Source organism: Peribacillus butanolivorans (genome assembly GCF_001273755.1).
Classification (GTDB): Bacteria; Bacillota; Bacilli; order Bacillales; family DSM-1321; genus Peribacillus; species Peribacillus butanolivorans.
In genome coordinates this window covers 976-58,646 of record NZ_LGYA01000003.1, presented here as the reverse complement: position 1 = coordinate 58,646, position 57,671 = coordinate 976, and the positions used below count along the sequence as shown (strand labels likewise).

Below are 57,671 nucleotides of genomic sequence, written 5' to 3'. Positions count from 1 at the left end.
AGTAAGATTCGTTAAGGCTTTTTCCGAATCAGGAGGATCCTGTGTAATGGCTATCCGTACAAAGGCCATAGCCGTTTCAATCTTACCGTATGAAGCAACACTTTCCTCCCGGACAACAACCTCAGCGTCAGTCCATTGATTCAGGAGGTTTGCATATTGACTCTTAGCTTGAACAAAGTCTCCTTCAGCTATCGTTGCATCCAACTCATCTATTAAGGGTATTAACGCTTGTAACCGGTCCTTATAGTCCGTCTTATCTACTGGATTTTCCTCTGTATCATATGTAATTAGAGTACTTGATAAAGCCGATAATTGCTTTTTAATTTCATCTGCGTCTGCTTGGTTCTTCACAGCACTTTTTACAGCCAATAATTGCTTGTCAACTTTCTTCGCAACTTCACTGTCCGTTTTTATCATTTTCCATTCTTTTTCAAATTGAGCTATATTATCAGAAACTGCGTCAAGGTCGCCGGATTTTGTCTTCATTAAACTATCGCCAATATAGACAAAAAGCTGATCATGATTTTCACCTGCTGAAACAACTCGTACTGCAGATGAAATAAATAAAAGACTGACTATTAAAACCAATATCCCACTTTTCCATTTAGAAACAGTCATACTGGTCCCTCCTTATTTATGAACTAAAATCGCCAACCCGGATACGCATCCATGCTGGCGATTTTCTCGTCTATCTTTTAAAATTCAATCACCTAAAAAGGGATTCTCCGATATAGCCACCCTTTTTCACACCTGGCAAACAAGCAAATACAGCACTACCTCGGTGAATGATATATTCATTCAGCTTATCATTTTTCGCAAGGCGTTCCTGTATAGGAACAAATTGTTTACTTGGGTTGCGTTGATAACAAATGAACAGAAGGCCAGCGTTCAAGCTTCCTGTTTTAGGATCCATTCCATCCGCATATGAATAAGGACGCCGCAGAATCTTTGCTTTTCCGTCCCCCCTGGATAGACTCATATGCGAATCTTCTGGAATAATCCGATTTCCATTCTTATCTTTAGCTTCTAAATCAACCTTATCAAATTCATTCTTCATCCCTAATGGAGCTCCACTGTCACGGTGACGGCCAAATGTATTTTCCTGCTCTTTCAATATAGTACGGTCCCATACTTCAATGTACATCTGAATTCGGCGAACAACCATATAACTGCCGCCAACAAGCCAGTCTGGACCATCCCCAGCCTTTACCCAAACATGTTCATTCATTTCACTGCTGTTCTTCTTATCCGGATTGGCAGTTCCGTCCTTAAACCCGAATAAGTTACGCGGTGTTGTTTTTTGAGAATCGGCTTGTTTAGTACGTTGGAAACCTGTTTGGGCCCAATGAATAATCGTTTTCCCTCTCCCGATTCTCACTAAGTTCCTAACGGCATGAAAAGCAACCTGAAGATCATCTGCACATGCTTGAATACAAATATCTCCACCACTCCAAGAATCTTCTAACGCATCTAAAGGGAATTTGGGCAGATCCTTTAATTCAGCAGGCTTTTTCGATTTCAAACCAAACCGATCTTTACCATTCTTCGTAAATAGGGTAGGACCCACTCCAAAAGTAATCGTCAAATTAGAAGGTGACAATTCTTTTGCTTCCCCAGTATCTTTTGGAGGCATACTAGTATTTAGAGAAGCTTCACCTACCAATTTTCCCGCTGTCATCTGAGCCGCTGCTTCTGTCCAGTCCTTAAATAGCTGGATTAGGTCAGATTTATTATCTGTCGTAACTTCCAGTGCTGCAAAATAAAGGTTATCCTGAGCTTCAGTAGTAATGCCCGCTTGATTTGCCCCATAAAATGGAACAACATCATTAGTTTGTCCATTTGCCTTCGAATCAGATAGATTCAAAAGCCCACCAAATCCAGAGGCTCCTATTACGACTCCGACCCCACCAACTCCTGCTGTTTTCAACATATTGCGACGACTTACTTTTTTAGTAAAAAGCGAAGTTTCGTCATTTGGCGTGTTTTCTTTCAATTATGATTCCTCCGTTACAATCCCTATTTGCGAAAGTGGTTCAGCTAATGCATCAATGGCTTGGCTTAGCTCTTTAACCTCAGATTCTTTTAAATCCGTATAAGAGGTATAGCCATTACCTTCTTTATGCTTCTCAAGCAAGCTGTATACATCGTCAAAACGTTGTTGGATTTCCGTTACAAGCTTTTCGTCTTTTTCTTTAAGAGCTGGTGTAAGAAGTTCGTAGATTTTTTCGGCACCTTCTACATTTGCAACAAAGTCATATAAATCTGTATGAGAGTATCGATCCTCTTCTCCAGTTACCTTACTCGTAGAAACTTCATTTAATAAATCAACCGCACCTGTGATTAATAAATCCGGTGTGACCTCAACAGTTTCAACTTTGGCACGAAGCAAATTGACATCACTCATCAATTGATTTGCATACTCTTCATAACCTTTTGTTGTGTTTTCTTCCCATAAACCCATTTCAATCCGGTGGTATCCGCCCCACTCTTCATCTTTAACGTCCCCTTTACGGGCATCAATTTTGGGATCAAGATCGCCAAATACTTCTGCAATTGGTTCAGCTCTCTCATAATGCATACGGGCTGGTGCGTATACTTCCTTCGCTTTTTCAATATCACCTGACGTTACAGCTGTCGTAAACTCTTCAGTCGCTTTTACAAACTCCTCTATTTCACCAATCGCATATTCCCGATATTCGCTAGATACATCATCTAAAGCACTCGCACTTGCACTCGTTTCTTTGGCATTCTTGTCTGCCGGCTTTACTTCTTCCTTTTCCTGTGAACAGCCAAATAGTAGGCTAGTAGATAGTAAGACTGCTAATGATGCCTTTGTTTTCTTCATATATGAATCTCCCTTTTAAATGAATTCTAGATTCATATTAGCAGACAATGAAAATCATTATCAATATAAATTTTGTTGAAAACGAGACATTTTTCATATGTTGTGGAAGAATTTGTTATATCTCTAACGTTTTTCTTTCTCATTAAAAAGGGAAAAACGCCTACTTCACACTCCTCATATCTTTAAAAGTAAAAAGAGTAGCCTTTATTTCAGCCACCCTTCCCGTTCACTCATTAACTTGTCATTTTCCTTTTCCATAATTTCTGAGATATCCTCCACAAATTGAAGGATAAATGTAAGCTCTTGCTCATTATAAGTGGAACATAGATTTTTGGTAGCCGTAGAGAGTGATTGATAATGCGATTTGATCTGTTCTTGTCTTGCGGGCATTGGGACAATCATTACCCGCCTTCCATCCAATTGATCTCGTTCCCTTTTTACATAGCAAGATTTTTCAAGACGATCGATTAGCGCCGTTACCGAGCCCGTGCTCAACCCCGTAATTTTCGATAGTTCACCGGCGGTTATCGGTCCTGTTTCATTCAATATCTCAGCAGTCTTTAAGTCCGTATGGGTAACTCCTATTTTTTGGGCCATGTTTTGTTGAAATAAAACCGATCTCATTCCATATCTTTTCAGACTATGCGTTAACTTCTCTAACAAATCTGCATTCACCATATTATCGCTTGACATAAAATACCATCCCTCTTACACTTAAATTTATCTTGAAAATCAAGATAAATGATTTTATTTTATCTTAATGGTTATCATTCATTTATGTAAATAAAATTATGAAATATTAGTATGCACTAAGGAGGAAAATAAATGAAAGAACAAAAAAACCAAAAATTCATTGTTGCCGGTTTATTATTAGGTATCTTGATGTCAGCAATGGATAATACGATTGTTGCGACTGCCATGGGAACGATCGTTTCAGATTTAGGCGGTTTCGATAAGTTTGTCTGGGTGACATCTGCTTATATGGTCGCCACAATGGCAAGCATGCCGATTTTTGGTAAGCTTTCCGACATGTATGGACGGAAGAGGTTTTTTATTTTTGGCCTCGTAGTCTTTCTAATCGGCTCTGCATTATGTGGTATGGCTCAAAGCATAGTCCAGTTAAGTATTTTTCGGGCAATCCAGGGGATTGGCGGCGGCGCTTTAATGCCAATTGCTTTTACAATCATATTCGATATTTTCCCACCTGAGAAACGCGGAAAATTAACTGGGCTTTTCGGAGCTGTATTTGGAGCTTCAAGTGTATTGGGCCCGCTTTTAGGTGCTTATATTACAGAGTATTCTAGCTGGAACTGGATTTTCTATGTCAATGTTCCAATCGGAATCATTTCTTTATTTTTCATCATGCGATATTACAAAGAGTCAGCCAATACCCAAGAACAAAAAATTGATTGGGGTGGGGCAGCAACACTCGTTATTGCCGTTATTAGCTTAATGTTTGCCCTCGAACTGGGCGGAGAGTATGGTTGGGATTCATTTCCTATCATAGGTCTGTTTGCAAGCTTTTTAGTTTTCTTCATTTCTTTTTTCTTTTTCGAAAAAAGAGCAAAAGATCCTATCATTTCATTATGGTTATTTAAAAGACGGTTGTTTGCAACCTCTCAAATCTTGGCCATCCTATATGGTGGTACATTTATTATTTTAACTGTCTATATACCAATTTTCGTCCAAGCTGTTTACGGGGGATCTGCAACAAATGCCGGGTTGATTCTTACTCCCATGATGCTTGGTTCCGTCGTTGGTAGTGCAATTGGTGGGATATTCAATACAAAGACCAGCTTCCGCAACTTGATGACAATTTCTGTCGTCTGCTATTTTGCAGGAATGCTTCTGTTAGGGACAATTACCCCTGATACCAGCAGAACTTTACTAACACTTTACATGATTCTGACTGGCTTCGGCATGGGCTTTTCGTTCTCTCTTTTGCCTATTGCTTCGATTCATAATTTGGAACCAAGATTTCGCGGATCGGCCAACTCTACAAACTCATTCCTACGTTCTTTTGGGATGACACTCGGTGTTACGATTTATGGAGCGATACAGAATAATGTATTCACAAGTAAAATGACAGACGCATTTAAAGGGATGCAGGGAGGACCGGACACATCTGTACTAATGGAAGACCCTCGTCAGCTCTTCCAATCAGATGCACGTGCCCAGATTCCGGACTTTATCCTAGATAAAATTGTTCATGCAATGTCTGATTCAATTTCCTTAATATTCACTTTGGCCCTCATCCCAATCGGTCTTGCTGCAATCACGGTTTTCTTTATGGGAAAAACAAGAGTAGAAACGCCTCCAAAAGAGGAATCGTTACAATAGACTAAAAAAGCGCAGGGCCTTCAGCGCTTTTTTAAGTTTTTATTAAGGAAAAGCGGGTACTATTTCAATAAAATACCTCTCCTCTATTTGAATAGAAAGTAAAGTTTGCTGAAAAACTATTCTACTACTAAAATAATAAGTAACACAGTCACATACCGAGGTGAGAAATTTGAAGATTGTATGTTTTGGGGATAGTTTAACCAGAGGTATTTCTTATGTTAAAGGTCGGCTTCGCATTATTAAAGACAATTATCCGAACTCTTTAGCTAAGCTTACAGAATCGTTGCCATTCGTTGAAGTATTGAATAAAGGGGTTTTCAATGACAACTCCGACCTGCTTGTTAGCCGGATCGATAAAGATGTCATGTCAGAAAATCCTGATATTGTATTAATAGAGGTTGGTGGAAACGACTGTAACTTCCATTGGGATGAAGTCGCCAAAAATCCAGAAGGTGATCATGAGCCAATTGTTCCCATCGAACGGTACCTAGAAAATATTACTCATCTTGTCAAACAGGTTCAGGACAAGCATGTCACACCTTTTCTTTTAACCCTCCCACCACTAGATCCAGCTAGGTATTACCGGTCTATTGCTGAAAGGTTCGGGCCTTCAATCGGGCATTTTGTGTCCCAAGTCGGCGGAATTGAACATTGGCATGGAATGTATAACCGCCAATTGAAAAACCTCGCTGAAGAACTTAAGGTGCCACTGATTGATGTGCGTTCCTACATTAAATCCGCTGGCGACTTGAACCACTTAATTAGCGATGATGGCATCCACCTCACTTCCAAAGGATACCAACAAATGAGTATGGCCATATTCAGTGATTTACAGAAGCATATGGCAGGGAGAGCTCTTCCACAATCTTAAACATGTAAAAAGGCAAAGCATTGGCGCTTTGCCTCTTTGGTATTACAAGCTTTTCACTTCTACATTTTCTGGAAGCTTGAAAGGGTTCTCGATATTGATACGGTCATAAAACATCATCCCGTTTAAATGATCTAGCTCATGTTGAAACACGATAGCAGCAAAGCCCTTCAGCCGCATCTCGATTTGCTCACCTTTGCTATCCAATGCTTTAATTTTAACCCGTTCATAACGAGGTACATAGCCTTTTATATCACGGTCAACAGAAAGACAGCCTTCACTTTGCGGTAAATAAATCATCGTAGCTGAATGGCTGATTATTTTCGGGTTCACAACGGCATATTCAATCAGCTTCCCTTTTTCATCCGGAAAATACATAACAAACATGCGTTTATTCAAGCCAATCTGATTTGCCGACAAACCAACACCTTCACGCAAATTGTATTTCTTTTGAAGTTTTGGGTCTTGGCTATTTTTCAAATATTGCATCATGCACTCCAGAGTTTCACGATCTTCATCTGAAATCGGCAGGCTAACTTCATCCGTTACCTGGCGCAGAATTGGATCTCCTTCTCTGACGATATCCTTCATTGTAATCAAATAGTCTTTTATAAATTTACTCATAGAACTTCACACTCTTCTACCTTTTTATTTTTTCATGACTTAGACCATTTCACTTTAGCATTTCATTTTTAAAAAGTCTAATATGCAGGTTGAAAATAGACTAGTACTCATCCCTAAGTTATTGGTATTTTGTACCTTTACATTATTTACCTAGATTTCAAGGACTAAAGACCTATAGAATACACGTTTAAATATTCTATACTGAATATATATCCTTAAAGGAGATGAAAATTTGAACTCGAATTCTAAATTTGTCTCGAAGTTGCTGCCGTTCTTAACGGCTTTCATTGTGATAATAGGTGGAATTAGTTGGTATGTTGTAACTCAATCAAAGGAAATGGTTATTCCCTTTTCTTCTGTTGAAAAGACAATTAAAGCTCAAAATGGGGCCCTTGTCTCAATAGAAGAGAAACGAAACGGTACCCTTCACATCACTACACCAGATGGAGAATATGTTTCTAATATTCCCCCCAACAGTCAAATGATCAATAAACTAGTCGAAACTTATAATGTTCAATATTCATTCTCATCAACTAATAAGTCAGCATTATGGATTTTAGGTGGATTGATGGCAGCATTAGTCACAACCATTGTTATAATACAGAAAAGGTCAAAAGGTGGATTACTTATTGGCAGCAAGAAACAAAGCATTTCTGCTCCTAGAGCTTTGCCCGAGATAACTTTGGAGGATGTAGGCGGTTTGCAAACCGAAATCAAACAAGAAATCCTGCAAACCCTAACTACTCTAAAAGAACCAGAACGTTCAGCTAAAATTGGAATTAAGCCTCCTCAAGGCATTTTATTATACGGCCCCCCAGGAACTGGGAAAACGCTTCTTGCACAGGCAATTGCAAAAGAATTGGGTGCCAACTTCTTCTCAACAAGCGGTTCGGCCTTCAACGAAATGTTTGTCGGTGTTGGAGCAGCCCGTGTCCGTAGTCTTTTTCAAAATGCACGTAAGCAATCACCAGCTGTCATTTTCATTGACGAAGTAGACGCATTAGCGGGTAAACGGAAAGCTCATGGCGGAGAAGAAGGCGAAAAAACGCTGACTGAACTACTTGTCCAATTGGATGGAGGCCATCCAAATGAAGGCATTTTATTTATTGCCGCAACAAACCGGAAAGATATGCTCGATGAGGCATTTCTTCGCCCTGGTAGAATTGATTTCTCCTTTCAAGTACCACTTCCAGATACACAGGGAAGAAAAGAAATCATTGCTATCCATACTAAAGGAAAGCGACTCGCAACAGATGTACTTGCTTCCTTGGATGAACTGGCTGAAAGCACATCAGGTTTCTCCGGAGCAGATTTAAGGTCTCTATTTGATACTGCTTCCCGTCATGCTCTCAGAAATGAACAGGAAATGATTCGCAAACAAGATCTCGATTATGCCATTGACCGTACAATTCTTGGTGCCACATCACGTACCTTGAATGATGTAGATACTAAACGCCGCGTGGCCATCCATGAAAGTGGACATGCTTTGATTGCAGCCCTAACCAAACCTGGCTCTGTTCGAAAAGCTACCATCATACCACGTGGTGAAGCTCTTGGATATGTAGCACCGATTCCGAAAGAACTTCATTTATCTACAGCAAGTGAATTACTTGATCAAGTCAAAATGATTTTAGCAGGTGGCGTTGCAGAAAGAATGTATTTAGGGGAACACAGCATCGGTGTAGGCGGCGACGTACAACAGGCGAAACATCTGCTTGAGCAAATGGTCGATACCGGAATGCTCCAAGATGGATTTACCCTAACATTTAATAAAGGCGAGAAAGAACAAAAAATGCAGGAACTGTTCACAAAAGCGATTCAGGAAACGGAAAAATTGCTCGATTCAAATCGCCCGCAGTATGAAGAGCTGGTCGAAGAGCTACTGAAAAAAGAAACGCTTGAAGGGACGGAAGTTCAAAATATTGTTGATGCTTCACCTCAGGAACTGGTTTTGGTTTAATTTAAAAGAAGGCGTCCTATTGGACGCCTTCTTTTTTACTGCTATTTAAAGTTTTTCCAACTGAATGATGTCTGCTGTATTTTGTTTCTGGAACCCTGTCTTCTGTAATTTTACTGCCGTTCCTTCAGGTAAGTTAGTGAATATGATAGGAGTGACAGTAGACGGAGCATTTCTTTGTATGAAATCTAGGTCAACTTCCAAAAGAGGCGTTCCTTTTGTTATCTTTTGACCTTCTTGTACAAGAGATGTAAAGCCTTCTCCATTTAATTTAACTGTATCTAAACCAACATGGATTAGAATTTCCAGACCATTATTCATTTTCAATCCCAAGGCATGCTTTGTTGGGAAGATACTGAACACTTCCCCATCAATTGGTGATACGAGTGTCCCATTTACCGGCTCAATAGCGAAGCCGTCACCCATCATTTTCATAGCAAACACTTGATCAGGAACTTGGTCTAACGGCAAAACATTACCTTCTAACGGTAGAACAAAATCATTTACACCTAAAGCTTGGTTTTCTTCTACTGTTTCAGCCATTACTTGTGCTGATGGATTTGTTTTAACTTGGCTTGGATAAGCATCATTCTTTACAAGTTGTTTCATCGCATTGGCAACAAATTCTACATTTGTTCCAACAATGACCTGAACACTTGATTTATTTAACTTCATCACGCCACGTGCACCATGTCTTTTTAATGCTACTTCATTCACATTATCTGAATTGCCAACCTCTAAACGTAACCGTGTTGCACAATTATCTATAACTTTAATGTTTTCTTTACCGCCAAGGTCTTGAATGAAAAGTGACCCCATATCGGCATATTTATCCCCTGTTTTCACAACAGTATCTTCTTCTGCTTCTTCCTCATCATCTTCACGACCAGGTGTTTTTAAATCCATAATTTTTATAACAAAATAGAAAATCACAAAGTAAATTGCAGCGTAAACTAATCCAATCGGTATTAACCATAGTGGTTTTTGAGCAATACCAAAGTTCAAGAAATAATCAATGGCTCCTGCCGAGAATCCAAAACCATGATGGATATCCAATAGAACAGCGAGAGCTAATGAGATCCCAGTTAAAATGGCATGTATTACATATAATACTGGAGCAATGAACATAAACAGAAATTCAATTGGTTCAGTGATTCCTGTTAAGAAAGAAGTGAAAGCTAAACCAACCAGCATCCCCGTTACTAATTTACGTTTCTCTTTCTTAGCAGCTGCAATCATCGCTAATGCTGCTGCTGGTAAACCGAACATCATGATAGGGAAAAATCCTGTCATAAATGGCCCAGCAGTTGGATCACCTGCGAAGAAACGGTTTATATCACCAGTTGCTCCATTGTATTCACCAAAAACAAACCATACCATACTATTCAAGACGTGATGCAAACCTACTGGAAGCAATAAGCGATTCAATACGCCAAATACACCAGCACCTAAAGCTCCTGCACCTGTAATCCAGTCTCCAACGTTATTGATTACATCTTGAATTGGCGGCCATACAAAACCAAATATTCCTGCCAGTATTATCATCGCTAACGATGTAATAATCGGAACAAATCGTTTCCCTGAAAAGAATCCAAGCCATTCAGGGAGTCTTATTTCTGAGTATCTATTATATAGGAAGGCAGCAACTATACCTGATATAATCCCACCTAAAACAGCCATGTCGATATCTTTATTAATTGCTTGTGTACCATTCGTTAAAACAAAGTAACCAACAAGACCAGCTAATGCCGCTGCACCGCTTCCGTCTTTAGATAATCCTATCGCTATACCTAGAGCGAACAGTATGGCAAGATTATCAAAAATCGCTTTTCCTGCGGCAGCTATAAATGCAATATCAAGTAAATCCGGTTGACCTAGGCGAAGCAATAAAGCCGCTGCAGGCAAAACAGCGATCGGTAACATCAAAGCTTTCCCAATCTTTTGTAAAAAATTTAACATCGAACTCATCTCCCTTGTTCCTAACTTCTTTTGATTCAGCAGAACGACAAGACGTATAAAGCGTTTTCATTTTGTCAATATAATAACTTTTCTTTGGACTATACTAGCATAGAAAATATATAGATGTCTATACCAATTTATTTGAAAAATATACTACATTCATCGAAAATAAAGCAAAAATATCATTTTTATTTCCGATACTCCATAACTGGTCTAGACAACTTATAATAAAAGCGATAAAATGAGGGCAAAATATATGAGACCAATTTATGACTCATTCATTAAGTTTTACTTTCATAAAGGAGATTATGTATGAAAACATTCATTATTAATAATCTAATAGTTTATAGCGAAAAGGAAACATACAAAAATGGGTACATTAAAGTCGTCGACGGAAAAATTGCCGAAGTAGGTCCAGCCAACCAATACAAACATGACGATGATGCTAAAGTAATTACACTTTCACCGGATTATCAGGTAATTCCAGGTGCCATCGATATTCATATTCACGGGGCATCTAATGCTGATGCAATGGACGCCACATATAAAGCTTTATCTACAATGGCAGAAACTCTTCCAAAAGAAGGAACCACCAGCTTTCTGGCCACTACAATGACTCAATCGACAGATGCCATTGAATCAGCACTTCTTAATGCGGGTAATTATATCGGAAATCAAACACAGGATCACGCTGAAATAGTTGGGATTCATTTAGAAGGTCCTTTCATTTCACCAGCACGTAAGGGAGCACAGCCTGAAGAGTACATCGTTGATCCTGATGTTCCTCTATTTAAAAGATGGCAGGAAATTGCCCAAAATCAGATCAAGCTTGTAACGCTTGCACCTGAACAACAAAACGGATTAGATCTTGCAGCTCACTTAAAGGATACATGCGTCGTCGCTTCCATTGGACATTCAGATGCAACGTATGACCAAATAGGTGAAGCGATTTCTGCAGGGACTACTCACGTCACGCATCTTTATAATGGGATGCGGGGTCTTCATCACCGGGAGCCTGGTGTATTAGGTGCTGCTTATCTTAGAGACGAGCTGTTTGTTGAACTTATTGCTGATGGCATTCACTGCCGACCGGAAATGGTGAAGTTAGCTTATAGCCAAATTACCAGTGACCGGATGATCTTGATAACGGACTCGCTTCGTGCCAAATGGCTTGAAAAGGGTACCTATGATTTAGGCGGCCAGCCCGTGTATGTTAACGAAACGACAGCAACCCTATCAAATGGAACACTCGCAGGCAGTATATTGAAAATGAACGATGCCATTAAGAACACCTTGCAATATACAGGTTGTTCCATGACTGACATTATTAAAATGACGGCAGAAAATCCTGCCAAACAGCTTCGGATTTTTGATCGAAAAGGTAGTATACAGGTTGGAAAAGATGCTGATCTTGTAATATTAAATGAAAAATTGGATGTTGAAATGACGTTCTGCAGAGGTAAATTAGCATTTAAAAAGGAGAATGTATAATGAATATTATTAAAGTGCAGGATTACAAAGAAATGAGTCAGTCAGCTGCAAATATAGTCATTCGAAAAGTTAAAGAGAATTCGAAAATCAAGCTCGGTCTTGCAACAGGCGGGACGCCAAAAGGGACGTACGATGCGCTAATTGAAGATCACATGCAAAATAATACTTCTTATGAAAACGTAACATCATTTAATCTTGATGAGTATATCGGCTTAGATTCAAATGATCCAAACAGTTATCATTATTATATGGACCAGTCATTATTTGCTCATATTAATATAAATAAAGAACAAACTTATCTCCCAAATGGTGCAGCCGATAATCTGGACAAGGAATGTACTCGTTTTGACAAAATGATTGAAACATTGGGTGGAATTGACCTTCAAATACTTGGAATTGGACAAAATGGTCATATTGGTTTTAATGAACCAGGAACTTCTTTCTCGTCTGGTACACATGTAGTTGCACTTGAGGAATCAACTCGACAAGCGAACGCACGCTATTTCGACTCCATCGACGAAGTACCCACACATGCAATTACGATGGGTATTGCCACAATAATGAAAAGTAAAGAAATTCTGCTACTAATATCAGGAGAAGAGAAAGCTGAAACCTTGAAGAAATTAATACACGGGGAAATAACAGAGGAATTTCCTGCATCTATTCTTAAAAAACATAATAATGTTACAATTATCGCAGACCAAAAAGCGTTATCTGGAGTGTTAATACCCTAAAGGAGCGAAAATCAATGATTGATAAAAACTCACCTCTTCCAATTTATTTTCAAATCGAAGAACAAATAAAAAGACAAATAGAAAGTGGTGAGTTCCAAGCGCACAATGCCCTTCCATCTGAACGTGAATATGCAGAACAATTCGAAATTAGCCGAATGACTGTCCGTCAAGCCATAAATAACCTAGTTAATGATGGATACCTATATCGTCAGAAAGGCAGAGGAACCTTTGTAGCTGATAAGAAGCTGGAGCAGCAGCTTAATGGACTGACTAGCTTTACAGAGGATATGAAAGCCCGAGGGTTAAACCCAAGCAGTAAATTGCTGAGCTTCGAAATCATTCCGGCAAATAAAAAAATTGCTAATGAACTGCACATTTCCACTTATGCTCCTGTTTATGAAATAAAGCGGATACGCTTGGCCGATGACGTTCCAATGGCACTCGAAACGATGTATATGTCTGCGAATTTAATTAAGGGATTAACTGAAGAAATTATCAACCTGTCCCTTTACCAATATATAGAAAATTACGCTAAACTTAAAATCGACTATGCTACGCAAACATTAGAATCAGCGATTGCTTCAGATACAGAAATTACCCATTTAGCGATTCCTAAACATTCGCCCATTTTATTCATTCAAAGGAATACGTTTTTACAAGATGGAACCCCCCTAGAATATGTTAAATCAGCTTATCGTGCAGACAGGTATAAGTTTACAATCAACATTACTAGATAATTTGAATATTTTTACCTGATATGCAAGTAAGGACAAATTCATCACTATAATCTTTTAATGCTAAAGGTAATCGGAGGGTGTCACATATGAACTCATATTTTGAAGCAGTGCAGGATTTACTCTCAACTGTGGTAGAACAGGAAAATCTTTCGATTAAGGAATCTGTGGAACACATCTCAAAAGCAGTAATGTCAGATGGAATCATCCATTTGTTCGGAAGCGGACACTCTCATATATTGACAGAAGAGGTATTCTACCGCTCAGGAGGGTTAGCAGCCATTCGTCCTATTTTCGTTGAAGATTTGATGCTTTTTAAGGGAGCATCAAGGTCATCGCAACTTGAAAGACAAAATGGCCTATCAGAGAAATTCATGAATGATGAGGATATCCGTCCTGGTGATGTCTGTATCGTCATTTCATCCTCTGGTGTGAATCCCGTTCCCATCGATGTTGCTACAATCGCAAAAGAAAAAGGCGCCTTTGTTATTGGATTGACTTCACCTGAGTATGCTAACAGTTGTTCTTCACGGCATAAACAGAAACTTTATCTCCACGATGTCGTTGATTTAGTCATAGACAATCATATTTCCAAAGGTGATACATTACTGAAATCAAACAGTATATCATTTGGATCTGGATCGACTGTAATTGGAGCTGTCCTTCTAAATATGATTTTCACCCAAGTCATTGAGACCATTATTAAATCAGGGGTGACCCCTCCCGTTTTCCTGAGTGGGAATATCGAAGGGGCAGATGAACACAATCAAAAACTAATCGCGAAATATAAAAAAAGGATTCCCCAATTGTGAATCCTTTTACCCAAAAAGAATACATAAGTTTTTTGTTTCGTTAGTTCCATATGCAAAATTAAAAGAAGGCATCCATACGGATGCCTTCTTTTAATTTTAGAGGTACTCCCTTTTATTCCTTGTTTTTATTATACAAGTTTAAGCTATGGTAAATAAGGGAAAACCCTAATAAGCAATCAATCTACTATTCTTAGAGGAGGAAATATAGATGACACAACCAACTATTGAAACTGAAACGAATAGCAAACTGTTAAAAGGTATTCTTATAGGCGGACTTGTAGGTGGTGCTTTAACCTTACTTGACTCTAACAAAAGGAATAAAGTTAAAAGATCGGCAATCCTTTTAAAAGACAACTCCGTGAATATGATTGAACAAGTTAAGGAAAATCCAGACGAAGTGAAGGAACAGATGGTATCTGACGTTAAAGAAGCAACAAGTGAATTAAAAGGCATCAGCTCCAAAGCTGTAGTGGCGGGAAAACAATTGAAAGAAACCCCTGCTCAGTCATTAAAAGATGACAATAAAAAAGGAGAAAAAGAAAGTGATGAACTAGTTACAAAATCAGAACTCTCTAATGAAAAGTCCATTTCATCTAACTTCTAACAAATAAAAAAGGAGAAGAGGACATTACGCCTCTGCTCCTTTTTTCTAAATATGGTCCTATCCTCTTCAATGATCATATTTTCAAAAAGATTACTAAATACAATGGATAGTGTTATAAAAAAGATGGTCCAAAGTGGATGTTATTCGATTTGGAATCATCCTTTTCACCCCTTATTCAGTACCTTCTAATTTATTCGTTATCTCATGATCTTCTTTTACTTCAGCTAACCAAACAGAATATTCCTCTTGTAATCTTTCAGAAAGAAGCGTTTCTTTAATTTCTTTTTTACTGTCTTCTAAATTAGCTTTTTTCGCTTCCTTCTTACCGGTTACTTTTATGATATGGTACCCATAATCGGATTTAACTGGATCACTGACTTTATCTATATCAAGATCAAAGGCAACGTCTTCAAATTCCTTCACCATATCACCTTTACCAAAGTATCCTAAGCTTCCACCCTTTTCTGCCGTTTCTGTATCAGTAGAATATTCAGCTGCCAATTTAGCAAAATCGCCACCTTCTGCAATTTCTTTCGCAACTTTCTTAGCCGTTTTTTCGTCATCAACTAAAATATGACTAGCTTCCACTTGTTCTGCTTGAGCAAAGGTATCTTTATTATCTTCAAAATACGTGCTGATTTCATCATCTGTCACGGTAATTCTCGGTTCAATCAATTTTTTCGTTTGAAGATAAACCACGATGTCTTTTTTCAAGGCATCCATGGAAGAACCGCTTGCTTCCAATTGTTCTTTGAACGCTTTTTCATCACCATAGGATTCTACCAGAGTATCGATCTCTTTCTGGATTTCTTCATCCTTAATTTTAATTCCCTCTTTTTCCGCTTCCAATGCAACCAATTTATTTGTAATTAATAAGTTTAATGTATCTGCTCCATACCCCTCAACAAGCGCGTCATAAAGCTCATCCTTATTGATTTTCTCTCCATCCACGCTCGCCATTGTCTTATCTGTAGACGAAATCATCGCAAATACCATGATACCGGCAATGATTAAACCGCTTCCTGCCCAAATATATGCCTTCTTGCTTCTTAATAGTTTCATGAATACTCTCCTTAATTTTTCTATTATAATAGCTTGGAAATATTAATAAATCCTTAAGATTTTACTCCCACTGCTATATGCACCATATCCTGTCATTATACTAACATACTTACCTCTCAACTTATATTTTAGAGTACTTTTACTAAAGGCTGATCGTCTACCCTCTGACCAGTTCAATAAAGATTCGTTATTCCAAAGATGATAAGTTATATCATAATACTGAACTTTTGAGTGATGTTAACAGAGTGATGATGTACTTTTCTATGTTTAGCACGAAAACCCCATTAGAACTTGTCACAAACTTAGAAACGAAAAAGCATGGTGTAAGAAGAGGATTCCTCTTACACCATGCTTTTTTTGTGTTATTTACGATGCATTTTGAATTCCAAAAAGAGTTCATTGTAACGGGCTAAGTTTTTCTTCCCAAGGTTTTCGTACACTTCCAGTTTCTCTGTTAATTCTGGTGATGGATAAAAACGTTCATCCTTCACTACTTCTTCCGGCATATATTTCAACGCTTCTTTATTAGGAGTTGAGTAGCTAACATATTCAGCATTTTGTGCCGCTACTTCTGGATCCAGCATGAAATTGATAAACTGATGAGCCGCGTCCACATTTTTGGTCGTTTTCGGTATAACCATATTATCGAACCATAAATTGGACCCCTCTTCTGGCACCACATATTCAAGATCTTCATTTTCAGCCATAATTTCAGAAGCTACTCCAGACCAAACCAGACCAATCGCCGCCTCCTGTGCTTCCAATAGCATGCGGCTTTCATCCCCTACAATTGCTTTAATGTTCGGAGTGAGTGTATCTAGTTTGGCTTTTGCCTCTTGAAGATGTTCTTCATTCGTATCATTCAGAGAATAATTCAAAGAGTTCAGGCCCATACCCATTACTTCTCGGGCACCATCTGTTAAGAGGATTTCATTTTTCAAATCATTATCCCATAAATCTGCCCAGGCTGTAATCTCTTTACCACCAAGCATCTTAGAATTATAAACTATACCAACAGTTCCCCAGAAGTAAGGAACGGAAAATTTATTTTCTGGATCGAACGGCAGGTTGATAAATCGCTCGTCGATATTTTTCAAATTAGGAAGCTTTGAATGATCCAAGGGAACAAGTAAATCTTCTTCACGCATTTTATCAATCATATATTCGGACGGGATAGCGATATCATAAGTCGTACCGCCCTGTTCGATTTTGGTCATCATTGCTTCATTAGAATCGAACGTCTCATATATGACCTTGATGCCTGTTTCTTCTTCAAAACGGTCGATTAAATCAGAATCGATGTAATCGCCCCAATTATAGATGGTAAGCGTATAGCTGCTCGTAAAACCCTGCGATGTATTCAATCTTGAAATCGCATATAAAAGCAGGGCAGATACGACAGAAATGACTAAGAACATTTGGACGAGCTTTTTCATCGTCTCCCCCCCATTCCCGTCTGCCTGACTCGTTGAGTAATAAAATAATAAACGACAACCAACAGAAGTGTTACTGCGAACAGCAATGTCGATAACGCATTAATATTTAATGAAATTCCACGGCGCGCCAATGAATAGATTTCCACGGAAAGGGTGGAGAATCCGTTACCGGTCACAAAAAATGTAACCGCAAAATCATCGAGTGAATAAGTCAAAGCCATAAAAAACCCAGCAAAGATACCTGGTAAAATGTAAGGCAAGATAACCTTCGTCAATACATCCCACCGACTTGCCCCTAAATCACGGGCAGCATCGATTAAGGTCGGACTCATCTCCTGAAGTTTTGGAAGCACGAGTAGAACAACAATTGGAATACTGAAGGCGATGTGTGACAACAGTACGGAGTAAAACCCGAGCTTGATTCCGGCCATTGTGAAAAGAATCAGGAAGGAGGCACCAATAATCACATCTGGGCTGACGATCAATACGTTATTCAGAGACAATAAAGTATTTTTTGCTTTACTGCTCGTAAAGGACCGGATTCCAATTGCTCCAATCACGCCAATGATCGTAGCGATTAGTGCAGATAATAAAGCAATCACAAGTGTATTTAATACAATGATCAACAACCTTGTATCTTGGAACAGCTCCTTATACCATTCAAAGGTAAACCCTTTAAAGTCATACATCGTACCACCGCTGTTAAACGAGTAAAATACTAAAAAGAAAATCGGTGCATAGAGAACGAGAAAAATCAAAACGAGAAACGCTTTTGATAAAGGTGATAATTTATTACTCATTTTACACACCCTGCTTTCGGTTACCCGTTACAAACATAATCAGGAACATTATAATAATCAAAAAGACAGCAATTGTGGAACCCATTCCCCAATCCTGTGTCACGAGAAAATGCTGCTCGATTGCCGTACCAAGGGTAATGACACGATTACCGGCAATCAACCTTGTCAGCATGAACAATGAAAGTGCTGGGATGAAAACGACCTGGCACCCCGTCTTAACACCATCGATTGTTAACGGGAAAATCACGCGGCGGAATGTCATCCATCGGGACGCTCCTAAGTCATTCGCTGCATCTAAAAGTGTTGGATTCATTTCGTCCAGTGCATTGAATATCGGTAAGATCATGAACGGGATAAATATATAAACCGAAACGAATATGAAACTGAAATCTGTAAAGAGAATTTGCTGCTTCCCAATTCCTATCGCTTCTAGAAAACCATTCGCCACACCATATGTGCCAAAAATACCGATGAAGGCATAAGCTTTTAAGAGTAAATTAATCCAAGAAGGTACGATGATCAATAACAGCCACAACTGCTTATGTTTGGTTTTTGTCAACAAGTAAGCAGTCGGATAGGCCACTAACAGCGATATTCCTGTAATTAAAAAAGCATACCAAAATGAGCTCAAAGTCATTTTTAAATAAACGGGTGTAAAGAATTTTTGATAGTTAATCAATGATAGATTTCCTTCGATATCAAAAAAAGAATAATAAAGGATGAGCAGAATAGGCGCAATAACAAATAGAGCAATCCATAGGACATAAGGAATGAAGTAAATATTACGGGACATTTTATTCTGCATGACTTTCCCCATCATGATACGCTTCTAGACGCTTATCGAATTCTTCCTCTGTTTCACCTAACCTCATGACATGAATTGCTTCAGGATCGAAATACAGTCCAATTTCGTCTCCAACTGTCGCCTTTTTAGTAGATTGGACAAGCCATTCATTACCATCATGGTCATAGCAGCTGATTTCGTAATGCACACCACGAAATAGCTGAGAATCCACTCGAACCTGCAGTTTCCCGCGATCAACAGAAGTAATCTCTAAATCTTCTGGACGGATGACAATATCCACTGCTTCATTACGATTCAAACCTTGGTCGACGCATTCAAATTGCCTTCCGACAAATTCCACTAGATAATCTTCAATCATTTTTCCTTTTACGATGTTAGACTCACCAATGAAATCGGCAACAAATCGATTCAGCGGCTCATCATAAATATCCGTAGGCGTCCCACTTTGCTGAATTTTCCCTTTGTTGAGAACAAAGATTTCATCCGACATCGCGAGTGCTTCCTCTTGGTCATGAGTGACGAAGATAAAGGTGATTCCAAGCCTTTGTTGTAGTTCACGTAATTCATATTGCATTTCTGTACGCAATTTCAAATCAAGGGCAGATAACGGTTCATCAAGAAGGATAACTTCTGGTTCATTAACAATCGCTCGGGCAATCGCTACCCGTTGGCGCTGACCGCCGGACATTTCCCTGATTTCACGTTTTTCATAGCCCTCCAAATTTACGAAGCTCAGAGCTTCCTTTACCTTTATTTCTACATCCGCATTTTTCATTTTTTTGATTCTGAGCCCGAATGCCACATTTTCAAATACATTTAAATGCGGAAAAAGTGCATAATCTTGAAAAACCGTATTAACTTGTCGTTTATTGGCTGGAACATTATTGATTTTTTTTCCTTCAAAATAAATATCGCCCTTGGAAGCTTCCGTAAATCCAGCAATCAAGCGAAGGATAGTGGTCTTGCCACAGCCTGAAGGACCTAAGAGTGTGTAGAACTTGCCCCTCTCAACTTCAAAACTAACATTATCGAGAACAACGGTATCATCATCAAATTGCTTTGTAACGTGTTCGAAGCGTATAATCTTCTCGTTTGTCATAGCTACTTCCCTCTTTCCATTACCTTAATAATCTATTTTTACCCTAAACAAACAGCAGCATATGTTTTGGTTTCTATAAATATGATTCCGTCACCACAAGCAATAACTCAGATGGACCATCAAAATCATTGATGATTTGGTGTTCATCAGATGCATGAAAATAAATCGATTCCCCGGCTTTTACGAGATAAGTATGTGTACCTAGCTTTACAATAACTCTTCCGCTTAATACATAACCGAATGTTTCCGACAAGGATGGTTCGAATTTTTTGAATTCCCCTTTTTCCTGAAGAGTCAGGCGAATTGGTTCCATTTCCTTCTCATTCGATTCAGGTACAAGCCACTGAATTTGATAGCCTCGTTCCTCATCGATAAAAAATGTTTGTGCCTCTTCCTCATAAACTACTTTCTGGACCTGTTCCTCTTCATCGAAGAATTGCTTTGGGGTACAGCCTAGTACTTCTAAAATATTGAAGAAAGTTTCAATTGAAGGCGAACTCAAATCTCTTTCTAATTGTGAAATATACCCTTTGCTTAAATCAGTTCTTTCTCCCAACTCTTCTTGGGTCAATCCCTTTTTCAAACGAAGGTTTTTTATTTTCTTTCCAATTTGCATAATTTTACCCTCAATCGGTTTACAAATAGTAAACTTAAAGTTTAATTTAACGAATATTATTATACAGGAAATGCAGGAAACTTCAAACGAAATTTCCAGGATAGCAGATACAAAAAAGGGACTGCCCCTCTGGCAGTCCCCCTTTACAACTTCGCATAAATCTCTTGTGCTTTCTTTTCCCCATCTGCAATACAGTCCGGTATTCCGACACCATTGTATGAACAGCCAGCAAGTAAAACATTCGGATAATTCTCGGCGATTTTAGCCTCCAACGATTGAACAATGTGAGGATGCTTTATATGGTAATTCGGCATATCTTCATGCCATTTTGTTACTTCACTAGTTATAGGAGTCCCGGAAATACCCAAGCTATTTTTAATATCACCTAAAGCCACCTGTATTAATTCCTGTTTCGTTAGGGACTGTAATCGATCATAGTCTGGACTTGAGCTTTTATAAAAGAGCCTTACTAAAAGCTGACTGTTTTCAGAGGTATGCCCCCATTTCCTGCTCGTCCACGTACAGGCGTTACAAATTAAATCACTATTATCACCAGCAATGAAACCTGTCCCATCATTAGGAAGCATGCTATCTGGTATATCAAACCCAAGATAAATGCTAATCATCGAGCTATTGATTAAGCCCGCGAAGTCTTTATCCAGCTCCTGATCACCCAATAGTTTCTGGGCAATAGTGTGCGGCGTACTCAATACGATGAAATCCGTTTCTAGCATTTCACCATTTGCCAATGAAATTATATACCCTTCATCATTCTTTATTATTTTTTCCGCCTGGGTCCCTTTTAAAATTTCTACCATATCGAGACTTTCCTCAATACGGTCAATCAATACAGATAAGCCATTTTTAAATGAAAGGAACTTCTTATTTCCCTTACTCTGGTATTTCTGCTTATTTTCAGATAGACCGCGTATGATGCTGCCATATTCATTTTTATAATCCAGCATCTCTGGCAGTGTTTTAGCAATGGTCAATTCATTCAATTTCCCTGAATAAACACCCGATAGGACAGGTGAAATTTGTTTTTGCACCAATTCCTTACCTAAGAAACTTTCAAGAAATAAGCCGATTGAGTCATTCTTCGTAAACGTCTCATTTTTTGTATAGAAATCCTTTAAGGCGTCGACCTTCCCTTGTGCAGATACAAGTTCACTCTCCGCCAGAGACTCTACGCTCATTGGAATTCCAAATAAGGCATCTTCCGGGATTTTCTTTAGCACGCCATCCGTATGGATAAATGATTTTCCTGTAGCATTATAGACCACTTGATCCTCTAGGTTCAATTCTTTAAGAAATGGTTTTATATTTTGTTTCCTGGCGACAATCGAATCGGCACCCGCTTCTATTTTAAATGGCCCGTCATGCACGGTCCTGATTTTACCACCTAATTCCTCATTACCTTCTATTAATATTAATCGTACGGAGAGACTGTCCGCTTTAGCTGCTTTTTGTAAATAATACATGGTTGATAAACCTGTAATGCCTCCACCTACGACTACGACTGTTTTCATTAGGACTACACCTCGATTAACGAAATTTTCATTAAGTAAAGTGTACCATAAGGCAGCCGTATTATTAAAAGCGACCCCCTAAATCATCAAGTTTCCTAATGAAGCTTGTAACAAATTGGACAAAGAAAAAGACCTTCCCTGTTTCGAAAAGTCTAATTGCCCTATGCATATATCAGTTGTTACCTATTTAATAATTCGTAATCGAATGAATCTGTATTTACGTGTGGTTCCTTTTTCTTTTTTTCCAATCAGAAGGAAAGCAATACCCTTCACAAATCAACCCATCAAATGCAATCTCATAATCTATATTCCATTATCTCCATCCACCCGCTTCTTCCTTCTTTTTGAATTCCTGTATCTTGAAATCCCGATTTCTCATAAAGAGTTTTCGCTATCACGTTCATGGCGTCCACTGCAAGAATAATCGAATCTTTGTTTGGAAAAATCCCCTTTGCGAATTCTGGAAGGACTTGCAAGGCTTTCTTCGCAATCTTTTTGCCTTGGTGCTTTTGATCAACGAGAAATCCACGGAGTAAAATTGCTTTATTATTGTTGGTGAAAGGGCTAATGTTTTCTCCAATGTGTAAAACGAAAAAACCAACAGGGATACCATCAGCCCATATAACGAAAGGATGCCTGTCCACATCTTCCCGGCAGTATTGTAGTGACTGTTCCGGTAGAGCTGAAAAGGAGGTTTGTGTTTCCGGTAAATAAAACTGTGACAGCTCCTGATGATGTTCCCGCAGATAAGGCGTTAAAGCGATGGTCTCGATTTTCTGATCCTGTTCCACCTGATCACACTCCTTCAATATTGAATACCTTAATAATTCGATACTTCCTCCGAAAATCCCTCCACTAACTGGAAGAAGCGCTGCCGAAGATATCGGCAGCGCTTCTTCATATATTCAGTGAGTGTTTTCATTGATTGTTAGTGCTTCACGTAAATTGATTTGCTGGCGGAGTATATTGGCGACATCACGGGAAATTTGTCGTTTTTCAAACATATCCTGTACTTCGTCACGCTCTGCCTGAATCGCTTTATAGAATAGCTCTCTTTCATATTCGACCATTTTACTGGGAACACGGCCTCTATTTTCTCGTTTGCATCTTAAAATAAGCACTTTATACTCTTCAATAATCATGGAAGACGTCTCATGGTTTTCTGAAGTAATCCCGGCTTGGATCTCTTGGATGGCAGCTTTATACATCCTGACTTTAAGGTCTCTTACCTTTACCAATCTCTCTAAATTGATTCTTCTTATTTCATTTTTATTAGGGAAAAATAATTTAAAAACTCGCAACATACTTCTTCTAAAAAGTGTTACTGTCCTGAAAAAACGGAATTTCATTAGGTTTGTGACCGCGCCTTCCATACGTTGAATATATTCCTTGCATATAAATGCCGTTTCTCGGTCCACTTTCTCATCTTTAATAAGTTTATCTAGGAATCTTTGCTCTGCCTCAAGAGCTTTAAAGCGAAGAACCCTTTCTTCCTCTCTTAGTGCAGCAGGCTCTTTCTCTTGTTCTACATAGGACAGTGCGTTGATTTTCGTATGATATCTTGAAATGATCGATAAAGCCGCTTCTCGGTTTTCATCTGTCATTTGGGATTCTACAACTCGAATCGCCGCTTGATGTGTGTGAATGGTAGCCGATTTTGTTTTATCAGCCTGCTTATCTACGATTTCCACTTCTTCTGATCTTGCTACAATAGGTAGAAATACACTCGCAACAATCAAGGTCAATAGTATAACCCCTGCTGCAATAAAGATGATTAACGAGCGCTCTGGGAAAGGACTTCCATCTGCCAATACGTATGGAATCGAAAATGATCCAGCTAATGTTACCGCTCCTCGTACTCCGGAAATGGTAATGATTCCGGCCGCTTTCAAGTCTGGTTTTTGGGCTCCAGCTTTTTTTGTGATCCAGCCAATCGACCAAGCTGCGATAAGCCAAATGAATCGTAAAACAAAGAGGAACAGTGTAATAATCACAATATAAATAATAACTTGTCCATTATTGAAAGCTGGATCTTCAAATATAGTTTTCGCCACGCTTGGAATTTGCAGGCCAAGTAAAACAAACACAAGTCCATTTAGTACATACAAAATGACAGACCATGTACTCTTTGAAACAACCTGCAGTTCTACCGTCGGTGATAATTCCCGATCCCGTTCAATGGCATGGACAATTCCCCCGGCCACAACTGCTAAAATTCCAGAAAGGTGAAAATGTTCCACAGCGAGGAAAATTATAAAAGGAGTCAGGATTTGGATTAGCATGTGCATCGTAACATCTTCCATTCCTAAACGACGAAGAAATACACGGATTCTGATAATGATGAAGGCAATAAATGCTCCACCTACAAACCCACCAATTGAAATCCATATAAAACTAAACGTTGCATCCACTAGGGAGAAAACACCAGTGACTGTAGCTGCAACAGCAAATTTAAAGGCCACAAGACCTGAAGCATCATTCATTAACCCTTCGCCTTCAAGAAGATGCATTATGCTCTTCGGCAGCTTAACGCGGCTCGCCAAAGCGCTGACTGCCACTACATCGGTAGGTGACAAAATGGCAGCTAAAGCAAATGCAGCCGGAAGTGGAATCGAAGGAATCATCCAGTTGATTAGATAACCTCCGGCCCAAACCGTTATGAATACTAGGCCTAATGCAAGCATGAGAATAGGCGCTCTCAGCCTCCATAGGGCTGTACGGGGCACATTCTTCCCATCGTTGAATAAAAGAGGGGCGATAAATAACAGCAAAAACAGCTCTGTCTCCATCTCTACGTGGATACCAAAAGGTAAAAGCGCCAGCACAACACCCAGCGTTATTTGAATTAACGGTACAGGTATAAAGGGTATAAAATGGTTAATTACATTAGACATTCCAATTAAAATTAGAAGGGCTAATATAACAAGAAAAAACTCCATACAAACATCAAACATCCTCTCTCATCTATTTTCATAACTATAAGCGTACCATATATATACCCCTTCATTCATTCAATAACTATTATTTCCTAGAAGCACCCGGAATAATGATACCTTTTTATAAAAGCAAGTGACCCTCACGTTGCGGGATAGATAAAGTTGAATATTAAGGTGATTGGCGGCATTTACCCTATCAGCTTTTTCCGATTAGTGTACTCGACTTCTATACCTATACATTCATATTGTTCGCGGAACAAAAAGACGAAGGTGTTTGTGCAACACATTTGCCTGAAAAGGTAAAAGAAACCCTTCATCGCCATCAATATGGATTGCAAGTTCCTCTGATGTAGATAAATGCAGCTTAGAAGTTTGAATATATTCTACTTCTTCGTGTCCCTTTATCTCGCCCTTTATTAAACTCGGAATAATCTTGATAATAAGCGGAAGGGATAAATCTTTAATAATAAATGTGTGCAACTTTCCATCATTTACTTTCGCCTCGGGTGCAAGTTGTTCGAAACCGCCGACTGAATTAGTCATCGTGGCAATTAATAAATATGCCTCTCCCAACCACCTTCCCTGATCATGTTCAACAGTTAAAGAAAACGGAGTCTTTTTGACTAATGTTTTTGCTCCTTCTATAAAATAGGCAAGTGAGCCCAGACGAGTTTTTTGCTCAACGGTCACATTAGAGGTAGCCTCGGCAATTGCACCGACCGCCAGCACATTCATGAAATAACGATCATTGATCTTCCCGATGTCAGCATCCTTAATCTGTGCTTCATTTAACATCTCTATGGATTTATCAGGATCCAATGGTATGCCAAGGGACCTAGCGAAGTCATTTACCGTTCCTAGTGGAATGATGCCGAAAACAGGCCGATGCTTCTGTTCGGCCAACCCATTCACTGTCTCATTTACTGTTCCATCTCCCCCCATCGAAATGACAGCATCAAATTTTTCTGCACAGGATTCCTTAGCAAACTTCATAGCATCACCTTCGACTTCCGTTTTACGAACAATCACTTGATCATAGATATCACCTAGTACCCTTTCTGCATTCGGCAAAATCTGTCCTGCCTTTTCCTTCCCTGAAGATGGATTTATGATAATCATCACTTTTGACATATGCGACCTCCCATTAATGTACTTCTACTACCAAGTTACCTCTTTACTAAAGTACTAAAACCGCACACCCTCTTTTCAGGAGCTTAATATTCATTTTTTTGAATCAAAAGTATCTGGTCATGAAAAAAAGAACGAAACACTACTGACAAGTCAGATACTTTCCTTCTTTACGATGATATTTTCCGCCGTACTTTAACAAGTTGAGAATGCAAGCCATCGTTTCATATTTCTAGTATTCACTCTGTTTTTTGCTTATCGGTGCTTAAAGGAGAAAAAGTTATATTCTTTAGTCCTGCACAGGAACTTTCATATATTAACTGCTGTCTTAAGAACTTACCGACATTTTAGAGCAAGCAGCTAAAAGACATATAGAAATAGAAACAGGTTAGCCATCAATTTGTTTTTTTGTAATTTATCTGTACTTCAATCTGTTACATAAAACACTATTTTATTTCATTGAATATTGGATAACCTTTCGTTCGCTCTTAATTTTCCTCACTTCTCAACCTATATATTTCTTCAGATTTTCACTTTTTTTAAATAAATGACCAAAAAAATATTAACAAAAACCCTATTCCTATAGGGTTTTTGTGCTCAATCTGAAATATTTTTTAAATTTTCTGTAAAATACCTATACATTTTCCAATTTCGGGTATATACTGTATTATAACAACAAGCAAACAACAATAACTGTACTATATAGAGGAGGAGCGAGACATGCAAACAAATCAATCAAGTTTATTAATAAACCATTCATTTAACCATTGCCCGGAATGTGGTGAAACACTTGTTGAACAATCAGATTCCTATCTGATAGAATGCGATCGCTGCCTTTCTAAACGTGAAGAATAAATCATTTTAAGAAAAAATATAAAAACATTTAAAGGAGGAAATAATCATGCAAACGAAAAAACCCATTGAATTTTTCAACAATATCCCTGCTAAACATTGCCCTGAGTGCGGTGATCATATTGTCGAACATGCTGAGTCCTACTTAATGGAATGTGACCGCTGTCTTACCAAACGTGAAGACTAGTTTAACCAAATTAAAAGGAGGAAACCACATGCAAACTAAAAATCCGTTAGAGTTCTTTAGAACCCTGCCACCTAAACAATGTCCCGAGTGCGGTGATCAAATCACTGAACAAGCTGAATCTTACCTCATGGAATGTGACCACTGCCTTTCTAAACGCGAAGACTACTAAACCATTTAAAGGAGGAAACCATCATGCAAACTAAAAATCCGTTGGAGTTCTTTAGAACCCTACCACCTAAACAATGTCCCGAGTGCGGTGATCAAATCACTGAACAAGCTGAATCTTACCTCATGGAATGTGACCACTGCCTTTCTAAACGCGAAGACTACTAAACCATTTAAAGGAGGAAACCATCATGCAAACTAAAAATCCGTTGGAGTTCTTTAGAACCCTACCACCTAAACAATGTCCCGAGTGCGGTGATCAAATCACTGAACAAGCTGAATCTTACCTCATGGAATGTGACCACTGCCTTTCTAAACGCGAAGACTACTAAACCATTTAAAGGAGGAAACCATCATGCAAACTAAAAATCCGTTGGAGTTCTTTAGAACCCTACCACCTAAACAATGTCCCGAGTGCGGTGATCAAATCACTGAACAAGCTGAATCTTACTTAATGGAATGTGACCACTGCCTTTCTAAACGCGAAGACTACTAAACAATTAAAAGGGGGAAACTATCATGCAAACTAAAAATCCGTTGGAGTTCTTTAGAACCCTGCCACCTAAACAATGTCCCGAGTGTGGTGATCAAATCACTGAACAAGCTGAATCTTACCTCATGGAATGTGACCACTGCCTTTCCAAAAAAGATGAATATTAAAAAAAGATACTGACATCAAGAAGCTGTAAAGGCCAACTTTTTGATGTCAGTACATTTCCGAGAAATCACCAATATATTAACTTGCCACTCCAACTCCCTTTCAGTGCATTATAAAAAGGATGTCCGTTGAACACCCTTGGTTTTTTTCTATTTACCCACATATTTATCCATATATTTCTCACTAGTCTTCCTACTACTGTTCTGTAAGTAATCCAAGGCAAAAATCATGAATTCGATGCCAAGGCGTTGATCTGAGCGCATAAAATTTGACCCTAATAGTTTTTCTAATTTTTCTAGCCGATGGTACAGTGTTTGCCGGACAATAAATAGTTGTTTTGAAGTTTCCTGTTTCGACCCATTACAAGCGAGATAGGTCTTCAAGGTAGGCATCAATTCACCGTTATTTTGTTTGTCATATTCGATAACAGGACCTAAATATTCATGAACGGTTTCTTCCAAATTACCATGCTTATTGATTAGAGAAATCATACGATACATATGTAAGTCCTGATAAAAAAAGCTTCTGTTCTCCTCTGGTAAGGTATCCTGAAGCAATAAAGTCTCACGAGCCGTTTCATAACTTTTATAAATCTCACTTAACTTTTGAACGTGTTTTCCAAACCCAATAGTAAGCAGGCTCATACGATTACGTCCGCTGACATCCATTTTCATAATACGATCCAAGGCACTTGTCACCCTTCCTTTCCAATCTTCGGATGAACGATTATCGCCTAGGATAAAGACAAGGTGCTGATGAATTTCCATAGAGAAAATCTGAAAGCCATATTGTTCAAAAACTGTCCTAAACATTATCTTAAAATAGGTTCCATCTAATTTTGCCGAACTTTTATTATACCGTGGATGTTGTTTGCAAATGCAAACAATCCCGCCATCTAGCTGCATTTTCGGATCAATATAGGAAAGCCGCTCACGGATTGCTTCGTCGCTATACTCCCCTTCAATCCAGTTTGTCAGCCATTTGCTTTCTTCTGACATTTTCTTTTCTTCTATATATAATTCCCGTAATAGATGCTGAGCCAATGCGGTGGCTGTCCGATCCAAGATCAGTGAATCAAAATCCGTCAACTCTCTATCGCTACTGCAAATGAGCAGTTCCGCATAATTCTCACCGAGCACTTGAATCGGTTGTCTAAGAACGGTTTTGTTCAAAGTTCTCTTTTCTTCATTTACTTCCACTAACATTTGATAGGTTATTTTTTTCTTTATTTTTGGAATACTGGCTATATCGTTTTCATTAAAGATAAGAATAACCTGTACATTTAAATAGTTATGGAGAAATTTTAGAATTGATTCATAATGGTCAATTTCGAGGAGATTTTTATTTAGCTGCTGGGAGTAGTTCTCTAAGTTGGAGATCATTTGATATTGTTTATTAATGATTAGGGAATGAATATCCTGAGTAATTTCTACGAATGGAACTTCTTGATGAAATAGGATGATAGGGAATTGGTGTTCATCTGCAAGATCTATCGCACATTGGGGAATTGCCATGGTGCGGGTACCTATCTCTATACACAGTCCTGCTGCATTACATTGAATTAGCTGATTTAAATAGGAAAGAAATGTGCTATCACAATCTTTCCACCCCAAACCGGTGGTCAGAATCAGTTCATTTCCATTTAACAAGTGGCTGATTTGGGTGACTTCCATGCAGTGGACCCATTTCACTTGACGCTTTATTCCACTGCTGCCGGCGATTATATCCGTCTGATTAAAATGCCTGCGCGTTAGAATTTCCTCGATTGTAATCGAAGTATTCATTCATCCATCCACCATCCTTCTATAAAACTGCTATAAAATCTATTATAAACGGACAGTCTATAAATCTCCAGACACTTGTCAGAAAATCTAACGTCAAAATTCAACAAAAAATTCATCACTTATGTTCAAAATGATGCTATGAACTCAAATTCTACATTGATTATCTATTGGCCATCTATCTTACCAGTTCTATCAGAAAGCCAACAATATTGATTTCTTAGGTTCAAAAGCATTCTCGAACTTTGATTCAAGACAGCCACACAAAAGTGGCCTATTCATTTGATGAATAGGCCAGCATTTCAGGTTTATAAGTGAATTTTAATGCAACTTCCTGAAAAGCAATGTTGAGAAGTATTTTCTTCCTTCCGGGGTTTTGATATTCAACTGCTTCCATTCCTGCTTCGTACCTTCTATCAGTTCGAAATCGAGAAAAGCCCCACTTAAATTTTCCGAGACCCGGGTGATTCGATATCCTCTTTCAAGTAAAAAATCAATTTGTTCCCTTTCTAAGCGATACTCTTGATATTCGGACATTTCTACTCCCCCTTTTTTACACATTCTCCCCGCCAGTAGCAGTCGTAATAACCAATTCTTTTTCAATTTCTAATTCCTTTTCGATTTTCCAATCCCTCCCTATTGAAATACCTAAATATTTCTCATCACTGGGGTCAATAATTTCAGCTTGTTCATATTTCTTAAACCACCAAAATTTTGCCAATACATAATAACTTGCGCTACCAAGCACGAATCCCACAATAAACGAATAGTTTGAAAAAACTGTGGCACCTATTCCACCAATCGCCCAAGAAATGATTCCCGCCCAATTCACACCATTCAAGTATTTATATTGACCTTCACTTTCATATAGTTCTGGTACATTAACACGTCGTTTACGAAGGAAATAATAATCAGCCACCAGGATACCAACGATAGATGCTAAAACTCCACCTACAATTAACAAAACTTCTATTATTATGCCGAACAAGCTCCATGGCTGAACTACGATTCCAATAAACCCGGCGACAACAACTCCCGCCCAAAAAGGCATTTTAGGACCCATGACATTTGAGAAAATGGTAGCTGCCGGGATTACATTGGCAGTAGTATTCGTCGACCATTGAGCAAAAACTATCATGATTAAAAGGACTCCAAGAGCAATTCCACTTGCCGATCCTTGTATAGCAACGACGGGATCATAATTGGAAACAGCCATGTAAGAAACCCCTCCGATAATAACCATGAACGTCTGAGTAATGGGATAGGTAATAATATTCCCAATAATCTGCCCCTTATTGCGCCTGAACCAATTTTTTTCATTTTTAGGTGCCTTGATATAACGAGAAAGTGTCGGCATATCCGCCGCCAACGTACCCCAAAATCCCATATTAGCCATTATGACGACCATGAAAGCCGTTGCCGCTGCACCTCCAGTTACCGGACTTTCAATCCAGGTCCATACATCTCTTCCTTGGGCCACAGCTTGATCGGAAAGAGTAAAATACATCCAGCCTGAAATCAAGATGATGACTGGTGCTGCTAAGTCAGCAAAACGTTCAATCGACTTGATTCCCATTGCCGTGTTAACTAATTGTAAAACGGCAAAAATGAGGAAGCAGATAAACCAATTATCAAAGTTAAAAAGGGTTGCAAAGATTGCATTCATTGCAGTTGCACCAAAGTAGGTGTTAAGACCAAACCAGCATGAGGCAACAAACCCCCTAACAACCGATGGAATATGGGTACCAATCGTACCGAATGGCGCCCTCATATAAACTGGGAAAGAGATGCCATGCTCAACCCCGATATCTCCTGTCATTGTCATCAAAAAGCCAAGAACTACACAAGCAATAACCGTTGCCAGCACGACCCAGCCAAGCTCTAAGCTTTGTACACCGTTACCGCCAATTGCAAAGGCGGCCAATACTACAGCCATTCCTACCCAAATAAATCCAAAGCCGGCTGCACTTATGTTCTTCTCACTATGAGGTATAGGCAGCAAATCGGGAGACTTTAAATAATCTTTCTTCTCACTCATATAAAACCCCCAATATTAATTTGCTTGTTATTCCTTACAGAATTTTTAGACAGGAAGCTTGTGCTCTGAATCCGACTCCAGCGACGTGTTATATTTAGCCCGTTTCAAGTATTGCCCTTTCCCAGCCTCACCTACAAATTGCTTTTCTCTAATGACAAATTGACCGCGTGATAAAACAGAAACCGGTTCACCTGTTATTTTCATTCCCTCAAACGCATTATAATCGACAGCCATATGATGAGTATCTGCAGAAATAGTCCGCTCCACCTTTGGATCAAAGATGACAATATCCGCATCTGATCCTACAGCAATCGTTCCTTTTTTAGGGAACAATCCAAAAAGTTTGGCTGCCCGGGTTGAAGTGATGTCCACGAATTGATTCAAGGTGATACGCTCTTTCTTGACTCCTTCCGAAAACAGAATACTCATTCGGTCTTCTATTGTAGGACCACCATTGGGGATTTTCGTAAAGTCTTCACGCCCGAGATCTTTTTGACCTTTAAAATCAAAAGAGCATTGGTCGGAGCCTATCGTTTGCAACTGGCCTGTTTTTAAAGCGTTCCATAGTACTTCCTGATTTCTCTTCTCCCTTAATGGTGGAGACCATACATATTTAGATCCTTCGAAATGGGGCTTTTCAAGGTAGGTTTGGTCAAGGACCAAGTATTGCGGGCAAGTCTCACCCCAAATATCAACCCCTTTATTTCTTGCCTCTGTAATCTTTTCAACCGCATCTTCACATGTGACATGAACGACATAAAGCTGACTGTTTGCCATCTCCGTCAACTTGGCTGCTCGTCCCGTTGCTTCTCCTTCAAGTTCCGGAGGCCTTGTTAACGCATGATAAATCGGATCAGTATGACCTTCAGCAAGCGCCTGCTTTGTTAAATAATCAATCACATCACCATTTTCAGCATGGACCATGACAAGTGCGCCAAGTTCTTTCGCTTGAAGCAGTGTACGGTAAAGTGTCGCATCATCGGCTTGAAAAACATTTTTGTAAGCCATAAACACTTTAAACGAAGAAATCCCTTCATTCTCGATGATACTTGGCAACTCAGCCAGAACCTTATCATTAATTTCACTAATCATTAAATGAAAACTATAATCTATTGCTGCTTTTTCACTTGCCTTTTCGTGCCACGTTTCTATAGATTTCTTTAATGGCGCCCCTTTTTCGGTCAAACAAAAGTCGATGACCGTAGTCGTACCTCCATATGCAGCAGCTATCGTACCTGTTTCATAATCATCCTTTGTTGTAGTCCCACCGAACGGCATATCAAGATGGGTATGTGGGTCAATACCTCCTGGAAAAATATACGCGCCTTTTGCATCAATGATTTCCGCTCCCTCTGCTGAAAGGTCTTTACCAATCATTGTAATGATTTCATTTTCAATTAAAATATCCGCTTGATACGTATCTGCAGCCGTTGCAATTGTTCCATTTTTAATAATTTTCTTCATGATCTTCTTCATATATAATCTCCTCCATTATTTTACGAAATCAACACTTTCATTACCGATATTCCCAAGGAATGCCTGACGTTCATTCCAAGTCATTGGAGGCAAATCACTTGCCAGTTCAATCATGTCGATTGCTCCATCAACCGGGCATACAATCGAACAAAGATTACATCCGACACAATCTTCTTCACGGACTCGTAAGAAGGAGTTGCCTGACGGGTCTTTTAACATATCTATACATTGATGTGAAGTATCTTCACATGCAATATGACATTTATTGCAGTTAATGCACACATCATTATTAATGCGCGCCACTACCTTATAATTAAGATCTAAATTTCCCCAATCGGAATAACGGGGTACAGACTTACCAACAATATCCATCACAGAGGATATCCCTTTTTCATCGAGGTAATTAGACAGACCATCAATCATGTCCTCGACAATTCGAAAACCGTGATGCATGGCAGCGGTACAAATTTGCACTCCCGTTGAACCCATCAATAAAAATTCAACCGTATCCTTCCAATTAGATATTCCACCGATTCCCGATATCGGAACATTAATCAGTGGATTCCTTGCACATTCTGCAACCATATTTAAAGCAATCGGCTTCACAGCAGGACCACAATACCCGCCATGGGCACCCTTACCGCCTACATGGGGAATCGTATTCCATGAATGGATATCCACTCCCGCCAGGCTGTTAATCGTATTAATCATACTAATTGCATCCGCTCCACCGCGTATAGCGGCTTCCGCAGTAACCGTGATGTCAGTTATATTCGGAGTAAGTTTGACAATGACAGGTTTCGATGCCGCTTCCTTTGCCCAATATGTTTGCTTTTCCACAAGCTCAGGAACCTGTCCAGAAGCAGCGCCCATACCCCGCTCAGCCATACCGTGCGGGCAGCCAAAGTTCAGTTCATAACCATCAACCCCCACGTCTTCTATGCGTTTGATAATTTCATGCCACTTATCTTGATGCGGTTCGACCATTACTGATGCAATGATTGCATGGTTAGGGAAACGTTTTTTCGTTTCATATATTTCTTTTAAGTTCACCTCAAGTGGTCGATCCGTAATCAATTCAATGTTGTTGAAACCAGCTACTCGTTGGCCATTAAAACCCACAGATGCAAAACGTGATGAGACATTCAGAATAGGATCTCCCAACGTCTTCCAAACGGCTCCTCCCCAGCCAGCCTCAAATGCCCGCTGCACTTGATACCCCGAATTAGTAGGTGGTGCCGACGCCAGCCAAAAAGGATTGGGAGATTTAATACCTGCAAGATCAATTGATAAATCAGCCATGTTAAGCCTCCTAATTTTCATTTTTATTAAGCAATATCTACCGCTTCGCTCATTAAAATTCGGTCAATTTCATAGGCTGTCTTCTTCCCTTGCTGGGCAGCGGAAACAACCATTGCCTCACCTTGGCCTTTACCAAAAATAACGTCACCACAGGCAAATACTTTTTCATTCGACGTTTTATATGAGTCTCCATCTAATGTTACGACGCCTCCATCATGCTCAATGCCAAACTGTTCAATCAGTCCTACATATCTAGATTGGCCGATAGCACGGATAACGCCATCGACAGGTATAACAAATTCTGATCCAGAAATCGGTACTGGACGACGGCGACCATCTCCTCCTGCCTCACTAAGCACCATTTTTACACACTCGATACCCGTTACCTGACCATTGCTATCTGAAATAATCCTAGAAGGGTTCGTCAGCCAGTGAAACCCGACACCTTCCTGTTTAGCAAACTCATATTCAAAATCGTAAGCTGTCATTTCCTTCTGGGTACGACGATAGATAATTCCAACTTGTTCGGCACCAAGACGTACAGAACAGGTTGCTGCATCAATCGCTGTATTCCCAGCTCCAATGACCGCCATTTTCTTCCCAACGAATTTATCAGTGATAGCCTCTGTTTTCGTTGCCTTGACGAAGTCGATTGCATCATATACTTCAGCCAGGTCTTCTCCCTCAATTCCAAGTTTTGGAACACCAGACATTCCAATCGCCAAAATAACGGCATCATAGTCGGTGGTTAACTGGGTAGCAGAAACATCAACACCAACCCTCGTATTCGTTTTAATTTCAACATCTAAACTCTTTACTTGATCAACTTCCCAATAAGAAATGCTCTGTGGCAAACGGAAAGATACGATACCGTACGTATTTAATCCACCTGGATTTTTTTCAGCTTCGAAAATGGTTACACTGTAGCCAAGCAAGGCTAATTCCCTTGCTGCAGATAAGCCCGCAGGTCCGCTTCCGACAATGGCAACCTTTTTGCCATTCTTCTTCCCGGCCTTGAATAGAGCTTGTTTATTTTGGATGGCCCAATCTGTGGAATAACGCTGGAGATTGCCAATCATGATTGGCTTTGTAGAATGGTTTAGGACACATGCCCCCTCACATAATTCTTCTGTCGGGCATACTCGCGCGCAACTGGCACCGACTGGATTGGCTGTCATGATCGTCTTGGCCGATCCTTTAAAATTCCCTGATGCTATTTTCTTAATAAAACTTGGAATATCTATCCCTGTCGGACAGGCTTGAATACATGGGGCATCATAGCAGTATAAACATCGATTCGATTCTTCCAAAGCTTCACGTGGGGTTAACCCCCTCTCCACTTCCTGAAAGTTCATCGCCAGACCATCTTTTAACGGACTCGTCATACTCATCTACTATTCTCCTTCCAAAAATTTATTTGTGAAAAATAAAAAGGGAGGAATTGCATGTATTCATCTAAAATAGCATTTCCTATCCTTGCAATTAGAGAATTTATGGCAGTAACCACTGTCGTTCTTCATCGTTCTATTTAGAAAGACAGTCACGACGATATAATTGCCAATAATCTCACATTCCGTTTATTATTTTCTTTTATTTTCTTGATGATCACGCATTGGTCTCTGCTTCCTTCGGCCATTAAAAGCCCCCCCAATCGTTCTTAAAAACTCACAATCTGGTAATAACCAGATAAATTGAGTATTCTTTATTTTATAATGATAAAAAGCAAGTTACATTATACAAAGTGTAAAATATTGTTAACTGTTTAATGTGCACTATGTAATAACCATGTGATATTTCCTAACAACAAATGATAAACATCGTCATTTTTCTACAAACCTTACTTAATATTCATCACACTTACTGAATTTTTTTAATAAAACTAACTTATCAACACTTTGTCCACAAATTAAAAAGCCCTAGAAAATATTGAATGCAATTTCCTGGGGCTTTTAAATTTTATTCACAGGTTATCCACACAAATATAATATGTGGATAACAAGAAATACTGTGTTATTTCAACGTTTTCCAGTAAGTATTGTATTTTTCTTAAAAAACTATACACAGGTTCAATAGTGAATTTTCAGTCACTAACAACTTGCTAACAACTTATGCACATATTATCAACAAAATAATTACTTAGAGTTAATAACGTATTGATGATATTTTTCATAATCTGTTTTCTTGCACTCAAGTTTTAATTTAGATCCCTTCTCATCATATTCTGTTTCCGTTATATGACCATGCTCATTGAAATAGGATACCAACTGTCCCTGGTCATACGGAATCAGCATCTCACAGCGAATATAGTCTACAAAAACATGTCCTCGGATTTGATCGATCAATTCCTGTATGCCTACTTTGTTTTTCACTGACATATAAACAGAGTCACGATTCACCTGCGGGATATCTATTTCAGTCAGATCTGCTTTATTATAAGCAAAAATAGTTGGAATTTCTTTAATGCCTATATCATTCAAAGTTTGATCTGTAATCTCTATTTGCTGCTCATAATTGGGATTGGAAAAATCAACAACATGAATCAATAAGTCAGCTTCGACCACTTCTTCTAAGGTTGAACGGAACGCTTTCACAAGATGATGCGGTAATTTTGAAACAAAACCAACCGTGTCCGTCAGTAAAAATTCCTTATTATCAGGCAAAGGAATGTTTCGCACGGAAGTCTCAAGCGTAGCAAACAGCATATCCTTTTCCAAAACCTGCTTTTCGGTTGTTGGGTGAAACATTTCAATCAAAGCGTTCATGATCGAGGATTTCCCTGCATTCGTATAACCGACTAAAGAAACGACTGGGATGGCATTCTTTTTCCGCTTCTTCCTCTGCGTTTGACGGTGTGCAACAAGTTCTTCCAGTTCTTTATTCAAAACACTTATATTTTCCTCTATTCTCCTACGGTCAAGCTCTAACTGCTTTTCCCCAGCACCTTTGTTTGTACCAACTCCACCACTCTGACGACCTAATGACTCCCTTAATCCAACGAGACGCGGGAGCATATATTGAAGTTTTGCCACTTCTACCTGAAGCTGGGCTTCCTTTGTTTTTGCTCGGTGTGCGAAAATGTCCAGAATCAAGATTGTCCGATCAATTACCTTACAATCCATGTCCCTCTCCAGATTCCGAAGTTGTGAAGGCGACAACTGATCATTAAAGATGACGACATTCGCTTCCTTATACTCCACAAGATTTTTTACTTCCTCTATCTTTCCGGTTCCGATAAAATGTGATGAGTTCACCCGATGCAAATTCTGTGTGATCGTCCCGACAACCTCTACCCCACAGGCCTCCGTTAAATTAGCCAATTCCTCCATTGAATAATCAAAATCCTTTTGGCTATTGAGGTTTACCCCAACTAAGATTGCCCTTTGCTCTAATTCCATTCTTTCAAATCCCTTCCTGTAACTGCCATACTCAATTTAACAATCACACAGGATCATCCTATGCCTCATTAAAAGTCAGCCACATTGTAGCACACTACATAGAACATGCATAACGATTGCTTGGCTCTGCATTCAAAAATGTTCTTATTAGGATTCCTTTTACATAAAAGAAAATTCAACATATTAAATACCAGGCCATATTCAGACCTGGTATTTTTGGTATTCTATTGGTTTCTTTTATTTTCTTTCGACCTTATAGGATTGAATTCAATCGTTTATTAATCGTCCCGATCTACTTTACCCTCTTTTACCTCGTCATTTTCATTAAGCAACTCGAGCCATAGTTGAAATTCAGATTCAGCTATATATCCGCCTTTTTTATAAGATGCCAGGACTCTTCCAGTATCGAACCGTTTCTGTACATCCCTTCCTCTTTTCTCAATAATGGTTTCGTTAACGATCGATCACTTCATCTTGCGGCGTTGTACTCGCCCATTCAATTGCTTTTCTGTTGAGTGAAAAACTTCTGAACTGTATGTGAATTATCAGTTTCACATGAAACATTTTGAAGCAGTACAAGAAAAGGCTTCCTTGCACCTTTAAAAGGAACCAGGAAGCCATATTCTATTACTCTTTTATTCTTAGCAATCTAAGACTGTTCAATGTGACCAATAACGTTGCTCCCATGTCTGCAAAAATTGCCATCCACAGTGTTAACCAGCCTGGTGCTATCAATAGTAAAGCCAGTATCTTAATCGCTAACGAAAACGTGATGTTCTGCTTAATAATTTTTAACGTTTTACGACTTAGGCGTATCGTATAAGGCAGCTTTGATAAGTCATCACCCATTAAGGCAATATCTGCGGTTTCAAGGGCGGTGTCTGTCCCCGCTCCCCCCATCGCAATCCCAACCGTGGAAGCCGCTAAAGCCGGTGCATCATTGACACCATCGCCAATCATAGCCACTCGATTATATTTCTGTTTCCATTGTTTGATAAAGGCCAGTTTATCTTGCGGCAATAGCTCCGCTTGAATCTCATGAACGCCGGCTACTGCTCCAATCGCTTTTGCTGTTCCGATATTATCCCCGGTCAACATTATCGTTTTTTCAATCCCGAGAGCATGCAGTTTCCGGATTGCTTCCTTACTGCTTTCCCTTATTTCGTCCGCAACTGCAATCAGTGCAAGGAGTTTCATTTGATTGCCAAGCACCATCACCGTTTTCCCTTCATTTTGATAATCATTTATTTGGATACGAACATCTTCAGAAAAGGCTAAACCGCCCTCTTCTTCAAAAAGATGTGGTTTCCCAATGTAATAGACTTCTCGATTTATTGTTCCTTTTATACCTTTACCCGTGATTGCGGTAAAATCCTCAACCACAAGAGAGTGATAGTCCATGTTCTGGTTCTCTGCTTTTTGAAGAATGGCCGTGGCAAGAGGATGTTGTGAACAGCTTTCTAAAGCTGCAGCAATCCCTAGAACTTCCTGTTCACTCACCCCGTCAACCAATACTGTGAAATCAGTCACTTCAGGTATTCCCTTTGTCAAAGTACCTGTTTTATCAAACGCTATCGCCTTTATGGCTCCAGCTTCCTCCAAATGGACTCCGCCTTTAATCAGTACACCATTTTTCGCAGCATTTCCGATGGCTGTTACAATTGCAATTGGTGTAGAGATAACTAAAGCACAAGGACAACCAACAACCAGCACAGCCAATCCTCGGTAAATCCATTCACTCCATTCCCCGTTTATGACAAGCGGCGGAATAACGGCAATGGCCAACGCTATCAGCATAATGGTGGGCGTATAGAATTTTGCAAATCTATCAACAAATGCCTGGGAAGGAGCTTTTTCAGCCTGAGCTTCTTCAACAAGATGTATGATTTTTGCAATCGTCGTATCCTCTACTCGTTTCGTGACCTCCACTTCCAGCAGTCCTTCACCATTTAAGGTTCCGGCAAATACTTCACCCTCAACCGTTTTAAATATTGGCTCTGATTCCCCTGTAATGGCTGCCTGATTCAGTGTCGAGGCACCTTTCGTGATCCTGCCATCCATAGCGAGCTTCTGACCAGGTTTGACAATCATGGTGTCGCCCACCTCAATATCATCAACAGCAACCATCATTTCGTGATGTCCCCTACGAATCAAGGCCTCTTTAGGAGCTATATTCATTAATGATTCTATAGAATTCCGGGCTTTATCCATCGAATACTTTTCCAGAGCTTCACTGATTGCAAACAGAATAACGACTGTTGCTCCCTCGCCCCATTCACCCAGCACAGCTGCTCCAATAATTGCAACCGTCATTAGGGTGTGCATATCAAAGCGCAGTCTGACAAGATTTTTCAGTCCATTGATAAATAGTGAATATCCGCCAACTAAAATTGCAGCAGCATAGCCAATCACTGACATGTTGCTTCCATCACCATATTGTTTATCCAATATCCAACTGATTAAAAGAAGGATAGCAGAAAACACTACTTTAATATTTTCTTTTTGCTTCCAAAACGGTTCCTTTTCCATAACCTGTTCTTGTTCATCCCGGATTTTAAGATTATCAAAGGCTCCCGCTTTTTCAATTTCTTCAATTGTCGTACTTCCTTGAATCGAAATCTTCGAAGCCCCAAAGTTGATTTTGGCAACTTTCACTCCCTCAAGGTCACGGACATTATTTTCAAACTTAGCCGCACAATTCGTACAGGATAGACCTTGAATTCGATACGTTTTTGATTGGGATTCAGCCATCGACCCTCACCTCCTGCTGATGTTCTAATGCAATAAGAATTAATTGTTTTATATGATGATCATCTAATGAATAAAATGCTAACTTACCTTCTTTTCGGTATTTTACGATTGCATGTTTATATAGGGTACGAAGATGATGTGAGGTTGTCGCCATTGAGGCACCAATGATATTCGCCAAATCACACACACACAACTCCTCATCCGTACATAGCGCATAAGCAATTTTCGCTCTGTTTTCATCACCGATAACTTTAAACAGCTTCGATATACTAGAGATATTCACCTGGCTCATTTCTTCTTGAATGCAGTTCACCTTTACTTCATCATGCAGGTGAACATCACACATATCCTTCATTTCCGCCATCTTCTCACCCCCTTCATTCAAATATGCGTTTGATTATAATATACCATAATTTGCTGAATATTCAAACCTGGATTTGAATGTAAAAGAAACTTACTCCCTCCCCAATACAGACTTGATAAAAGCGGCATATATGACTATATATGAAAACCACTGGCTTTTGTTTCAAATTGAACTTCATCCACTAACACCAAGATCAGATCAACGCATGACTAGAAATCGTTCATAACTCATAAAATTTTTTTGTTGTATAAACGAATTGAGGTCAAAGTGCCTATTTTGGCAACCTGACCTCTGCATTATTAATCTCTATACCTTTATAGGTGTCATAGAAAGCTTCATTCTAAAATGGTTAAGAAATGTCTTATCAAATATCCCCTGAATCGTATCAATTTTTTCTTTAATCATCTTCTAATGAAAAAAAAGATTGAAAGGATATGAGCTTCCCTCATGTCCCTTCAATCTAATGATTTCCGTACTTTCCTATCCCAATGCCTTAATAGAATAAAATAATTAATTTAGTATTTTTTTGAAAAACTATGATATACTTAGTCAAACCTTTTAAGCGTTTTACTTTACTTGTACCATTTACCCTGCTCAATCTTTGAGCAGGTTTTTTTGACTTTCTTTTTACAAAACAAAAAGACAGACCCTATAACTAGGATCTGTCTTTATTTGTTTTGAAATTATGCTTTTTGAACGTTAGAAGCTTGAGGTCCACGTTGACCTTGCTCTACTTCAAAAGTAACTTCTTGACCTTCGTCTAAAGATTTGAAACCTTCGCTTTGGATAGCTGAGAAATGTACGAATACGTCGTCTCCGTTTTCGCGTTCGATGAATCCAAAACCTTTTTCTGCGTTAAACCATTTCACTTTACCTTGTTCCATTGTTGTTGCCTCCTAGTGCATTTAAGCACATTGTATTACTATCCTTGCTCTAAGTCATCATCGAAAACGAAAAGTAGTACTTTTAGTATCCTTAGTACCGAACAAAAATAATTAAGACTAAGCATAACATTAAATGGCAGCGATTGCAAATAGTTTAAGTAAACTTTTTTCAAGCAATTTTTAATACTCTTAAAATTCGACTTCAATCAACTTCTTTATACTAAAGTGGTCAGACCACATAAGCACTTTTTTACTTTTTAGGGACTGTTACTCCTATCGGCCGATAATGTATGATTTTAACAAGTTGCTCAGCCATATATTCAGGTGTATTTTTAAATTCATCCTGTACCCATTGTATGATCATTCCCAATATAGAATAAGCATGATAACTAGCAAGCAAGTCTTTATTAATGGCTTTGTCATCACTTCCTACTAATAAGTCCTCTAGAGATAATTGTTTTATGACAGTCCCCAATCTGTTCTGAAAACCAGACAAGGCCGTTGGCCTCAATATCATTTGGTAAAAGGTCCTATGATTTTCTACATGATGAAAAATACGTATAGTAGAAGACTGTAACCGCTCTATATCCAAAACCTCAATAGTCTTGTAAGGTGCTTGATACGATTCAATTAAGTCATTCATCACGTCATCAATCACGTCATTAAACAAGTCTTCTTTGTACTGAAAATGTTTATAAAAAGTGCCACGATTAAGATCCGCTCGTTGTACGATTTCTGAAATTGTTATTTCTCTAAATTCTTTTTCAACCATTAAAGATATAAGGGCCTCTTTTAACGCAGCTATAGATTTTTTTACCCGCCTATCCATTTCATAACCTCCAACACATTTTAATGCACATACTTTCATTTATTTGTCTATTAATAAACAAATTCTGGTTTATTTGCTGATTGTACCTCTTTATATAGGGGATTATAATATAGATATTGAAAGTTAACAAACAAGTGTTCATTAAGTATCCAGTAATTAAACATTATGAATCTGGGGGAACAAATATGAAATTACAAGGGAAAGTAGCCGTTGTTACAGGCGCTGCATCTGGTATGGGGAAAGAAATCGCGGTTCTTTACGCAAAAGAAGGAGCAAAAGTAATCGTTTCGGATATTAATCTAGAAGCGGCACAAGAAGTCGTTTCTGTTATCGAAGCAAACGGTGGCACAGCTGCTTCCATCTTAGCTAACGTTGCTAAAGAAGAGGACGTACAAGCCATGATCGACCTTGCGGTTGAAAAATATGGTACTCTGGACATTTTAGTAAATAATGCAGGCATCATGGATAACTTCATTCCAGCTGCTGAAATTACAGATGAACATTGGGAACGGCAATTTGCAATCAATACAACGAGTGTTATGCGCTCAACGAGAAAAGCCCTTCCAATCTTTCTTGAAAAAGAAGCAGGAGTAATTGTGAACATTGCCTCTGCTGGCGGATTATTCGGTTCAAGAGCAGGTGCTGCCTACACAGCTGCTAAACATGCTGTAATGGGTTTTACAAAAAACGTTGGCTTCCAATATGCAACAAAAGGTATCCGTTGTAACGCCGTTGCCCCAGGGGCCGTAGCTACAAATATCGGTACAACCATTAATCAGCCAAATGATTTTGGTATGGAGAGAGCAATGGTTGGAATCAACGTCAACCCTCGTGTGGGCGATGCTACAGAGATTGCTAAAGTAGCTTTATTCCTGGCTTCTGATGACTCGAGCTTCGTGAATGGAACAGTTGTTACAGCTGATGCCGGCTGGACTGCCTATTAATTTATAAGAAAACTCACTGACGCCTTTCTCAGTGAGTTTTTTAATGATTATCTTACCTTTTTTGTTTTTCGGTAATAAACTTTTCGACCATTTCCTCTAATAAGGCTGATTCTTTTGCCAAGTCTTTGTTCTGTGCCTTTAATCCGGTCATAATGTTACTTTGTTGAATGGCAGCAGCAGAAATTTGTTCAGTTGTTGCTACACCCTCTTCTGAGATTGCAGCGATTTCCTGAATAGATGCTAAACTTTCATCTGAGGATACATTAATTTTTTGCGAATGGTGCGCTAATTGTTCTGTTCCTTTCAATAGTTTTTCTACAGAATCAAAAATCTTATTGAAAATCTCACCATTGTTCTCCACTAAGGATACGCCATTTAATATATCTTGGAAGCTCTCATCATTATTTTGGATAACCTTTGCAGTTTGTTCATTAATTCGCATGATAGATTCAGAAATAACATCAATGGATTCATCTGTTTGTACAGCCAGTTTTTGCACTTCTTGGGCAACTACTGCAAAACCTCTGCCTGCATCCCCCGCGCGTGCAGCTTCAATGGAGGCATTCAAGGATAGCAGGTTCGTTTGAGAAGCTATGATTCGTATTAAACCAATCACTTCATTTATCTTAACTACATCCTCTTCCAAGCTCACCAAATTGGCTTTACTCGCTTGGCCATTTCCCATAATTTTATCCATCTGACTCGTTACATCCTGTACTTGTTTACTCCCCTGTTCAGCAAGTTTGTTCGTATGTAGTGTAAATTCGTTCATTGTATTCGTTTGCTCACTCATTAAACGAATTGTATCCGTTAAATCACTGATCATATTAGAAATTCGGTCAATATGGTGGGCCCGTTCTTCTGAAGCTTTTGCTTCTTCCGTTGTCCCTGTTACAATCTGATCATAGGATTCTACCATCTCTACAAAAGATTGATGAATGGACACTGTGGTTTTATTCATCGTTTGGGCACGTTCACGGACATTTTGAATAATATGGGACAAGCTCACTCGCATATCTTCAAACCCGTGTGATAGATCCCCAATTTCATCTTGTCGAACACTAGTGATAGGTTTACTTAAATTTCCTACTGCCATTTCACTCGTGAAACCAACTAGTTCATTAACAGGACGGGCAATTTGTCTCCCTATAACATAAGCGCTTATGGCACCCAATAATACTGCACTTATTAAAAATAGAATATTAAAGACAATCATTTTGCTTTTCATCTCAGGAATAAACGAAGCATCCATATCAATACCTACAATAGCATCCGTTCCTTCGATAGGTGTAAAATAAGACTTGTGTGTGCCCCATTTATCGTTATAGATTTCACTTAACACTTCTTCTTTTCCATTTATCGATTTTGCCTGTTCTGGTGTAAACGGGGATTCCACCATAAAATCCTTGCTGCCATTCAAGGCCACAATGACATCTGAACCATTCTCACGCTTCAGGACATAAACATATTCAATGCCTTTTCTCTTTTCAACGAAGGCATCTAATTTTCCCAAGATAGCTTCTCCCTGATCTGAAGCATTTTCTATCAAATCCGGATCAATGCTTGCAGCCAAACTGCGGGCATTTTCAGATAGCCGCTCATCAAATTGTGGAAGGACATTTTCATTAATCATATTATTAGTAAAATATGAAAAACAAAAATCCATAGCACCTGCAAATAGTACGAACGGAATTATGTAGAATACGAATAATTTAGCTAGTAAAGATCGTTTTGGATTTAGCTTTGAAATTTTCAACCTTACATCCTCCTTAGATTAAAGCCAGCTCTTTTATAGTTAGAAAAGGAAATAAATCTAACTGAAGCAATTTAAGATTCTTGTTCAAATCTTCACTTCTATAAAAGATGATTGCCATACTTCGATCATTTTGAAAAGGAAGCTGTCTATATTCCAAAATATGTTCAAACTCATTATGAAGTCCTATATGATTAATCCGTTCAACATCTTCTAAATTTATTTCCAATGGAACCTCTGCAAAGAAAAAGCTATAAATATTATCGTCCATCTCTTCCAATATTCGATTCCAATCAGGTTTCGTTCCTAAAAAATAGTGTTCATACATATTCATCCCATAGGCATGATACCCTAGATCTGTTGTGCCCGCTCCTGCAAAACGCAAGGGATTAATTTCTATGGGAATAACCCTGTCTCCCTTTTTGCGAATTTCAAAGTGTACAGGGTAATTCCTTAGGGGTAGAACAGTTTGGACTTTCTTCATAAACTGTAGGGCATCATCATAGATTTCATTTACTGCTATCTTCGACGTGTAATAGATTCGATCGGATGTATCATAATCATCCTTAAATAAACGTTTAAACGCGTTCAATATAATTGGTTCACCATCCTGATTAAAATAACCATCAATGGCATATTCCTCTCCCTGAATCCACTCTTCTATTAAAACAGTCTGAGAACCTACTACTGTTGAATCATACAATCTATCGGAATGCAGTAAATCTTCCTTCAAATGGCTTACGGCTATATCCCAATCCTGTTCATTCTTAACTTTGTGTACCCCTACACTTGAATAGCCAATATTAGGTTTGATAACCACAGGAAACGGAATTTGTTTTTTATCCATCTCACTTATTATGGATAGATCAATTTCTTGGAAATAGAAATCAGGATATAATGATTTCGTTAGATTACGAACCTGACTCTTATCTTTTAATAACTTAGACCATATGTATTCATGGCTGGTTGAAAATGACCTAATAATGTAATGCCATTCTCAGAGTTTGTAAGAATCCTTTTGCCCATTTCCATAGACTTAAAAAACTCCGTATCTTTTTGAATGTTTAGCTTTTCTGATGATAGTGTGTTTCTCTATCGCCCATGCTCCAACACTGGAATCTGCTGTTTCTCTAATACCTTTAGTAGAATTGGTGACACAATGGGCTCATTCAAAATAATCATGTTTTCCACCTAACTTATACTGTTTTATGTATCCCCATATTTAATCGGTTAAAAGTGGTAAGTATTTAGCTTATATAGGTATTTATTATTATTTAATTAAACAATATTCACAATATAATTTACAATACATAATTCTTTATACCTATTTTTATTCAAAAAGATACAGAAGCATGTCGATCTTCAATACACGTCCCCCTGAACAGAACAGGTAAATGGTATTTAATGATATTTTTTGACATAACAAAAAGCCCGGATTCTATCCAGGCATTCCTTTTTCCTATTTTTAAAAGTGATAATAATTTCTTTTATCTATAAACAATATTTATATTCCTTTATTTGTCGCAATGGCTCGAAAAAGGAATTTTCCAAAAACCTTTAGAGTACCTTTCTCTATAAGTCCCACCATTGCACAAAACACCACCCTTAGGATGGTTGTTGGTATTTGGATTTTGCATAACAAGTGAATCTATAAAACTATGAAGGAATAGAGATTACCGAATAATTCATGTACTCTCACTGATTCCTAAAAACAAGCATAAAAAAACGTGCATTAGAATAAATTCTAAGGTGTTGGTTATTAATAAAGTTTAATCAAAATTAATTGAACCGAACCCTTAATTATTCGATTTTTTTATTTCCGCCAAAAAGTTGAACAGTCTGTCTTATCCAAAATATTAAACTCGATCATTTTCTCAAGTAATGAGAAATCAACCGGACTATCCCACTGGATACGTACCAACTGCTTGGTGTGATCATAGCCAGCCTGTACAATTTCATCAGAAAAATGAATAATCCCTGCCCTTTCAGGGGCAACAGCCAAATGATGTTTGGCTACGCTAAAGCCAATAATAAATGTGCCATGATCGGTAAACATAGGCTGATTCCACGCAATCTTTGGCATTAAATTTGGGAATTTCTTAGTTACCCAATCCAAAACTTCTTCCGTTCGGTCCCGATGTTGCGGGTTATCAATATTCGCTAAATATTCTGCAAAAACTCCCATGTCATTCTCTCCTAAAATAAAAAATTATTTTTGAACGATGTAATTTTTCATGCCAATACGCCATGACATCAATTGCACCATTCGCATCTTTGAAAGGATACCCAGACATCTCAAAAATCGCCTTTTGTTCATCCATAGTTTTTTTACTTCTTCTTCAATTTCGACAAAGCCCGTAGACTCTTTTTATGTTTAACTTTTTCTATATGCACAATCGGTTTGTTTAATTTTGCTCTTAAAGATGCAGCAATTACCTACCGATAGATGGCATTAAATGACTTTATTATTTTTCAAACAACTTTATTGTCACTGCACACCAATTCCTCAGCCTTCTTTAATCCACTTATCAACTTTAGATGTTCTCGTTCTTTTAGACATAAAAAAACACCCCTTTAGATAATCATATCCAAAGGGGTGAAACGGTGCAACTTTTGAAAAAACGGTTAATCTTTTTTCAAAACGGTTAAACTTTATTTCAAATCTACAAAAGGCATATATTCATTCCAGCTTACTCAACCGTTACACTTTTCGCAAGGTTACGTGGTTTATCCACGTCACATTCGCGGTGCAAGGCAGCGTAGTACGCAATGAGTTGCATCGGGATAACAGAGATAAGAGGTGTTAATAGTTCGTTCACTTCCGGGATGACAAAGCGATCATCTTCTTCTTCCAACCCATTCATAGAAATAATGCATGGGTTAGCACCACGGGCAACGACTTCTTTGACATTACCACGGATGCTTAGGTTGACGCCTGCTTGCGTCGCAAGAGCTATAACAGGTGTACCTTCTTCAATCAAGGCAATTGTTCCGTGTTTAAGCTCACCACCAGCAAAGCCTTCTGCCTGAATGTAAGAGATTTCTTTCAGCTTAAGCGCCCCTTCAAGACCAACATAGTAGTCAAGGGACCGGCCGATGAAGAAGCAGTTTCTTGTAACAGACAAATATTCATGGGCAATAGCTTCCATCTCTTCTTTCGAATCGCATAGAGCTTCCATTGCTGTCGCAACAATTCCAAGCTCCTTAACAAGGTCGAAATCAAACTCTAGGTTACGGAATTGTCCAGAAACATTTGCTAATATAGCCAATACAGCTACTTGAGCTGTGTAAGCTTTTGTAGAGGCAACTGCTATTTCAGGGCCAGCATGCAGCAAGAGCGTATAATCCGCTTCACGTGACAATGTAGAGCCCGGTACGTTTGTAATGGTTAATGCTTTATGACCAAGCGCTTTAATTGCCACTAATACCGCACGGCTATCCGCAGTTTCTCCACTTTGGGATATGAAGATGAAAAGCGGTTTTTTCGATAATATCGGCATGTTATATGTGAATTCCGATGCTACATGGACTTCAACCGGAATTTCAGTCATTTTTTCGATGAATTGCTTACCAATCAAGCCTGCATGATAGCTAGTTCCACAAGCGACGATATAGATACGGTCAGCCTCAGTTACTGCTTCTGCAATGCTAAAATCGATTGCCAGTTTGCCTTCTTCATTTTGATAAGCTTGAATAATTTTACGTATGACAGCAGGCTGCTCGTCGACTTCTTTAAGCATATAATGAGGATACGTACCTTTTTCAATATCACTCGCATCCAGTTCAGCAGTAAATGGGGCACGAAAAACTTCTTCGTTAGAAAGATTCTTAATCGTTACCTCTTCATTTGTCACTATAACCATTTCTTTATCCATCAGTTCAAGGAATTGATCTGTGACTTGCAACATAGCCATTGCATCAGAAGCGACAACGTTAAAGTCTTTTCCTACACCAATTAGCAGCGGGCTTTTATTTTTTGCGACAAAAATGGTCTCATCATTTTCAGCATCTAAAAGGGCAATGGCATATGAGCCTTCTAAAAGAGTGAGCGTTTGACGGAACGCCTCTTCTACTTCCATACCATCGTTTACAAACTTCTCTATAAGTTGAACGATGACTTCCGTATCTGTCTCACTTTTAAAAGCAACATCCTTCAAATATTCCCGTTTTAGAATCGCATAGTTTTCAATGACCCCATTATGAACTAAAGTCAGGCGACCTGAATTACTTTGGTGAGGATGAGCATTATCACGACTTGGCACACCATGAGTGGCCCAGCGCGTATGTCCTATTCCAGTATGTGCAATAGTTTTTTCATCCACAGCTCCACGGAGGTCTGCAATTCGTCCCTTTTCCTTAAAGATTGTCACACCTGAATCATTTTTGACAGCAATCCCTGAAGAATCGTAACCGCGGTATTCAAGCTTTTCAAGACCTTTTAATAGAATTTCTTTCGCATCATTGAGACCAATATATCCAACAATTCCACACATAATTTCTGTTCCTCCAACCGATTTGAGGGAACAGGAATGCACGGGGGCACCCCTGCCCCCTCATCTCTGATATTTATTTTTATAAAGGAAATGCTTATAGCCTTTTTTCCCTTTGTGCATTTCCAACCCTTTGTGCAGTAGGTTGCCCCACTGTTTTAAGATTGAAATTATTGCGGCTGTGCACTTCAGCCGGGAGGTATCCGCCGATCATTCGATAAACCTCCTCCTCGTCAACTAAGCCTTTCTCGACCAGGCTTAGTTCAGGCGCTTTGTTAATACTTTTCTTTCTGCCTACCCTCCTTTAAACAAAATATGTTTTAAATCAGGATAATCATACCTTAGAAAAGGGACATAGGTCAATTCTTTGTTACTTTAACTAATGAAAAAACCACTTCTTTATAAAAATATGCATAAAAGGATATTCCGTTCCTTTTATGCATATGATTAGTTATTCGTTTATTCCCATTTCCGCTCTCACCACAGAGACGATGCGATCAACATAGCGATTGCATTCTTCTACAGTTGGTGCTTCAGCCATAACACGGACAAGCGGTTCAGTTCCAGATGGTCTCACCAATATACGCCCGTTTCCTTCCATTTCTGCCTCAACTTCTTTGATGACTTCATGCACCTTTTCATTATCAGTTACAGCATGCTTGTCAGTCACTTTAACATTGATTAGCGTCTGTGGATATTTTTTCATCTCACTTGCAAGCTCTGATAAGGGTTTTTGTGTTTCACTCATAATGTTTACAAGCTGTAAGCCTGTCAATAAGCCATCCCCTGTTGTATTGTAGTCTAGGAAGATAATATGCCCAGATTGCTCACCGCCAAGGTTGTAGCCGCCTTTTCGCATCTCTTCTACAACATAGCGATCGCCCACTGCTGTTTGGGCACTTTGTATTCCGTGCTCCTCAAGACCTTTATAAAAACCTAGGTTACTCATGATTGTAGAAACCACAGTCCCCTGTTTCAAACGATTGTTTTCTTTCAAGTATTTCGCACATATATACATAATTTGATCGCCGTCAACTATATTTCCTTTTTCATCTATGGCAATGATGCGGTCGCCGTCACCATCGAAAGCAAGTCCAACATCAGCCCCTTTTTCTTTTAAGAATTCAGCAAGTGCTTCAGGGTGCGTGGAACCTACCTTATCATTGATGTTCAAGCCATTGGGCGATGCCCCCATTGTAGAGATATCTGCATCTAGATCCGCAAACAAATGCATAGCCAAGGATGATGTCGCGCCATGTGCACAATCAAGCGCAACATGAATGCCTGTAAAATCCTCATCGACTGATTGCTTTAAGTACTGGAGATACTTTTGTCCACCTTCGAAATAGTCGTTTAGATGGCCTAAATCTCCGCCTACCGGACGTGGAAGTTCATCTTTTTCTAAATCTAACAATGTTTCAATTTCCGTTTCTTGATCATCCGATAGCTTAAAACCATCCGGACCGAAGAATTTAATACCGTTATCTGCAACCGGATTATGTGAAGCAGAAATCATGACCCCTGCTTCAGCACTTAACGCCTTTGTTAAATAAGCAACTCCTGGTGTTGAAATTACACCAAGACGCATAACTTCAGCCCCAATAGATAATAGACCAGCAACAAGTGCACCTTCCAGCATTTCACCTGAAATACGTGTATCGCGTCCTATCAGCACTTTAGGTTTTTCTGTATTTTTAGTAAGAACGTAGCCGCCAAAACGGCCTAGTTTAAATGCCAACTCCGGTGTTAATTCGCTATTCGCTATACCCCTAACTCCGTCTGTTCCAAAATATTTACCCATCTTTTTATCGCTCCTTCTTCGAATCGTTACTAAATTAAATGATGTTAAAGGAAGGTTATGTTTCTTCTTCGTCTTTTTGAGTAATAGAGACCTTAGCCGTTTTTGAATCTAGTTCCCAATTCACTCCTGCAGGCGCTTTTACTACCAGTTCTACATCATGTATACCTTCATCTAAATTACTCACATCTACTGTAAGTGTAATGTCGTTTTTAGTTATTTCTTTCAAATCATCCGCTTTCCCACGCAAAGTAATGCTCGCTACATCGGATTCCAATTCGGCTTCTTGGTCTTCCTGTATACCTACAGGTTCTATTTTTAAATTGGTGAAAGTTTTAGTCTCGATGGCAGGTGGTTCATCCTCTTCAACTACCTCTTCTTCGACTTTTTCGACATCTTCGACTGCCTCTACATCCTCTACATTCTCATCTTTTACATCAATCTTTTCTGTGTTAATTTTGACCTTTGCCTTACCCAAGGACATTTTTTGTACACTTTCTGGTTTAGTAAGATCCAATTCCAATTCGGCATCTCCATCAATTTTGGAAATATTAACAGGGAGATTTATTTCGCTTATTTGTTCAAGGCTGGCTTCTGACCCATATAGGATTACCTCTTTTGGATCGACACTTATACTCTTAATACGGATGCCGTCCTTTACTTTTCCAGTTTGCTTAGGTGCAATGGTTACCGTTTTCGAAGGGATACTAACTTTTAGTGACACTGCCACTGAAGCAGGTTCAATCGTAACATCCAACTTATTTAAGTCCCGGTCAAGAGCTTTTACTGTCGCCTTGCCGTTCATCGTTTCGTTAAGACCCTTACTTATTTCAAGATTTGCCTTAACATAGGAAATTTGTTCAATTACATCTTTAGCACCAGTTATTTTAACAGTTTTAGGGCTGACTGTTGGCTGTCCAGCGGTATAACCCTCTTCAAGTAAAGAATTATTATATTCTGCTTCGACGGGGAATTCCTTCGTCACTCGTTCCTGAACATTGACTTCTGCATATTCAGGCTCGATTGTCGCCACTAACTTTTCGTTTAACTCGCTTATTTTGAAGGTAACAGTTCTGTCTCCCATCGAGATTTCAGGATCAGAAAGGTCTACATATACTTTAAAGTCTCTTTGGTTTTTTGCACTTATCAGTAGGCTTTTAGCTCCCTTTAAAGTAACATCCACCGTTTCTGGTACTCCGCTCACCACCAAATTTTCACGGTCATAGTACACTTCAACCGGTACATTTTCAATGGTTTCCGTACTAATCTCAGGGGCAGTAGATAAACCAAGAGATTTTTTATCTGACTCCATCTCAAAATTAACGGAGATGAATAAAAGAGCTGCCAAAGCAAAAGCAACAATTCTCATAAACCATGTACTATTGGTGTATTTATCCATTTTTCTTCCCCCTCCAATTCCAGATACTCGAGGAAGTTGTTTTGATATTTTCCACTACCAGTTCACTAGAAAGCATTGCCCTAAATGACTCTTGATTCAAATCTCGGAACAGTTCTCCATTTTTAGTAACAGAGATCCCTCCCGTTTCTTCAGATACAACGATTGTAATACTATCCGTCACTTCACTCATACCAATAGCTGCCCTATGCCGAGTACCAAGTTCTTTTGAAATGAACGGACTTTCTGATAAAGGCAGATAGCAAGCTGCAGCTGCCACCTGGTTATTTTGTAAAATCACTGCACCATCATGGAGTGGCGTATTAGGTATAAAGATATTAATAAGCAACTCTGAAGAAATATAGGACTTTAAAGGAATTCCTGTTTCAACATAATCGCCCAGTGCCGTTCCTTTTTCAATCGTAATCAAGGCTCCAATTCGCCTTTTCGCCATATAAGTGGACGCCTTTAATATTTCTTCTACTAAACGCTCTTGCTGGTTCTCTTCTGGAACGCTACCTCTTGTAAAGAGCTTCCCACGTCCTAATTGTTCAAGCGCTCTCCTCAGTTCAGGTTGAAAAATGACAAGAATCGCCAGTACTCCCCAATTCATGACTTGTGCCATTAACCATCCAAGTGTATTGAAACCAAACAGGTTGCTTAAGCTTTTTACAATGACAATTACAAAAATTCCTTTGAGCAGCTGTATAGCCTTCGTGCCTCGAATAATAGTTAACAATTTATATATCACAAACCAAACAAGGAGAATATCAATGAAATTTACTACATAGTCCCAAACATTCAAATTGGATAAAGACATGTTGTTTCCTCCAGTCAGTATTACTCCAAATAACAATAACAATCGTTATGTAATAACCTTAATAGTATACCATTTTTTAAATAATACTTCTAAACTAGTGTGATAAAGTTACACGTTAAGGTCTAATGAAGTAAAAAATCCCCTCCTTTTACAAAGTAAAGCTGAGCGATGGCACCGTATATTGAAAACGATGCATTCGCTCAGCTCCTCTTACTCCTTATTCCCTTTTTCCTCTTTAATAGGAAGCACAGACGTTGCGGTATCCTTAATTTTGTACCACATCCACTCAAAAGCTTGGTCAATAACATGGATGCTTCCGGTCACATTCCCCGCCTTAGACATATAATTATGTCCATTTATGACCGTCACATCTCCCTTCACTTCACCTTCAATTCGAATGTTACCGTTTTGAACTACCACATTCCCCTCAACGGTCTCACCTGCAGGCACAATCACCGTTTCTCCTTCGACTAATAAATTAGATTGCTTGGAAACTGAAAAATGTTCGTCCTGATTATATGTGGAAAAAAGAGAACCTGTCATCAATACAATGAACACGGCTGCTGCCGTCATAAAAGGATGGCTTTTTAACCAACGTTTGGCACCCGTTGTTTTCGTTTCCTTTGGCAATTGAGACATTACCCTTGATGTAAAGTCATCTGGAGCCTTAATATGGGAGGTACTTTGTACAAGAGCGACTGCCTTTTTCATTTCATGAAAATAATCCCGGCATTCAGCACAAGTATGCAAGTGATCACGTAAAGCTTCTTTATGCTCTGGTTTGATGTCCTCATCTAAATAATCATGCATATAATCAATGATTTCCTCATGGTAGTTCATTTTTCTCACCTTCTTTTTATAAATGGCGTAGTTGTTTACGCAAGGCTTCCCGACCACGATGTATTCTCGTCTTAACCGTGCCGACTGGCAAATCAAGTATTTCACTGATTTCCTTTAACGATAATTCTTCAATGTACTTCAATACGATTACCGACCGATATTTCTCCGGCAACTTCATAATTTCTACTTGAATGGTTTCCTGAAGTTCTAAAGATTCAACTTCATCCTCGGGCTTAGCCATATCTGATGCAATTTGGGAATACATATTCAATCCCTCAGATCCACTAACTTCTGCATCCAAATAGTAATCCGGCTTTTTCTTACGAAGACGGTCAATGCAAAGATTCGTCGCAATACGGTATAACCACGTAGAAAATTTCATTTGTATATTAAAACTACGAATATTCACAAAGGCTCTAACAAAGGCCTCTTGTGCCAAATCTTCTGCTTCTTGCCTGTTTCCGAGCATCCTAAAACATATCTGGAAAACTTTGTCCTTGTATAATTCGACAATTTCCCCAAATGCATTATGGTCTCCCTTTAATACTTGATTAATTCTCTCTTTAATGAGTGCATCCATTTTCCGGTTTTTACCCCCGCTCATGCGGCTATACGATTATTACGAATCGTAAGCTAAAAGGTTTCAAAATTTATTACTTTAATTTTAACAAAGTTTTACAATTTATGTTTAAGAAAAAAAAAACAAGGCTATATAATTAAAAATTGTAAAACCTAAGGGAGTGAATCGCTGTATGACTGCTGAAAAAATTTTAGATCATATTGAACTATACAGACAGAAAATGATAATTTTAGCTTCCCGCTCCTCGATGGTTGATAATGAAGTGATTGAAGTAAGCAGTAAACTAGATGTTTTGATCAATCAATACTTCCATTTAACTAAAAATGGAAGCCAAATCGACCGATGTGCTCTAAAGTGAATATGGAGCTGAGATTACAACCATATAAATATAGATATTATAAAAAAAACCATCCTGAAAAATCAACTTGCGTCTTCTAGCATATAAAAAACAGTAACCTAACACAAGCTGGTTACTGTTTCTTTTATTTTATCAGTTATACTAGCTTTTCTCCAAATAGCGAGCCCATTAAGGCCACGGCAACGATTGCGGTTTTATTACGTTCATCTAAAATAGGGTTTACCTCAACAAATTCAGCCGATGTAATTAACTCAGACTCCGCCAGCATTTCCATAGCCAAATGACTCTCCCGATAACTAATACCACCAATTACCGGTGTTCCTACCCCAGGCGCATCCGCTGGATCTACTCCATCCAGGTCCAAAGAAAGGTGAACACCATCTGTTCTTTCTCTTAAATAATCTATACACTCTTCCATGACTCTAGCCATTCCCATTCGGTCAATTTCATGCATTGTAAACACTTTAATCCCTTTTTCACGTATTAATTCTTTTTCACCTTCATCTAATGAACGTGCCCCGATAATTACGATATTTTCTGGTTTTACTTTAGAAGTTGAACCATGAATATTGACTAGATCGGGATGGCCAAGCCCCATACTGACAGCTAGAGGCATACCATGTATATTCCCTGATGGTGAAGTTTCCTCCGTATTTAAATCTCCATGTGCATCATACCAAATTACGCCTACATTTTCATAGTGCTTCGAAACCCCTGCGAGTGTTCCGATGGCTATCGAATGGTCTCCCCCAAGAACGAGCGGGAAAGATCCGCCTTGTATAATTTTATCTACTCTTGTTGCTAATTGAATGTTTCCCTTTGCAACTAACGATAAGTTTTTTAAATTTGTACCAGATTTCTGTGCATGTTCAGGGCGTCCTACTACTATATCTCCTAAATCCTCAACTTCTATTTTTAATCGTTCAAGCCGTTCGACAATCCCTGCACAGCGGATTGCACTCGGTCCCATATCCACCCCTCGTCTCGCCTGACCAAGATCCATAGGTAGACCGATAATGGAAATTTTCTGAATAGACATATAATTCCCCCTTTCTACCATTTTATATCTTATTTGCCTAGTGGTTCAACTGAACATTTATATGTATAAAGATGCAGTTAGTTAGCTTTTTTACCGTATTTACTCTTTGTCTTAAAATCCCTAGTTGAACCGTTCTCTTATTAGGGGGTAAAGTAATAAAAGTTAGACTTTTAAAATAAAAAAAAGTCTTAAGCCGTAATCGGCTTAAGACGTAAGTTTTAGTGTATGTAGTTAGATGGTGGAGCCTAGCGGGATCGAACCGCTGACCTCCTGCGTGCAAGGCAGGCGCTCTCCCAGCTGAGCTAAGGCCCCTAAAGGAATAAATATATAGTAAGCGGAAGACGGGATTCGAACCCGCGACCCCAACCTTGGCAAGGTTGTATTCTACCACTGAACTACTTCCGCAAATGGCTGGGCTAGAAGGGATCGAACCTTCGCATGACGGAATCAAAATCCGTTGCCTTACCGCTTGGCTATAGCCCAATATATAATATGTATAATTAATATTCAACAAAATAAAAAGGTGGTAATCATATATTTCCCTTTTACAGAGAATATATAACTGATCCACAGGTTTTTATTGGTGGAGGGG

General features: G+C 38.9%; 55 protein-coding genes and 3 tRNA genes (1 of these 58 running past the window's edge). 17 read left to right on the top strand and 41 right to left on the bottom strand.

Annotated elements, in window-relative coordinates; genetic code table 11:
- The 4 genes from AKG34_RS21755 to AKG34_RS21740 all read right to left on the bottom strand — a co-directional run.
- Positions 1-618, bottom strand: the beginning of a protein-coding gene (locus tag AKG34_RS21755) for an FTR1 family protein (RefSeq protein ID WP_053348263.1). 1,137 nt of this gene lie to the left of the window's left edge; 618 of the gene's 1,755 nt are visible here — the first part of the coding sequence; it begins with the start codon at positions 616-618; the stop codon falls past the left edge of the window.
- A gap of 88 nt (positions 619-706) precedes the next feature.
- Entirely contained in the window at positions 707-1,993 is a 1,287-nt protein-coding gene (gene efeB, locus AKG34_RS21750; protein ID WP_053348262.1) for an iron uptake transporter deferrochelatase/peroxidase subunit, read from the bottom strand.
- Positions 1,994-2,845 carry an iron uptake system protein EfeO gene (gene efeO, locus AKG34_RS21745; protein WP_053348261.1) on the bottom strand — a complete coding sequence of 284 codons (852 nt, stop codon included), beginning with the start codon at positions 2,843-2,845 and terminating at the stop codon, positions 1,994-1,996.
- 204 nt (positions 2,846-3,049) lie between these two features.
- Positions 3,050-3,538 carry a MarR family winged helix-turn-helix transcriptional regulator gene (locus tag AKG34_RS21740; RefSeq protein WP_053348260.1) on the bottom strand — a complete coding sequence of 163 codons (489 nt, stop codon included), beginning with the start codon at positions 3,536-3,538 and terminating at the stop codon, positions 3,050-3,052.
- A gap of 132 nt (positions 3,539-3,670) precedes the next feature.
- On the opposite strand from AKG34_RS21740, the gene AKG34_RS21735 reads away from it, so the two are divergent.
- Complete coding sequence (locus AKG34_RS21735; RefSeq protein ID WP_053348259.1) at positions 3,671-5,185, top strand: MDR family MFS transporter; 1,515 nt, start codon at positions 3,671-3,673, stop codon at positions 5,183-5,185.
- A 169-nt stretch (positions 5,186-5,354) separates the two neighbouring features.
- On the top strand, positions 5,355-6,056 hold the full coding sequence (locus AKG34_RS21730; protein ID WP_053348258.1) for an SGNH/GDSL hydrolase family protein: 702 nt from the start codon (positions 5,355-5,357) through the stop codon (positions 6,054-6,056).
- Positions 6,057-6,098: 42 nt separating this feature from the next.
- On the opposite strand, the gene def is transcribed toward AKG34_RS21730, so the two are convergent.
- The gene (gene def / locus AKG34_RS21725) at positions 6,099-6,677 is read right to left on the bottom strand and encodes a peptide deformylase (RefSeq protein ID WP_053348257.1); all 579 of its coding nucleotides are present in this window, start codon (positions 6,675-6,677) and stop codon (positions 6,099-6,101) included.
- Between the two features lie 232 nt (positions 6,678-6,909).
- Between def and AKG34_RS21720 the strand changes: the two genes are divergently transcribed.
- A complete protein-coding gene (locus AKG34_RS21720) occupies positions 6,910-8,637 on the top strand; it encodes an AAA family ATPase (RefSeq protein WP_053348256.1) in 1,728 nt (575 codons plus the stop codon).
- Positions 8,638-8,682: 45 nt separating this feature from the next.
- On the opposite strand, the gene nagE is transcribed toward AKG34_RS21720, so the two are convergent.
- A complete protein-coding gene (nagE, locus tag AKG34_RS21715) occupies positions 8,683-10,593 on the bottom strand; it encodes an N-acetylglucosamine-specific PTS transporter subunit IIBC (protein ID WP_053348255.1) in 1,911 nt (636 codons plus the stop codon).
- Positions 10,594-10,905: 312 nt separating this feature from the next.
- Here nagE and nagA point away from each other — a divergent pair, with 312 nt between their 5' ends.
- The 5 genes from nagA (at position 10,906) to AKG34_RS21690 (ending at position 14,968) form a co-directional block, all read left to right on the top strand.
- On the top strand, positions 10,906-12,084 hold the full coding sequence (gene nagA / locus AKG34_RS21710) for an N-acetylglucosamine-6-phosphate deacetylase (protein WP_053348254.1): 1,179 nt from the start codon (positions 10,906-10,908) through the stop codon (positions 12,082-12,084).
- Positions 12,084-12,818 carry a glucosamine-6-phosphate deaminase gene (nagB, locus tag AKG34_RS21705; RefSeq protein WP_053348253.1) on the top strand — a complete coding sequence of 245 codons (735 nt, stop codon included), beginning with the start codon at positions 12,084-12,086 and terminating at the stop codon, positions 12,816-12,818. The genes nagA and nagB overlap by 1 nt, the downstream gene beginning before the upstream one ends.
- 14 nt (positions 12,819-12,832) lie before the next feature.
- The gene (gene phnF, locus AKG34_RS21700) at positions 12,833-13,555 is read left to right on the top strand and encodes a phosphonate metabolism transcriptional regulator PhnF (RefSeq protein WP_053348252.1); all 723 of its coding nucleotides are present in this window, start codon (positions 12,833-12,835) and stop codon (positions 13,553-13,555) included.
- An 86-nt stretch (positions 13,556-13,641) separates the two neighbouring features.
- Complete coding sequence (locus AKG34_RS21695; RefSeq protein ID WP_053348251.1) at positions 13,642-14,364, top strand: SIS domain-containing protein; 723 nt, start codon at positions 13,642-13,644, stop codon at positions 14,362-14,364.
- A 208-nt stretch (positions 14,365-14,572) separates the two neighbouring features.
- Complete coding sequence (locus AKG34_RS21690) at positions 14,573-14,968, top strand: hypothetical protein (RefSeq protein ID WP_053348250.1); 396 nt, start codon at positions 14,573-14,575, stop codon at positions 14,966-14,968.
- 171 nt (positions 14,969-15,139) lie between these two features.
- Here the strand turns inward: AKG34_RS21690 and AKG34_RS21685 are convergent, their stop codons facing one another.
- The 10 genes from AKG34_RS21685 to AKG34_RS21640 all read right to left on the bottom strand — a co-directional run bounded on the left by AKG34_RS21685 (position 15,140) and on the right by AKG34_RS21640 (position 26,382).
- Positions 15,140-16,030 carry a peptidylprolyl isomerase gene (locus AKG34_RS21685; RefSeq protein WP_053348249.1) on the bottom strand — a complete coding sequence of 297 codons (891 nt, stop codon included), beginning with the start codon at positions 16,028-16,030 and terminating at the stop codon, positions 15,140-15,142.
- A 362-nt stretch (positions 16,031-16,392) separates the two neighbouring features.
- Entirely contained in the window at positions 16,393-17,466 is a 1,074-nt protein-coding gene (locus AKG34_RS21680) for an ABC transporter substrate-binding protein (RefSeq protein ID WP_053348248.1), read from the bottom strand.
- Positions 17,463-18,266: an ABC transporter permease gene (locus AKG34_RS21675; RefSeq protein ID WP_053348247.1), complete on the bottom strand. Its 804-nt coding sequence runs from the start codon at positions 18,264-18,266 to the stop codon at positions 17,463-17,465. The genes AKG34_RS21680 and AKG34_RS21675 overlap by 4 nt, the downstream gene beginning before the upstream one ends.
- 1 nt (position 18,267) lies before the next feature.
- A complete protein-coding gene (locus AKG34_RS21670; RefSeq protein WP_053348246.1) occupies positions 18,268-19,071 on the bottom strand; it encodes an ABC transporter permease in 804 nt (267 codons plus the stop codon).
- Positions 19,061-20,170, bottom strand: a complete 1,110-nt coding sequence (locus tag AKG34_RS21665; protein ID WP_053348245.1) for an ABC transporter ATP-binding protein — start codon at positions 20,168-20,170, stop codon at positions 19,061-19,063. The genes AKG34_RS21670 and AKG34_RS21665 overlap by 11 nt, the downstream gene beginning before the upstream one ends.
- A gap of 73 nt (positions 20,171-20,243) precedes the next feature.
- On the bottom strand, positions 20,244-20,786 hold the full coding sequence (locus tag AKG34_RS21660; RefSeq protein ID WP_053348244.1) for a helix-turn-helix domain-containing protein: 543 nt from the start codon (positions 20,784-20,786) through the stop codon (positions 20,244-20,246).
- A 143-nt stretch (positions 20,787-20,929) separates the two neighbouring features.
- The gene (locus AKG34_RS21655) at positions 20,930-22,315 is read right to left on the bottom strand and encodes a protoporphyrinogen oxidase (protein ID WP_053348243.1); all 1,386 of its coding nucleotides are present in this window, start codon (positions 22,313-22,315) and stop codon (positions 20,930-20,932) included.
- Between the two features lie 296 nt (positions 22,316-22,611).
- Positions 22,612-23,106: a GNAT family N-acetyltransferase gene (locus AKG34_RS21650; RefSeq protein ID WP_053348242.1), complete on the bottom strand. Its 495-nt coding sequence runs from the start codon at positions 23,104-23,106 to the stop codon at positions 22,612-22,614.
- 114 nt (positions 23,107-23,220) lie between these two features.
- Positions 23,221-25,254 carry a Na+/H+ antiporter gene (locus AKG34_RS21645; RefSeq protein ID WP_053348241.1) on the bottom strand — a complete coding sequence of 678 codons (2,034 nt, stop codon included), beginning with the start codon at positions 25,252-25,254 and terminating at the stop codon, positions 23,221-23,223.
- Positions 25,255-25,491: 237 nt separating this feature from the next.
- Positions 25,492-26,382 (bottom strand): diacylglycerol/lipid kinase family protein, encoded by an 891-nt coding sequence (locus tag AKG34_RS21640; protein ID WP_053348240.1) that lies wholly within the window; start codon positions 26,380-26,382, stop codon positions 25,492-25,494.
- 717 nt (positions 26,383-27,099) lie between these two features.
- On the opposite strand from AKG34_RS21640, the gene yhfH (AKG34_RS27225) reads away from it, so the two are divergent.
- Genes yhfH (AKG34_RS27225) through yhfH (AKG34_RS27195) form a run of 7 tightly spaced genes read left to right on the top strand, consistent with a single transcriptional unit; the run spans position 27,100 to position 28,243 of the window.
- Positions 27,100-27,234: a protein YhfH gene (gene yhfH, locus AKG34_RS27225; RefSeq protein WP_083450933.1), complete on the top strand. Its 135-nt coding sequence runs from the start codon at positions 27,100-27,102 to the stop codon at positions 27,232-27,234.
- A gap of 46 nt (positions 27,235-27,280) precedes the next feature.
- Positions 27,281-27,418 carry a protein YhfH gene (yhfH, locus tag AKG34_RS27220; RefSeq protein ID WP_082527582.1) on the top strand — a complete coding sequence of 46 codons (138 nt, stop codon included), beginning with the start codon at positions 27,281-27,283 and terminating at the stop codon, positions 27,416-27,418.
- Positions 27,419-27,446: 28 nt separating this feature from the next.
- Positions 27,447-27,587 (top strand): protein YhfH, encoded by a 141-nt coding sequence (gene yhfH / locus AKG34_RS27215; protein ID WP_082527583.1) that lies wholly within the window; start codon positions 27,447-27,449, stop codon positions 27,585-27,587.
- Between the two features lie 23 nt (positions 27,588-27,610).
- Complete coding sequence (gene yhfH, locus AKG34_RS27210; protein ID WP_082527583.1) at positions 27,611-27,751, top strand: protein YhfH; 141 nt, start codon at positions 27,611-27,613, stop codon at positions 27,749-27,751.
- A gap of 23 nt (positions 27,752-27,774) precedes the next feature.
- On the top strand, positions 27,775-27,915 hold the full coding sequence (yhfH, locus tag AKG34_RS27205; protein WP_082527583.1) for a protein YhfH: 141 nt from the start codon (positions 27,775-27,777) through the stop codon (positions 27,913-27,915).
- Between the two features lie 23 nt (positions 27,916-27,938).
- Positions 27,939-28,079: a protein YhfH gene (gene yhfH / locus AKG34_RS27200; RefSeq protein ID WP_082527583.1), complete on the top strand. Its 141-nt coding sequence runs from the start codon at positions 27,939-27,941 to the stop codon at positions 28,077-28,079.
- 23 nt (positions 28,080-28,102) lie between these two features.
- Positions 28,103-28,243: a protein YhfH gene (gene yhfH, locus AKG34_RS27195; RefSeq protein WP_082527586.1), complete on the top strand. Its 141-nt coding sequence runs from the start codon at positions 28,103-28,105 to the stop codon at positions 28,241-28,243.
- Between the two features lie 147 nt (positions 28,244-28,390).
- Here the strand turns inward: yhfH (AKG34_RS27195) and AKG34_RS21635 are convergent, their stop codons facing one another.
- The 11 genes from AKG34_RS21635 to AKG34_RS21585 all read right to left on the bottom strand — a co-directional run bounded on the left by AKG34_RS21635 (position 28,391) and on the right by AKG34_RS21585 (position 43,061).
- Entirely contained in the window at positions 28,391-30,025 is a 1,635-nt protein-coding gene (locus tag AKG34_RS21635; protein WP_053348239.1) for a PucR family transcriptional regulator, read from the bottom strand.
- Positions 30,026-30,343: 318 nt separating this feature from the next.
- Positions 30,344-30,559 (bottom strand): hypothetical protein, encoded by a 216-nt coding sequence (locus tag AKG34_RS21630; protein ID WP_053348238.1) that lies wholly within the window; start codon positions 30,557-30,559, stop codon positions 30,344-30,346.
- Positions 30,560-30,575: 16 nt separating this feature from the next.
- The gene (locus AKG34_RS21625; RefSeq protein ID WP_053348237.1) at positions 30,576-32,060 is read right to left on the bottom strand and encodes an NCS1 family transporter; all 1,485 of its coding nucleotides are present in this window, start codon (positions 32,058-32,060) and stop codon (positions 30,576-30,578) included.
- Between the two features lie 45 nt (positions 32,061-32,105).
- Positions 32,106-33,524, bottom strand: a complete 1,419-nt coding sequence (gene hydA / locus AKG34_RS21620; protein WP_053348272.1) for a dihydropyrimidinase — start codon at positions 33,522-33,524, stop codon at positions 32,106-32,108.
- A gap of 27 nt (positions 33,525-33,551) precedes the next feature.
- On the bottom strand, positions 33,552-34,838 hold the full coding sequence (gene preA / locus AKG34_RS21615; RefSeq protein ID WP_053348236.1) for an NAD-dependent dihydropyrimidine dehydrogenase subunit PreA: 1,287 nt from the start codon (positions 34,836-34,838) through the stop codon (positions 33,552-33,554).
- Positions 34,839-34,864: 26 nt separating this feature from the next.
- Positions 34,865-36,223 (bottom strand): NAD(P)-dependent oxidoreductase, encoded by a 1,359-nt coding sequence (locus AKG34_RS21610; RefSeq protein ID WP_083450936.1) that lies wholly within the window; start codon positions 36,221-36,223, stop codon positions 34,865-34,867.
- Between the two features lie 747 nt (positions 36,224-36,970).
- Positions 36,971-38,233: a GTPase HflX gene (gene hflX / locus AKG34_RS21605; RefSeq protein WP_053348234.1), complete on the bottom strand. Its 1,263-nt coding sequence runs from the start codon at positions 38,231-38,233 to the stop codon at positions 36,971-36,973.
- A gap of 627 nt (positions 38,234-38,860) precedes the next feature.
- A complete protein-coding gene (locus AKG34_RS21600) occupies positions 38,861-40,984 on the bottom strand; it encodes a heavy metal translocating P-type ATPase (protein ID WP_053348233.1) in 2,124 nt (707 codons plus the stop codon).
- Positions 40,977-41,339: an ArsR/SmtB family transcription factor gene (locus AKG34_RS21595; RefSeq protein ID WP_376107593.1), complete on the bottom strand. Its 363-nt coding sequence runs from the start codon at positions 41,337-41,339 to the stop codon at positions 40,977-40,979. The genes AKG34_RS21600 and AKG34_RS21595 overlap by 8 nt, the downstream gene beginning before the upstream one ends.
- A gap of 692 nt (positions 41,340-42,031) precedes the next feature.
- The gene (locus AKG34_RS21590; RefSeq protein ID WP_034304915.1) at positions 42,032-42,232 is read right to left on the bottom strand and encodes a cold-shock protein; all 201 of its coding nucleotides are present in this window, start codon (positions 42,230-42,232) and stop codon (positions 42,032-42,034) included.
- Between the two features lie 250 nt (positions 42,233-42,482).
- Positions 42,483-43,061: a TetR/AcrR family transcriptional regulator gene (locus tag AKG34_RS21585; RefSeq protein ID WP_053348231.1), complete on the bottom strand. Its 579-nt coding sequence runs from the start codon at positions 43,059-43,061 to the stop codon at positions 42,483-42,485.
- Between the two features lie 185 nt (positions 43,062-43,246).
- On the opposite strand from AKG34_RS21585, the gene AKG34_RS21580 reads away from it, so the two are divergent.
- Positions 43,247-44,005 (top strand): SDR family oxidoreductase, encoded by a 759-nt coding sequence (locus AKG34_RS21580; protein WP_053348230.1) that lies wholly within the window; start codon positions 43,247-43,249, stop codon positions 44,003-44,005.
- Positions 44,006-44,057: 52 nt separating this feature from the next.
- Here the strand turns inward: AKG34_RS21580 and AKG34_RS21575 are convergent, their stop codons facing one another.
- The 10 genes from AKG34_RS21575 to sigW form a co-directional block, all read right to left on the bottom strand.
- Complete coding sequence (locus AKG34_RS21575) at positions 44,058-45,761, bottom strand: methyl-accepting chemotaxis protein (protein ID WP_053348229.1); 1,704 nt, start codon at positions 45,759-45,761, stop codon at positions 44,058-44,060.
- Between the two features lie 13 nt (positions 45,762-45,774).
- Positions 45,775-46,605, bottom strand: a complete 831-nt coding sequence (locus AKG34_RS21570; RefSeq protein ID WP_053348228.1) for an ATP-grasp domain-containing protein — start codon at positions 46,603-46,605, stop codon at positions 45,775-45,777.
- Between the two features lie 966 nt (positions 46,606-47,571).
- Complete coding sequence (locus AKG34_RS21565) at positions 47,572-47,943, bottom strand: iron chaperone (RefSeq protein WP_053348227.1); 372 nt, start codon at positions 47,941-47,943, stop codon at positions 47,572-47,574.
- 1 nt (position 47,944) lies between these two features.
- Entirely contained in the window at positions 47,945-48,079 is a 135-nt protein-coding gene (locus tag AKG34_RS29385; RefSeq protein ID WP_269083773.1) for a hypothetical protein, read from the bottom strand.
- Positions 48,080-48,448: 369 nt separating this feature from the next.
- Positions 48,449-50,251, bottom strand: a complete 1,803-nt coding sequence (glmS, locus tag AKG34_RS21560) for a glutamine--fructose-6-phosphate transaminase (isomerizing) (protein ID WP_053348226.1) — start codon at positions 50,249-50,251, stop codon at positions 48,449-48,451.
- A 448-nt stretch (positions 50,252-50,699) separates the two neighbouring features.
- Positions 50,700-52,049, bottom strand: coding sequence for a phosphoglucosamine mutase (gene glmM, locus AKG34_RS21555; RefSeq protein ID WP_053348225.1), 1,350 nt, complete (start codon positions 52,047-52,049; stop codon positions 50,700-50,702).
- A 55-nt stretch (positions 52,050-52,104) separates the two neighbouring features.
- A complete protein-coding gene (locus AKG34_RS21550) occupies positions 52,105-53,445 on the bottom strand; it encodes a CdaR family protein (protein WP_053348224.1) in 1,341 nt (446 codons plus the stop codon).
- Positions 53,438-54,262, bottom strand: coding sequence for a diadenylate cyclase CdaA (cdaA, locus tag AKG34_RS21545; RefSeq protein WP_053348223.1), 825 nt, complete (start codon positions 54,260-54,262; stop codon positions 53,438-53,440). Before cdaA ends, AKG34_RS21550 begins: the two co-directional genes overlap by 8 nt.
- 210 nt (positions 54,263-54,472) lie before the next feature.
- Positions 54,473-55,102, bottom strand: a complete 630-nt coding sequence (locus tag AKG34_RS21540; protein WP_053348222.1) for an anti-sigma factor family protein — start codon at positions 55,100-55,102, stop codon at positions 54,473-54,475.
- 16 nt (positions 55,103-55,118) lie between these two features.
- Positions 55,119-55,682 (bottom strand): RNA polymerase sigma factor SigW, encoded by a 564-nt coding sequence (gene sigW / locus AKG34_RS21535; RefSeq protein WP_053348221.1) that lies wholly within the window; start codon positions 55,680-55,682, stop codon positions 55,119-55,121.
- Between the two features lie 172 nt (positions 55,683-55,854).
- Here sigW and AKG34_RS21530 point away from each other — a divergent pair, with 172 nt between their 5' ends.
- Positions 55,855-56,040: an aspartyl-phosphate phosphatase Spo0E family protein gene (locus tag AKG34_RS21530; RefSeq protein WP_053348220.1), complete on the top strand. Its 186-nt coding sequence runs from the start codon at positions 55,855-55,857 to the stop codon at positions 56,038-56,040.
- 136 nt (positions 56,041-56,176) lie between these two features.
- On the opposite strand, the gene rocF is transcribed toward AKG34_RS21530, so the two are convergent.
- From rocF to AKG34_RS21510, 4 genes are all read right to left on the bottom strand, one after another.
- Positions 56,177-57,079, bottom strand: a complete 903-nt coding sequence (gene rocF, locus AKG34_RS21525) for an arginase (protein ID WP_053348219.1) — start codon at positions 57,077-57,079, stop codon at positions 56,177-56,179.
- 236 nt (positions 57,080-57,315) lie between these two features.
- Positions 57,316-57,391, bottom strand: a tRNA-Ala gene (locus tag AKG34_RS21520).
- A gap of 21 nt (positions 57,392-57,412) precedes the next feature.
- Positions 57,413-57,484 (bottom strand) — tRNA-Gly (locus AKG34_RS21515).
- A gap of 3 nt (positions 57,485-57,487) precedes the next feature.
- Positions 57,488-57,562: transfer RNA gene (locus tag AKG34_RS21510), tRNA-Gln, on the bottom strand.
- Positions 57,563-57,671: the final 109 nt, after the last annotated feature.

Bases quoted from the DNA above. Each gene is read 5' to 3' on its own strand.
- AKG34_RS21630 (WP_053348238.1), bottom strand. From the start codon at position 30,559: ATGTCCGAATATCAAGAGTATCGCTTAGAAAGGGAACAAATTGATTTT.
- yhfH (WP_082527582.1), top strand. From the start codon at position 27,281: ATGCAAACGAAAAAACCCATTGAATTTTTCAACAATATCCCTGCTAAA.
- AKG34_RS21695 (WP_053348251.1), top strand. From the start codon at position 13,642: ATGAACTCATATTTTGAAGCAGTGCAGGATTTACTCTCAACTGTGGTA.
- AKG34_RS29385 (WP_269083773.1), bottom strand. From the start codon at position 48,079: ATGGATGAACAAAAGGCGATTTTTGAGATGTCTGGGTATCCTTTCAAA.
- AKG34_RS21635 (WP_053348239.1), bottom strand. From the start codon at position 30,025: ATGAATACTTCGATTACAATCGAGGAAATTCTAACGCGCAGGCATTTT.
- AKG34_RS21565 (WP_053348227.1), bottom strand. From the start codon at position 47,943: ATGGGAGTTTTTGCAGAATATTTAGCGAATATTGATAACCCGCAACAT.
- AKG34_RS21530 (WP_053348220.1), top strand. From the start codon at position 55,855: ATGACTGCTGAAAAAATTTTAGATCATATTGAACTATACAGACAGAAA.
- AKG34_RS21680 (WP_053348248.1), bottom strand. From the start codon at position 17,466: ATGAAAAAGCTCGTCCAAATGTTCTTAGTCATTTCTGTCGTATCTGCC.
- glmS (WP_053348226.1), bottom strand. From the start codon at position 50,251: ATGTGTGGAATTGTTGGATATATTGGTCTCAATGATGCGAAAGAAATT.
- AKG34_RS21600 (WP_053348233.1), bottom strand. From the start codon at position 40,984: ATGGCTGAATCCCAATCAAAAACGTATCGAATTCAAGGTCTATCCTGT.
- def (WP_053348257.1), bottom strand. From the start codon at position 6,677: ATGAGTAAATTTATAAAAGACTATTTGATTACAATGAAGGATATCGTC.
- AKG34_RS21570 (WP_053348228.1), bottom strand. From the start codon at position 46,605: ATGGATAAAAAACAAATTCCGTTTCCTGTGGTTATCAAACCTAATATT.
- hflX (WP_053348234.1), bottom strand. From the start codon at position 38,233: ATGGAATTAGAGCAAAGGGCAATCTTAGTTGGGGTAAACCTCAATAGC.
- rocF (WP_053348219.1), bottom strand. From the start codon at position 57,079: ATGTCTATTCAGAAAATTTCCATTATCGGTCTACCTATGGATCTTGGT.
- AKG34_RS21685 (WP_053348249.1), bottom strand. From the start codon at position 16,030: ATGAAACTATTAAGAAGCAAGAAGGCATATATTTGGGCAGGAAGCGGT.
- AKG34_RS21595 (WP_376107593.1), bottom strand. From the start codon at position 41,339: ATGAAGGATATGTGTGATGTTCACCTGCATGATGAAGTAAAGGTGAAC.
- AKG34_RS21690 (WP_053348250.1), top strand. From the start codon at position 14,573: ATGACACAACCAACTATTGAAACTGAAACGAATAGCAAACTGTTAAAA.
- AKG34_RS21580 (WP_053348230.1), top strand. From the start codon at position 43,247: ATGAAATTACAAGGGAAAGTAGCCGTTGTTACAGGCGCTGCATCTGGT.
- yhfH (WP_082527583.1), top strand. From the start codon at position 27,447: ATGCAAACTAAAAATCCGTTAGAGTTCTTTAGAACCCTGCCACCTAAA.
- AKG34_RS21585 (WP_053348231.1), bottom strand. From the start codon at position 43,061: ATGGATAGGCGGGTAAAAAAATCTATAGCTGCGTTAAAAGAGGCCCTT.
- yhfH (WP_082527583.1), top strand. From the start codon at position 27,939: ATGCAAACTAAAAATCCGTTGGAGTTCTTTAGAACCCTACCACCTAAA.
- AKG34_RS21655 (WP_053348243.1), bottom strand. From the start codon at position 22,315: ATGAAAACAGTCGTAGTCGTAGGTGGAGGCATTACAGGTTTATCAACC.
- AKG34_RS21735 (WP_053348259.1), top strand. From the start codon at position 3,671: ATGAAAGAACAAAAAAACCAAAAATTCATTGTTGCCGGTTTATTATTA.
- AKG34_RS21625 (WP_053348237.1), bottom strand. From the start codon at position 32,060: ATGAGTGAGAAGAAAGATTATTTAAAGTCTCCCGATTTGCTGCCTATA.
- glmM (WP_053348225.1), bottom strand. From the start codon at position 52,049: ATGGGTAAATATTTTGGAACAGACGGAGTTAGGGGTATAGCGAATAGC.
- AKG34_RS21640 (WP_053348240.1), bottom strand. From the start codon at position 26,382: ATGTCAAAAGTGATGATTATCATAAATCCATCTTCAGGGAAGGAAAAG.
- phnF (WP_053348252.1), top strand. From the start codon at position 12,833: ATGATTGATAAAAACTCACCTCTTCCAATTTATTTTCAAATCGAAGAA.
- AKG34_RS21665 (WP_053348245.1), bottom strand. From the start codon at position 20,170: ATGACAAACGAGAAGATTATACGCTTCGAACACGTTACAAAGCAATTT.
- efeO (WP_053348261.1), bottom strand. From the start codon at position 2,845: ATGAAGAAAACAAAGGCATCATTAGCAGTCTTACTATCTACTAGCCTA.
- yhfH (WP_082527586.1), top strand. From the start codon at position 28,103: ATGCAAACTAAAAATCCGTTGGAGTTCTTTAGAACCCTGCCACCTAAA.
- AKG34_RS21660 (WP_053348244.1), bottom strand. From the start codon at position 20,786: ATGCAAATTGGAAAGAAAATAAAAAACCTTCGTTTGAAAAAGGGATTG.
- cdaA (WP_053348223.1), bottom strand. From the start codon at position 54,262: ATGTCTTTATCCAATTTGAATGTTTGGGACTATGTAGTAAATTTCATT.
- AKG34_RS21540 (WP_053348222.1), bottom strand. From the start codon at position 55,102: ATGAACTACCATGAGGAAATCATTGATTATATGCATGATTATTTAGAT.
- nagA (WP_053348254.1), top strand. From the start codon at position 10,906: ATGAAAACATTCATTATTAATAATCTAATAGTTTATAGCGAAAAGGAA.
- yhfH (WP_082527583.1), top strand. From the start codon at position 27,775: ATGCAAACTAAAAATCCGTTGGAGTTCTTTAGAACCCTACCACCTAAA.
- nagB (WP_053348253.1), top strand. From the start codon at position 12,084: ATGAATATTATTAAAGTGCAGGATTACAAAGAAATGAGTCAGTCAGCT.
- AKG34_RS21645 (WP_053348241.1), bottom strand. From the start codon at position 25,254: ATGGAGTTTTTTCTTGTTATATTAGCCCTTCTAATTTTAATTGGAATG.
- AKG34_RS21550 (WP_053348224.1), bottom strand. From the start codon at position 53,445: ATGGATAAATACACCAATAGTACATGGTTTATGAGAATTGTTGCTTTT.
- yhfH (WP_082527583.1), top strand. From the start codon at position 27,611: ATGCAAACTAAAAATCCGTTGGAGTTCTTTAGAACCCTACCACCTAAA.
- hydA (WP_053348272.1), bottom strand. From the start codon at position 33,524: ATGAAGAAAATTATTAAAAATGGAACAATTGCAACGGCTGCAGATACG.
- AKG34_RS21740 (WP_053348260.1), bottom strand. From the start codon at position 3,538: ATGTCAAGCGATAATATGGTGAATGCAGATTTGTTAGAGAAGTTAACG.
- AKG34_RS21675 (WP_053348247.1), bottom strand. From the start codon at position 18,266: ATGAGTAATAAATTATCACCTTTATCAAAAGCGTTTCTCGTTTTGATT.
- preA (WP_053348236.1), bottom strand. From the start codon at position 34,838: ATGGCTGATTTATCAATTGATCTTGCAGGTATTAAATCTCCCAATCCT.
- yhfH (WP_083450933.1), top strand. From the start codon at position 27,100: ATGCAAACAAATCAATCAAGTTTATTAATAAACCATTCATTTAACCAT.
- AKG34_RS21670 (WP_053348246.1), bottom strand. From the start codon at position 19,071: ATGCAGAATAAAATGTCCCGTAATATTTACTTCATTCCTTATGTCCTA.
- nagE (WP_053348255.1), bottom strand. From the start codon at position 10,593: ATGTTAAATTTTTTACAAAAGATTGGGAAAGCTTTGATGTTACCGATC.
- AKG34_RS21590 (WP_034304915.1), bottom strand. From the start codon at position 42,232: ATGGAACAAGGTAAAGTGAAATGGTTTAACGCAGAAAAAGGTTTTGGA.
- AKG34_RS21610 (WP_083450936.1), bottom strand. From the start codon at position 36,223: ATGACGAGTCCGTTAAAAGATGGTCTGGCGATGAACTTTCAGGAAGTG.
- sigW (WP_053348221.1), bottom strand. From the start codon at position 55,682: ATGGATGCACTCATTAAAGAGAGAATTAATCAAGTATTAAAGGGAGAC.